General features: G+C 35.8%; 50 protein-coding genes (2 of these 50 running past the window's edge). 40 read left to right on the forward strand and 10 right to left on the reverse strand.

The window, feature by feature from the left end; all coding sequences use genetic code 11:
* The 13 genes from prfB to whiA form a co-directional block, all read left to right on the forward strand.
* Nucleotides 1-835 (forward strand): peptide chain release factor 2 gene (gene prfB / locus F5ESL0233_RS02500; RefSeq protein ID WP_118896846.1) (it extends 282 nt beyond the left edge of the window). Within the gene, nucleotides 1-835 belong to an annotated coding region that runs on past the window's edge; the region does not span the whole gene.
* 20 nt (nucleotides 836-855) lie between these two features.
* Nucleotides 856-1,125 carry a hypothetical protein gene (locus tag F5ESL0233_RS02505; protein ID WP_090093080.1) on the forward strand — a complete coding sequence of 90 codons (270 nt, stop codon included), beginning with the start codon at nucleotides 856-858 and terminating at the stop codon, nucleotides 1,123-1,125.
* Nucleotides 1,126-1,142: 17 nt separating this feature from the next.
* The gene (gene hprK / locus F5ESL0233_RS02510; protein WP_122058577.1) at nucleotides 1,143-2,084 is read left to right on the forward strand and encodes an HPr(Ser) kinase/phosphatase; all 942 of its coding nucleotides are present in this window, start codon (nucleotides 1,143-1,145) and stop codon (nucleotides 2,082-2,084) included.
* Nucleotides 2,085-2,107: 23 nt separating this feature from the next.
* Entirely contained in the window at nucleotides 2,108-2,944 is an 837-nt protein-coding gene (lgt, locus tag F5ESL0233_RS02515) for a prolipoprotein diacylglyceryl transferase (RefSeq protein ID WP_090093083.1), read from the forward strand.
* A 37-nt stretch (nucleotides 2,945-2,981) separates the two neighbouring features.
* The gene (locus F5ESL0233_RS02520) at nucleotides 2,982-4,001 is read left to right on the forward strand and encodes an NAD(P)H-dependent glycerol-3-phosphate dehydrogenase (protein WP_122058579.1); all 1,020 of its coding nucleotides are present in this window, start codon (nucleotides 2,982-2,984) and stop codon (nucleotides 3,999-4,001) included.
* 53 nt (nucleotides 4,002-4,054) lie between these two features.
* Nucleotides 4,055-4,981 (forward strand): thioredoxin-disulfide reductase, encoded by a 927-nt coding sequence (gene trxB / locus F5ESL0233_RS02525; protein WP_090093086.1) that lies wholly within the window; start codon nucleotides 4,055-4,057, stop codon nucleotides 4,979-4,981.
* Between the two features lie 113 nt (nucleotides 4,982-5,094).
* On the forward strand, nucleotides 5,095-6,819 hold the full coding sequence (locus F5ESL0233_RS02530; protein WP_122058581.1) for a phospho-sugar mutase: 1,725 nt from the start codon (nucleotides 5,095-5,097) through the stop codon (nucleotides 6,817-6,819).
* 98 nt (nucleotides 6,820-6,917) lie between these two features.
* Entirely contained in the window at nucleotides 6,918-8,957 is a 2,040-nt protein-coding gene (gene uvrB, locus F5ESL0233_RS02535) for an excinuclease ABC subunit UvrB (protein WP_090093089.1), read from the forward strand.
* A complete protein-coding gene (uvrA, locus tag F5ESL0233_RS02540) occupies nucleotides 8,947-11,799 on the forward strand; it encodes an excinuclease ABC subunit UvrA (protein ID WP_122058582.1) in 2,853 nt (950 codons plus the stop codon). The genes uvrB and uvrA overlap by 11 nt, the downstream gene beginning before the upstream one ends.
* Nucleotides 11,800-11,846: 47 nt before the next feature.
* The gene (locus F5ESL0233_RS02545; RefSeq protein WP_090093092.1) at nucleotides 11,847-12,389 is read left to right on the forward strand and encodes an HdeD family acid-resistance protein; all 543 of its coding nucleotides are present in this window, start codon (nucleotides 11,847-11,849) and stop codon (nucleotides 12,387-12,389) included.
* A gap of 94 nt (nucleotides 12,390-12,483) precedes the next feature.
* A complete protein-coding gene (rapZ, locus tag F5ESL0233_RS02550) occupies nucleotides 12,484-13,362 on the forward strand; it encodes an RNase adapter RapZ (RefSeq protein WP_122058584.1) in 879 nt (292 codons plus the stop codon).
* Nucleotides 13,363-13,365: 3 nt separating this feature from the next.
* Entirely contained in the window at nucleotides 13,366-14,394 is a 1,029-nt protein-coding gene (gene yvcK, locus F5ESL0233_RS02555; RefSeq protein ID WP_122058586.1) for a gluconeogenesis factor YvcK family protein, read from the forward strand.
* Between the two features lie 7 nt (nucleotides 14,395-14,401).
* Nucleotides 14,402-15,337, forward strand: a complete 936-nt coding sequence (whiA, locus tag F5ESL0233_RS02560) for a DNA-binding protein WhiA (RefSeq protein ID WP_090093098.1) — start codon at nucleotides 14,402-14,404, stop codon at nucleotides 15,335-15,337.
* A 41-nt stretch (nucleotides 15,338-15,378) separates the two neighbouring features.
* On the opposite strand, the gene clpP is transcribed toward whiA, so the two are convergent.
* Nucleotides 15,379-15,966 carry an ATP-dependent Clp endopeptidase proteolytic subunit ClpP gene (gene clpP / locus F5ESL0233_RS02565; protein WP_118896770.1) on the reverse strand — a complete coding sequence of 196 codons (588 nt, stop codon included), beginning with the start codon at nucleotides 15,964-15,966 and terminating at the stop codon, nucleotides 15,379-15,381.
* A 170-nt stretch (nucleotides 15,967-16,136) separates the two neighbouring features.
* Here clpP and F5ESL0233_RS02570 point away from each other — a divergent pair, with 170 nt between their 5' ends.
* From F5ESL0233_RS02570 to F5ESL0233_RS02590, 5 genes are all read left to right on the forward strand, one after another.
* A complete protein-coding gene (locus tag F5ESL0233_RS02570) occupies nucleotides 16,137-17,873 on the forward strand; it encodes an SH3-like domain-containing protein (RefSeq protein WP_233554955.1) in 1,737 nt (578 codons plus the stop codon).
* Between the two features lie 707 nt (nucleotides 17,874-18,580).
* A complete protein-coding gene (locus tag F5ESL0233_RS02575; protein WP_122058588.1) occupies nucleotides 18,581-22,033 on the forward strand; it encodes an SLAP domain-containing protein in 3,453 nt (1,150 codons plus the stop codon).
* A gap of 232 nt (nucleotides 22,034-22,265) precedes the next feature.
* Nucleotides 22,266-23,588 (forward strand): BspA family leucine-rich repeat surface protein, encoded by a 1,323-nt coding sequence (locus F5ESL0233_RS02580; protein WP_122058590.1) that lies wholly within the window; start codon nucleotides 22,266-22,268, stop codon nucleotides 23,586-23,588.
* 10 nt (nucleotides 23,589-23,598) lie between these two features.
* Entirely contained in the window at nucleotides 23,599-24,099 is a 501-nt protein-coding gene (locus F5ESL0233_RS02585; protein ID WP_122058680.1) for a MucBP domain-containing protein, read from the forward strand.
* 47 nt (nucleotides 24,100-24,146) lie between these two features.
* Nucleotides 24,147-24,635: a MucBP domain-containing protein gene (locus F5ESL0233_RS02590; RefSeq protein WP_255409629.1), complete on the forward strand. Its 489-nt coding sequence runs from the start codon at nucleotides 24,147-24,149 to the stop codon at nucleotides 24,633-24,635.
* A gap of 346 nt (nucleotides 24,636-24,981) precedes the next feature.
* On the opposite strand, the gene F5ESL0233_RS02595 is transcribed toward F5ESL0233_RS02590, so the two are convergent.
* Nucleotides 24,982-26,418: an APC family permease gene (locus F5ESL0233_RS02595; RefSeq protein ID WP_118897981.1), complete on the reverse strand. Its 1,437-nt coding sequence runs from the start codon at nucleotides 26,416-26,418 to the stop codon at nucleotides 24,982-24,984.
* Nucleotides 26,419-26,592: 174 nt separating this feature from the next.
* On the opposite strand from F5ESL0233_RS02595, the gene F5ESL0233_RS02600 reads away from it, so the two are divergent.
* The 7 genes from F5ESL0233_RS02600 to F5ESL0233_RS02630 all read left to right on the forward strand — a co-directional run bounded on the left by F5ESL0233_RS02600 (nucleotide 26,593) and on the right by F5ESL0233_RS02630 (nucleotide 34,339).
* Complete coding sequence (locus F5ESL0233_RS02600; protein ID WP_122058594.1) at nucleotides 26,593-28,119, forward strand: GW dipeptide domain-containing protein; 1,527 nt, start codon at nucleotides 26,593-26,595, stop codon at nucleotides 28,117-28,119.
* A 480-nt stretch (nucleotides 28,120-28,599) separates the two neighbouring features.
* Complete coding sequence (locus F5ESL0233_RS02605; RefSeq protein WP_090093106.1) at nucleotides 28,600-29,631, forward strand: sugar-binding transcriptional regulator; 1,032 nt, start codon at nucleotides 28,600-28,602, stop codon at nucleotides 29,629-29,631.
* A 62-nt stretch (nucleotides 29,632-29,693) separates the two neighbouring features.
* Complete coding sequence (gene gap, locus F5ESL0233_RS02610; RefSeq protein ID WP_090093108.1) at nucleotides 29,694-30,710, forward strand: type I glyceraldehyde-3-phosphate dehydrogenase; 1,017 nt, start codon at nucleotides 29,694-29,696, stop codon at nucleotides 30,708-30,710.
* Between the two features lie 99 nt (nucleotides 30,711-30,809).
* Nucleotides 30,810-32,021: a phosphoglycerate kinase gene (pgk, locus tag F5ESL0233_RS02615; RefSeq protein ID WP_090093110.1), complete on the forward strand. Its 1,212-nt coding sequence runs from the start codon at nucleotides 30,810-30,812 to the stop codon at nucleotides 32,019-32,021.
* Nucleotides 32,022-32,043: 22 nt separating this feature from the next.
* Nucleotides 32,044-32,799 (forward strand): triose-phosphate isomerase, encoded by a 756-nt coding sequence (gene tpiA / locus F5ESL0233_RS02620; protein WP_122058595.1) that lies wholly within the window; start codon nucleotides 32,044-32,046, stop codon nucleotides 32,797-32,799.
* 327 nt (nucleotides 32,800-33,126) lie between these two features.
* Entirely contained in the window at nucleotides 33,127-33,438 is a 312-nt protein-coding gene (locus F5ESL0233_RS02625) for a YxeA family protein (protein WP_090093113.1), read from the forward strand.
* Nucleotides 33,439-33,682: 244 nt separating this feature from the next.
* Complete coding sequence (locus F5ESL0233_RS02630) at nucleotides 33,683-34,339, forward strand: hypothetical protein (RefSeq protein ID WP_122058597.1); 657 nt, start codon at nucleotides 33,683-33,685, stop codon at nucleotides 34,337-34,339.
* Nucleotides 34,340-34,522: 183 nt separating this feature from the next.
* Here the strand turns inward: F5ESL0233_RS02630 and F5ESL0233_RS02635 are convergent, their stop codons facing one another.
* Nucleotides 34,523-35,044, reverse strand: a complete 522-nt coding sequence (locus F5ESL0233_RS02635) for a hypothetical protein (RefSeq protein WP_090093116.1) — start codon at nucleotides 35,042-35,044, stop codon at nucleotides 34,523-34,525.
* An 8-nt stretch (nucleotides 35,045-35,052) separates the two neighbouring features.
* On the reverse strand, nucleotides 35,053-35,928 hold the full coding sequence (locus tag F5ESL0233_RS02640) for a Cof-type HAD-IIB family hydrolase (RefSeq protein WP_118897984.1): 876 nt from the start codon (nucleotides 35,926-35,928) through the stop codon (nucleotides 35,053-35,055).
* 160 nt (nucleotides 35,929-36,088) lie between these two features.
* On the opposite strand from F5ESL0233_RS02640, the gene F5ESL0233_RS02645 reads away from it, so the two are divergent.
* From F5ESL0233_RS02645 to tsaE, 3 genes are read left to right on the forward strand one after another with little or no spacing between them, the layout of a single operon-like run.
* Nucleotides 36,089-36,784 (forward strand): uracil-DNA glycosylase, encoded by a 696-nt coding sequence (locus tag F5ESL0233_RS02645; protein WP_090093120.1) that lies wholly within the window; start codon nucleotides 36,089-36,091, stop codon nucleotides 36,782-36,784.
* Between the two features lie 10 nt (nucleotides 36,785-36,794).
* On the forward strand, nucleotides 36,795-37,781 hold the full coding sequence (gene pta / locus F5ESL0233_RS02650; RefSeq protein ID WP_122058599.1) for a phosphate acetyltransferase: 987 nt from the start codon (nucleotides 36,795-36,797) through the stop codon (nucleotides 37,779-37,781).
* Between the two features lies 1 nt (nucleotide 37,782).
* Complete coding sequence (gene tsaE / locus F5ESL0233_RS02655; protein WP_090093123.1) at nucleotides 37,783-38,265, forward strand: tRNA (adenosine(37)-N6)-threonylcarbamoyltransferase complex ATPase subunit type 1 TsaE; 483 nt, start codon at nucleotides 37,783-37,785, stop codon at nucleotides 38,263-38,265.
* A gap of 92 nt (nucleotides 38,266-38,357) precedes the next feature.
* On the opposite strand, the gene F5ESL0233_RS02660 is transcribed toward tsaE, so the two are convergent.
* Nucleotides 38,358-38,891, reverse strand: coding sequence for a 3'-5' exonuclease (locus tag F5ESL0233_RS02660; RefSeq protein WP_090093124.1), 534 nt, complete (start codon nucleotides 38,889-38,891; stop codon nucleotides 38,358-38,360).
* A 97-nt stretch (nucleotides 38,892-38,988) separates the two neighbouring features.
* Between F5ESL0233_RS02660 and murB the strand changes: the two genes are divergently transcribed.
* From murB to F5ESL0233_RS02700, 8 genes are all read left to right on the forward strand, one after another.
* On the forward strand, nucleotides 38,989-39,888 hold the full coding sequence (gene murB, locus F5ESL0233_RS02665; RefSeq protein WP_122058601.1) for a UDP-N-acetylmuramate dehydrogenase: 900 nt from the start codon (nucleotides 38,989-38,991) through the stop codon (nucleotides 39,886-39,888).
* A 34-nt stretch (nucleotides 39,889-39,922) separates the two neighbouring features.
* Nucleotides 39,923-40,768 carry a diadenylate cyclase CdaA gene (gene cdaA / locus F5ESL0233_RS02670; protein ID WP_090093127.1) on the forward strand — a complete coding sequence of 282 codons (846 nt, stop codon included), beginning with the start codon at nucleotides 39,923-39,925 and terminating at the stop codon, nucleotides 40,766-40,768.
* Nucleotides 40,765-41,742 carry a YbbR-like domain-containing protein gene (locus F5ESL0233_RS02675; protein WP_122058602.1) on the forward strand — a complete coding sequence of 326 codons (978 nt, stop codon included), beginning with the start codon at nucleotides 40,765-40,767 and terminating at the stop codon, nucleotides 41,740-41,742. Before cdaA ends, F5ESL0233_RS02675 begins: the two co-directional genes overlap by 4 nt.
* A 24-nt stretch (nucleotides 41,743-41,766) precedes the next feature.
* Nucleotides 41,767-43,116 carry a phosphoglucosamine mutase gene (gene glmM / locus F5ESL0233_RS02680; RefSeq protein ID WP_090093131.1) on the forward strand — a complete coding sequence of 450 codons (1,350 nt, stop codon included), beginning with the start codon at nucleotides 41,767-41,769 and terminating at the stop codon, nucleotides 43,114-43,116.
* Nucleotides 43,117-43,333: 217 nt separating this feature from the next.
* Nucleotides 43,334-45,145, forward strand: a complete 1,812-nt coding sequence (gene glmS / locus F5ESL0233_RS02685) for a glutamine--fructose-6-phosphate transaminase (isomerizing) (RefSeq protein ID WP_122058604.1) — start codon at nucleotides 43,334-43,336, stop codon at nucleotides 45,143-45,145.
* 90 nt (nucleotides 45,146-45,235) lie between these two features.
* Entirely contained in the window at nucleotides 45,236-46,051 is an 816-nt protein-coding gene (locus F5ESL0233_RS02690; RefSeq protein ID WP_090093250.1) for a Cof-type HAD-IIB family hydrolase, read from the forward strand.
* Nucleotides 46,052-46,075: 24 nt separating this feature from the next.
* Nucleotides 46,076-46,513 (forward strand): CopY/TcrY family copper transport repressor, encoded by a 438-nt coding sequence (locus tag F5ESL0233_RS02695; RefSeq protein WP_090093134.1) that lies wholly within the window; start codon nucleotides 46,076-46,078, stop codon nucleotides 46,511-46,513.
* Between the two features lie 26 nt (nucleotides 46,514-46,539).
* Entirely contained in the window at nucleotides 46,540-47,259 is a 720-nt protein-coding gene (locus F5ESL0233_RS02700) for a hypothetical protein (protein ID WP_122058605.1), read from the forward strand.
* 122 nt (nucleotides 47,260-47,381) lie between these two features.
* Here the strand turns inward: F5ESL0233_RS02700 and F5ESL0233_RS02705 are convergent, their stop codons facing one another.
* Entirely contained in the window at nucleotides 47,382-48,527 is a 1,146-nt protein-coding gene (locus F5ESL0233_RS02705) for an IMP dehydrogenase (RefSeq protein ID WP_122058607.1), read from the reverse strand.
* A 293-nt stretch (nucleotides 48,528-48,820) separates the two neighbouring features.
* Between F5ESL0233_RS02705 and add the strand changes: the two genes are divergently transcribed.
* From add to F5ESL0233_RS02720, 3 genes are all read left to right on the forward strand, one after another.
* Entirely contained in the window at nucleotides 48,821-49,846 is a 1,026-nt protein-coding gene (add, locus tag F5ESL0233_RS02710) for an adenosine deaminase (protein WP_122058609.1), read from the forward strand.
* A 130-nt stretch (nucleotides 49,847-49,976) separates the two neighbouring features.
* Nucleotides 49,977-50,348: a cupredoxin domain-containing protein gene (locus F5ESL0233_RS02715; protein WP_122058611.1), complete on the forward strand. Its 372-nt coding sequence runs from the start codon at nucleotides 49,977-49,979 to the stop codon at nucleotides 50,346-50,348.
* Between the two features lie 18 nt (nucleotides 50,349-50,366).
* The gene (locus tag F5ESL0233_RS02720; RefSeq protein ID WP_122058613.1) at nucleotides 50,367-52,274 is read left to right on the forward strand and encodes a copper-translocating P-type ATPase; all 1,908 of its coding nucleotides are present in this window, start codon (nucleotides 50,367-50,369) and stop codon (nucleotides 52,272-52,274) included.
* A 94-nt stretch (nucleotides 52,275-52,368) separates the two neighbouring features.
* On the opposite strand, the gene F5ESL0233_RS02725 is transcribed toward F5ESL0233_RS02720, so the two are convergent.
* From F5ESL0233_RS02725 to F5ESL0233_RS02735, 3 genes are read right to left on the reverse strand one after another with little or no spacing between them, the layout of a single operon-like run.
* Nucleotides 52,369-53,091 carry an antibiotic transporter permease gene (locus F5ESL0233_RS02725; protein ID WP_090093143.1) on the reverse strand — a complete coding sequence of 241 codons (723 nt, stop codon included), beginning with the start codon at nucleotides 53,089-53,091 and terminating at the stop codon, nucleotides 52,369-52,371.
* Nucleotides 53,091-53,825 (reverse strand): ABC transporter permease, encoded by a 735-nt coding sequence (locus F5ESL0233_RS02730; protein WP_122058615.1) that lies wholly within the window; start codon nucleotides 53,823-53,825, stop codon nucleotides 53,091-53,093. Before F5ESL0233_RS02730 ends, F5ESL0233_RS02725 begins: the two co-directional genes overlap by 1 nt.
* 1 nt (nucleotide 53,826) lies before the next feature.
* Nucleotides 53,827-54,591, reverse strand: a complete 765-nt coding sequence (locus tag F5ESL0233_RS02735) for an ABC transporter ATP-binding protein (RefSeq protein ID WP_090093146.1) — start codon at nucleotides 54,589-54,591, stop codon at nucleotides 53,827-53,829.
* Nucleotides 54,592-54,837: 246 nt separating this feature from the next.
* On the opposite strand from F5ESL0233_RS02735, the gene F5ESL0233_RS02740 reads away from it, so the two are divergent.
* Entirely contained in the window at nucleotides 54,838-55,335 is a 498-nt protein-coding gene (locus F5ESL0233_RS02740; RefSeq protein WP_199692568.1) for a GrpB family protein, read from the forward strand.
* A gap of 91 nt (nucleotides 55,336-55,426) precedes the next feature.
* On the opposite strand, the gene F5ESL0233_RS02745 is transcribed toward F5ESL0233_RS02740, so the two are convergent.
* Nucleotides 55,427-57,671 carry the 3' portion of an ABC transporter permease gene (locus F5ESL0233_RS02745; RefSeq protein ID WP_122058616.1) on the reverse strand. It continues 527 nt past the right edge of the window, so 2,245 of the gene's 2,772 nt are visible here — the last part of the coding sequence; its start codon lies off the right edge, out of view — the gene reads right to left on this strand; its stop codon occupies nucleotides 55,427-55,429.

Raw genomic sequence — 57,671 nt, forward strand, 5'->3', positions numbered from 1 at the left:
ACAAATAGAAGTTGAGGCTGATTTAGAAAAGCTGCAAAGTGCATTCCATAACTATGAGATGAATTTGCTTTTAGCAGGTAAATATGACAGCCATAATGCCCTGTTAGAAATTCATCCTGGTGCAGGTGGTACAGAGGCAATGGATTGGGGACAGATGCTATTGCGAATGTATCAGCGTTATTGTGAAATGAATGGTTTTAACTTTGAAATTAATAATTATGAAGCAGGTGAAGAAGCTGGGCTTAAGAGTGTTAACGTAAGAATTAGCGGTAAAAATGCTTATGGTTTATTGAAATCAGAAAATGGAGTTCATCGCTTAGTAAGAATTTCACCGTTTGACTCGGCTAAAAGAAGACATACTTCTTTTGCTGCGGTTGAAATTATTCCCGAAATTGATGATAGTATTAAAATTGATATTAATCCCAAAGATTTACGAATTGATGTTTATCGTTCAAGTGGCGCAGGCGGCCAGCATATTAATAAAACATCGAGTGCAGTGCGAATTACTCATTTGCCAACAGGTTTTGTTACCACTTCGCAAGCACAGCGTTCACAATTACAAAATCGCGAAACTGCAATGAATGAGTTACGCGCAAAGCTTTTTCATTTAGAAGAAGAAAAAAAACGCCAGCATAAACAAGAGCTTAAAGGTGAGCAAATGGAGAATGGCTGGGGTTCGCAAATTAGGTCTTATGTCTTTCACCCTTATAATTTAGTTAAAGATTTGCGTACAGGTTATGAAACTGCTGATACTAGCGGTGTAATGGATGGAAAATTGCAGCCATTTGTTTATGCATATTTACAATGGCAGCTTAGTCAAGAGAATCCTGAATAGGTTAAATAATAGGTGTAAAAATGAGTTTTTTGGGAATTGTCAGTATTTTATTGTTAGTGTTAATTGCCTTATGCATTATTTTTGCTATGTTTCATATTATCTTTATGCTTTTACCGGCAATTATAGTTATTGCTTTAATCATTTGGCTAATCAATTATTTCACTAAAGGCAAAGATAATAGCTCTGCTAATCAGAAAAAAACTTGGAATACAGGTTGGGCTAACGAAAATTCCCCCAAGCATAAGCGTAAAAAAGTGCGTGATGCCGAAACTAAGGATGTTGATAAGTAAAGTCTAGAGGTATAAGAATGGGAAATGCCATTAAATTAAAAAATCTAATTCGTGATAATCGGATAGTTCACGTTGTTCAGGGAGCGCAATATATTAGTGAGAAAGAAATTGTTGTTTCTGATATATATCGACCAGGCTTAGAATTAACTGGTTATTTTGATTTTTATCCGCAGCAAAGAATTCAACTTTTGGGTCGTACAGAAATTTCTTATGCTGCTCGACTAGATCATGAAAGTCTAGTGCGGGTTTTCACCAAACTATGTACACCAGAAACACCATGTTTTTTTGTTTCACGTTCGTTGCCAGTACCACATGAATTAAAAGAAGCTGCTGATAAGGCGCAAATCCCGATTCTTTCTTCACCAGAATCAACTACTTATGTAGCTAGTATTTTGACGGAGTATCTACGTGAGCGCCTTGCTGTTCGCGATACAATTCACGGGGTGTTTATTGAGGTCAAGGGATTAGGTATTTTGTTAACTGGTGATTCTGGTGTAGGGAAATCAGAAACGGCTTTAGGACTTATTAGGCGCGGGCACCGGTTAATTGCTGACGATCGTGTTGATGTCTATCAAAAAGATGTTGAAACTGTGATGGGTGAACCACCGCAAATTTTAAAGCATTTGATGGAAATTCGCGGCATCGGTATTATTAATGCAATGGATTTATTTGGCGTAGGAGCTGTCAAAAATCGAGCTAATATTCAATTAGTAATTAAATTAGTTAATTGGGATAATAAGGCTAACTATGACCGTCTTGGCTTTGAAGAGAGTAAACGTGATATTTGTAATGTAGAAGTACCGCAAATTACAATTCCAGTTAAAGTCGGTCGCAATATGGAAGATATTATTGAAGTAGCAGCAATGAATTTTAGAGCTAAAAAAATGGGTTACAATGCAACTTCTGCTTTTGATGATAATTTAACTACTTTAATTGCCCAGAATTCACGAGAAAATTAAATAATTAAATAAAGGAAAATAAAATGACTTTAACAATCAATCCAGTTGCGTTTAACTTGGGTGATATTAGTGTTAAATGGTATGGCGTCATTATGGCAACTGCAATTATTTTAGCAGTAGTAATGGCAATTATTGAAGGCCAAAAAAGACATATTATAAGCGATGATTTTGTAGATTTACTTTTATGGGCAGTACCGATTGGCTATCTAGGTGCGAGGATATATTATGTTGCATTTGAATGGGACTATTATGCGCAACATCCGGATCAAATTATTGCAATTTGGAATGGTGGCATTGCTATATATGGTGGATTGATAGCTGGATTAATTGTTTTATTGGTATTTTGTTATAAAAAATTATTACCACCGTTTTTAATGTTAGATATAATCACTCCTGGAGTAATGGCAGCCCAAATTTTAGGTCGTTGGGGTAACTTTTTTAATCAAGAAGCCCATGGCGCAGCGACTTCACTCCAATTTTTGCAGAGTTTACATTTACCACTATTTATCATTAATCAAATGAAAATAGCTGGCACTTATTATCAGCCGACGTTTTTATATGAATCTGTACTAAATCTTATTGGCTTAATTTTAATTTTACTTTTGCGCCATCGCAGACATATTTTCAAGCAGGGGGAAGTTTTTATGCTGTATTTAGCTTGGTATGCTGCGGTAAGATTTTTTGTTGAAGGTTTGCGCACAGATAGTTTATATATTGCAAAGACAATCAGGGTATCGCAACTGCTAAGTCTAGTTTTGTTTATCGTGGTTTTCTTGTTATTTATTTACCGTCGAGTAGTGGTTAAGCCTAAGTGGTACTTAGATGGCAGTGGGTTAAAATACCCGTATACAAGGGATTAAATATTGAGATAGTTATTAAAGAAAGTTTGGAAGTTAAATGACAAAAATTGCAGTTTTAGGAGCAGGTTCATGGGGAACAGTTTTAGGATCCTTACTTGCTGATAAAGGTAATGAGGTTATACTTTATGGTAATAATGCTCAAGTTAATCAAGAAATTAACACTGAGCATACTAATACACATTACATGAAGGATTGGCAAGTGAATGAAACGGTTTGGGCAACAGCTAACTTAAAGCAGGCTTTAAATAATGTTGCAATTATCTTATTTGTTTTACCTACACAAGCAATTCGCAGTGTTGCAAAAGAAGTTAAGCTTGTTTTAAACCAAAGTAATCTCCAGCCATTGGTAGTTACTGCTACTAAAGGAATTGAACCCGGTTCTAAAAAATTAATTTCAGAAATTTTAACAGAAGAAATATATCCGGAAAATCCAGAGAAAATAGTTGCTATTTCTGGGCCGAGCCATGCTGAAAGTGTAGCGCAAAAAGACCTTACTGCCATTACATGTGCTTCAATCAGTAAGGAAAATGCACAAAGAGTGCAAACTATTTTTACTAATGACTATTTACGCTTGTATACCAATAGTGATTTAATTGGTGTTGAAGTGGCTGGTGCGGTTAAAAATGTGATTGCAATTGCTGCAGGCATTTTAGCTGGTAAAGGTTATGGTGATAATGCAAAAGCAGCACTAATGACGCGAGGATTAGCTGAGATTACGCGTTTAGGTGTAAACTGCTACCAAGCACAGCCGATGACTTTTAGTGGGTTAGCGGGAATTGGCGATTTAATCGTAACTTGTACATCAATCAATTCTCGTAATTGGCGTTGTGGCAAGCAATTGGGTGAAGGTAAGAGTTTTGCTTATATTGTTGAAAATATGGGGCAGGTAATTGAAGGTGCAACAACTGTTAAGGCAATTCATGAAATATGTCAGGAAAAAGCAATTGACATGCCAATTAGCGAAGCTGTTTATCGTGTTTTATATGAAAAAAGTAGTGTTGCTACTGAAATCACTAAAATGATGGATAGAAAGCCAAAACAGGAAATTAGACTTTAGAGTTATTTAGGAGTAGTATTTACTTACTAAAAGAAAGTGGTTAAGGTGAAAAAATGACTCAAAATTATGATGTAATTATTATAGGGGCTGGGCCAGGTGGCTTAACCGCAGCTTTATATGCCTCGCGAGCTAATTTGTCAGTTTTGCTTCTTGATCGCGGACTTTATGGCGGTCAAATGAATAACACTGATGCAATTGATAATTATCCTGGATTTAGCGAAATTAAAGGTCCGGAATTAGGCGAAAAAATGTACAATTCCATTATGAAATTTGGTGCAAAATTTGAATATGGTGATGTACAACAGGTTAGTCTTGAAGGTAACTACAAAGTTGTAACAACTGATACCGGTGAATATCGTGCACCTGCTTTAATTATTGCAACTGGAGCAGATCATCGGCATTTGAATATTCCTGGTGAAGATGAATACGCTGGTAAAGGTGTTTCTTACTGTGCTGTTTGTGATGCTGCTTTCTTTAAAAATGAGGATATTGCTGTAATTGGTGGTGGCGATTCGGCTATTGAAGAGGGCATTTACTTAGCTCAAAATGCTAAGTCGGTTACAGTTGTCCATCGCCGCGATCAATTACGCGCACAACCAACTTTACAAAAAAGGGCTTTTGCCAATGAAAAGATGAATTTCATTTGGAACGCAGAAACTGAATCAATAGATGGGGATGGCAATCGCGTTACTAGTGTTACCTATAAAGATAAGGAAACGGGTATTACTAAGAAATTAACTACTCGTGGGGTCTTTATTTATGTTGGTGTGATTCCGCAAACTGCTCCTTTAAAAGACATCGGCATTGTTAACGAACAGGGCTGGATTCCTACTGACGAACATATGAAAACTAAAGTGGCCGGTATCTTTGCTGTGGGAGATGTCCGTGCGAAAGATTTACGGCAAATTGCTAATGCTGTTGGTGACGGTAGTATTGCTGGACAAGAAGCTTATAATTATTTGCAAGCTTTAAATGATTAAAAAACTTAAAAAAGAATTCAGCTTGTGGGTTGAATTCTTTTTTTAAGTTAATAAATGCTAGAATAGGGGTTATGAAAACGAATTTATTATAGAAAAAGAGGTTTAGTGCAGTAATGAGTGCAAAAGAAACTTTTAAAATATGGCAAAAAGCGCAAAATATGCCTGATTATTTGCAAGCACAATTAAATTTACTTGGTCAAAATCAACAGTGGATTGATGATGCCTTTAGTCAAGATATAAATTTTGGTACAGCTGGGATGCGTGGCAAACTTGAACCTGGAATTAATCGGATTAATTTATTTACAATTGGTCGAATCACTGAAGGATTAGCTCGTTTAATTGTTGAAAAAGGCTGCAAAGAAAAAAAAGCGGGAGTAGTGATTTCTTTTGATTCACGCTATCATTCGCGTGAGTTTGCTGAACATGCGGCTAGAATTTTAGGATTTCATGGTATTCAAGTTTATTTATTTGATGATATTCGGCCCACACCAGAATTATCTTACGCTGTTCGTCACTTAAAGTCCTTTGCAGGAATCAATATCACAGCTTCGCATAATGCCAAAGAGTATAATGGCTATAAAGTTTATGGGGCTGATGGCGCGCAGATGGGACCTGCTGACGCAAATCGAGTATTTACTTATGCCCAAAATGTAGAAGATATTTTTCAAGTTAAGGCAGCTAGTGTTGATGAATTACGCTCTGCTGGCTTACTTAAATTAATTGGTGAAGATATTGATGAAAAATATTTAGCTAGATTACAAACGGTTTGTGTTAATTCAAATATGATTGCCAAAAATGCTAGCAAACTAACAATTATTTATACGCCGTTACACGGAACTGGTAAAATATTATATGATCGTGCGTTTAGGCAAGGGGGGTTTACTAATGTAATACCAGTTCCGAGCCAATCGATTATTGACCCCGAATTTCCAACTACTAAGAAACCCAATCCCGAGTACCGGGATGTATTTGACGTAGGAATTAAATTAGCTAATGAAAAAAATGCGGATTTGATTATTGCAACTGATCCAGATGCTGATCGGATGGGGGCTTGTGTCAGAACAAAAACTGGTAGTTTTGAGGTTTTAACCGGTAATCAGATAGCAACATTAATGATTTATTATTTGTTGAATAATTTAAAAGAAAGTCAGCGCCTTTCTAATGATTATGAATTAATCACTTCAATAGTTTCAAGTAGCATGCCACTTAAAATTGCTCAAGATTTCGGGATAAGAACTAAGTCTGTTTTAACTGGCTTTAAGTTTATTGGCGAAGAAATTGATCGAATGGCAAGAGAAAAGGATGGCAAATTTTTAATGGGCTTTGAAGAAAGCTATGGTTATTTATTTAAGCCATTTGCTCGTGATAAGGATGCGATGCAAGGGGCATTGATGTTTGCTGAAGTTGCTGCATATTATGCTAGTCGAGGAATGACCGTATTTGACGGCTTAAACGAAATATGGGAAAAATATGGCACTTCTTATGAAATTACTACTGCAATTGAGATGCCTGGAATTGATGGGCAAAGCCAAATGAACAAGTTAATGAGTCAATTGCGTAGTGAGCAACTAACACAAATTAATGGAAGTAAAGTTGTCAAAACGCAAGATTTCTTACAGCAAAAAGAAATAGTTAATAATGAAATAAAACCATTAACCGAATTACCACCAGCTAACGTATTAAAATATTACTTAGCTGATGAAACTTGGCTTGCTCTGCGTCCCTCTGGAACTGAGCCAGTAATTAAAGCCTATGTTGGAGTTAACCAGTCAAGTATTGCAAAAGCTAAGTCTAAAGCTGAACAGTACCAACTAACTTTAAAACAATTATTACAATAAGCAAATATTGTGCGAAAATATGTTCGAGAGCGTAAAATAATATCTGCCAATTGAAGTTGGACTTATAAATGTCCAACTTTTTTAGAAGGAGCCTTTCTATGATTAAACGACAAGAAAAACGTAAATTTGAGCTTGTATCTAAGTTTAAGCCTGCAGGCGATCAAGAGCAGGCAATTACTAAACTAACAGCTGGCTTTAACAAAGGATATAAAGAGCAGATTCTTGAAGGAGCCACCGGGACAGGTAAAACTTTTACGATGGCTAATATTATTGCTCAACTTAATAAACCAACTTTGGTTATTTCACATAATAAAACGTTAGTTGGCCAACTTTATGGTGAATTCAAGGAATTTTTTCCTAATAATGCAGTTGATTATTTTGTTTCATATTATGATTATTATCAGCCAGAGGCATATGTGCCTCAATCCGACACATACATTGAAAAGGACTCCGCTATTAACGATGAAATCGATCAGTTACGTCATCAAGCAACTAGTGATTTAATGGAGCGAAATGACGTAATTGTGGTTGCCTCTGTTTCATGTATTTATGGTTTAGGCGATCCTAAGGAATATTCTGCTAGTGTAATTACGGTTCATGAGGGTGATGACTATGGGCGCAATACGCTTTTGCGAAATTTAGTCAATATTCAATATGACCGTAATGATATCGATTTTCAACGGGGACGTTTTCGTGTCCGTGGGGATGTAGTGGAAATTTTTCCGGCTGGAAATTCTAATCATGCTTATCGAATTGAATTTTTTGGTGATGAAATTGATCGGATTGTGGAGATAGATTCCCTAACTGGTGAAGTAATAGGTGAAAGAGAAAGTATTTCACTTTTTCCTGCTACTCATTTCATGACTAATGAAGAACAATTGCGGCGTGCTATTAAGGCAATTTCGCAAGAAATGAAAGTTCAGGTAAAAGAATTTGAAGGGCAAGGTAAACTATTAGAAGCGGAACGGATTAAACAGCGGACAACTTTTGATCTCGAAATGATGGGCGAAGTAGGCTACACTAACGGGATCGAAAATTATTCGCGGCATATGGAGGGACGAAAAGAAGGTGAACCGCCCTATACACTGTTAGATTTTTTTCCAGATGATTTTTTAATTTTGATTGATGAGTCGCATGCTACAATGCCTGAAATTCGGGCCATGTATAATGGTGACCGTAACCGAAAAAAAACCTTGATTGATTATGGTTTTCGTTTGCCCTCAGCCCTTGATAATCGGCCGCTAAAAATAGCAGAATTTGAGCAGCATGTTAATCAAATTTTATATGTTTCAGCTACTCCAGGTGATTATGAGTTAGCGCGAACAGATCACAAGGTGGAGCAGATAATTCGGCCGACAGGGCTACTTGATCCTAAAATTGATGTTCGACCAGTTGCAGGTCAAATTGATGATTTAGTTGGAGAAATCAATCAACGCATTGACCATAACGAACGTGTTTTTGTAACAACCTTAACCAAAAAAATGGCTGAAGATTTAACGGATTATTTAAAAGATATTGGAATTAAAGTGCAATATTTACATTCAGATGTTAAAACCCTAGAACGGATGCAAATTTTGCATGATTTACGAGAAGGTAAGTATGATGTTTTAATTGGGATTAATTTACTTCGTGAGGGAATTGATGTACCAGAAGTTTCCCTAGTGGCTATTCTAGATGCTGACAAAGAAGGCTTTTTGCGGGCTTATCGTCCCTTAGTTCAAACAATGGGGCGAGCTTCACGTAATGCAAATGGTGAAGTTATTTTGTATGCGGATACGATTACTGACTCAATGCGCCAAGCAATTGAGTCAACTAAGCGCAGACGTGACTTACAAATTAAATTTAACGAAGAACATCAACTTAAACCGCAGACAATTATTAAACCAATTAGAGCAGTTATTTCGGCAACTAAAGCAGTTGATGAAGAACAAAATGAAAGTTTTGCTGATTTAAATTTTGACGAATTGAATGCTAAACAGAAGAAAACAATGATTAAAGACTTGCGTCAGCAAATGCAGCAAGCTGCTAAAAAATTGGATTTTGAAGGAGCAGCCACTTTGCGCGATGCGATAATGGAATTGGAGAGTTCTACTAGAAAACCAAGTATCAAAAAAGGAAATAAAATAAATGGCAAATAATCAAATTGTTATTCGTGGCGCACGAGAACATAATTTAAAAAATATTAGCTTAACAATTCCTAAGGATAAATTAGTCGTAATAACTGGTTTATCTGGTTCAGGTAAAAGTTCATTAGCTTTTGATACCCTATATGCTGAGGGACGAAGACGTTATGTCCAATCACTTTCAAGTTATGCAAGACAGTTTTTAGGACAAATGGATAAACCCGATGTTGATGCAATTGATGGCTTAAATCCCGCAATTTCGATTGATCAAAAAACCACATCGCATAATCCACGTTCAACTGTTGGTACAGTGACTGAGATTAATGATTATCTGCGATTATTATGGGCACGAGTTGGTCATCCAATTTGTCCTAATGATCAAACCCCAATTGAACGGCAATCAGTCGAACAAATGGTTGACCGTATTTTAGAATTACCTGATCGCAGTCGAATTCAATTGCTAGGCCCAGTTATTCGAGCTAAGCGCGGTGCTCACCAAGAGGTATTTAAGCGTGTTCAACGTGCAGGTTATGTCCGTGTAATTGTTGACGGTGAGATGCATGAAATCGGTGATGATTTTACGCTTGATAAAAATAAAAGGCATACTATTGATATTGTAGTTGACCGCTTAGTTATTAAAGATGGTATTCGCTCGCGTTTATTTGACTCAGTAGAGGCAGCGTTGCGCTTGTCTGATGGGTATATGAATGTGGACGTGATTAATAGTGAGATACTCAACTTTTCAGAATACTACGCTTGTCCGAAATGTGGCTTTACAGTTGGCGAAATGGAACCACGGCTTTTTTCATTTAATGCTCCTTTTGGTGCTTGTCCAGATTGTGATGGTTTAGGTATAAAATTAGCGGTAGATGAAGAATTAGTTATTCCGGATCAAAGTAAAACCTTGGCAGCAGGGGCAATTGCACCATGGAAAAATTCTAAATACTACAGTGAAATGTTAACTCAAGCTTGTGCGGCCTTAAAGATACCGCTAGATAAGCCCTTTGCCAAATTAACCAAAAGACAAAAAGAAATAATTTTGCATGGTTCAACTAAAAAAATAAAATTTCATGTGACTGGTGATTTTGGTGTCAATGATACAACTGCTCCTTTTGAGGGCGTAATGGAGAATGTGGAAAAGCGTTATTTGCATCCTATGTCTAAATTTATGCGTGATGTGATGGCCAAGTATATGGCAGAATTAACTTGCTCAACCTGTCATGGCAAGCGATTAAATCGCAAAGCTTTAGCTGTTAAAATAATGGGTAAAGATATTGCGGAAACATCAAGTTTAGCGATTAGTAAAGCAATAGAATTTTTTAATCATATTCAGCTTAGTGAGCAAGAAGAAGTTATTGCTAAGCCAATTTTAAAAGAAGTGCGTGATCGCTTAACTTTCTTAGATAGCGTGGGTCTTGATTATCTGACTTTATCACGAACTGCTAATACTTTATCTGGTGGTGAAGCGCAGCGTATAAGATTAGCCACCCAAATTGGGTCTAATTTATCAGGTGTAATGTATGTCTTAGATGAACCATCAATTGGTCTGCATCAACGTGATAATGATCGCTTGATTGCTGCCCTAAAAAGAATGCGTGATTTGGGGAACTCCCTAATTGTGGTTGAACATGATGATGAAACTATGCGCCAGGCAGACTACTTAATTGATATGGGACCAGGTGCTGGTAGTTTTGGCGGTAAAGTTATGGCTGCTGGCACACCAAAAGAAGTTGAAAAAAATACCAAATCACTAACTGGACAATATCTAGCTGGTAAAAAATTTGTACCGGTTCCTTTAACAAGACGTAAGGGTAATGGTAAAAAGATAACTATAACTGGAGCAGCGGAAAACAATCTTAAAGATATAAAGGTAGACTTCCCACTAGGCAAATTAATAGTGGTAACTGGCGTTTCCGGTTCAGGCAAGTCAACTTTGATTAATATGATTTTGAAAAGGGTATTAGCGCAAAAGTTAAATCGCAATCAAACTAAACCTGGTAAATATCAGAGCATTAGCGGGTATAAGAATATTGAGAAAGTTATCGATATTGATCAAAGTCCAATTGGGCGAACTCCAAGAAGTAACCCGGCAACTTATACTAGCGTTTTTGATGATATTCGCTCGCTTTTTGCGCAGACTAATGAAGCCAAGTTACGGGGCTACACTAAAGCAAGATTTTCATTTAATGTCAAAGGTGGACGTTGTGAAGCGTGTCATGGGGATGGAATTATTAAGATTGAAATGAACTTTTTACCAGACGTTTATGTACCGTGTGAAATTTGTCATGGTAATCGTTATAATTCAGAAACCCTTGAGGTAACTTACCGTAATAAAAACATTGCACAAGTGTTAGACATGACAATTGTTGATGCGTGTGACTTTTTTAAAAACATTCCGAAAATTGCACGTAAGCTACAAACAATTGTTGATGTGGGCTTGGGTTATGTTAAATTAGGTCAGTCTGCTACTACATTATCTGGTGGTGAAGCTCAACGGATGAAGTTAGCGGCTGAACTACAAAAACTTTCAACTGGTAAAAACTTTTATATCTTAGATGAACCAACTACTGGGTTACATACTGACGATATTAAACGTTTGCTTGAGGTGCTCCAAAGGTTAGTAGATCAAGGAAATACTGTTTTGATTATTGAACATAATTTAGATGTTATTAAAAGTGCAGATTGGTTGATTGATTTAGGACCTGAAGGAGGAGAAAGAGGTGGCACAATTATTGCAACTGGAACTCCAGAAGAACTTGTTCAAGTTAAAGAAAGCTATACTGGACAATACCTTAAACCAGTGCTGAAACGTGACAAAATTTTAACAGAAAACGCTCACAAAAAAGCAAACAAATAGTAATTATTTTTAATACAGTGTAGAATACTCTGCAAGGGGGAAAAGAGATGGATAATTTTTCTACTTATAGGGAAAAGCATGGCTTTAACTGGGCTGCTTTAATAGCTGGTGTACTAATGATTGTTGCTGGCCTATTCTTGATACTTCATCCTGGCCGAGCTTTGCATGCTTTTGTATTGCTTTTTGCTATCTTGTCGATCGTTCAAGGTTTTGTTTGGTTAGCAGTTTATAGTCATTTACGTTATTTTATTTCCTTTAGTTGGTTAGCAATTATTTCTGGAGTTATTGATATTATAATTGGTATTTTATTTCTCTATTCGTATGATGCCGCAGGACTAACTATTGCTTATTTATTTGCTTTTTGGTTTTTATTTGATTCAGTATCAGGTATTAGCTTTACTTGGCATTTAAAAAGTACATTAGGTCCTTACTTTTGGATTAATATGATTTTAAGTGTTTTAAGCTTATTTATCGCCATTGGGATGATGTTTAACCCAGCATTATCAGCATTAACTCTAATTTGGCTAGTTTCATTCTGGTTATTAATTTTTGGAGTAAGTGAGATTGTAGCAGCATTTGGAAATCGTTAATTTTATAGATAAAAAGTTCGCTTTAGAGCTTTTTTTTTATAAAAAAATATGAAAACTGCATGTGCTATAATTTAGATGATAGGAGACTTATGAAATGGCTGATGAAAAAAAACAGTTGCTGATTGTAACGGGAATGAGTGGTGCCGGTAAAACTGTAACATCACATGCCTTAGAAGATATGGGGTATTTTGTGGTTGATAACTTACCGCCGACGCTTTTGCCTAGCTTTTGGGAACTGATTGTTAATTCAGATGATTTTACTAAAGTGGCTGTCGTTGTAGATTTACGCGTTAAAAATTTTTATAAAGATTTGCTCAATGAAGTAAATTCATTAGAAGATAATGGTAGTGTTCGTTCAATCATTGTTTTTTTGGAAGCGGCTGATGACACTTTAGTTGCCCGCTACAAGGAGACTAGGAGAATTCCACCACTAGGTAAAAGCGGACGTTTGCTTGATGGTATTTTAGAAGAACGTCAGATACTAACAGGCATTAAAAACCGCGCTAATTATATAATTGATACTTCAGATTTGTCTCCGCAACAACTAAAGCAAAAATTGCTTAATGAGTTTAGTGATCAAGCAAAACAGCCATTTTCAGTTGAAGTAATGTCATTTGGCTTTAAATATGGTCTCCCCATCGATGCAGATATTGTAATGGATGTTCGTTTTTTGCCGAATCCTTTTTATTTGCCTGAACTCAGACCATTTACGGGTCTTGATAGGCGAGTTTTTGATTATGTAATGAATAAAGAAGAAACACAAGTTTTTTACCATAAACTGCTTAATCTAATCGAGTGTACCTTACCAAGTTATATTAAGGAAGGTAAGGCTAAGTTGACAATTGCTATTGGCTGTACTGGTGGTCAACATCGTAGTGTTGCAATTGCTAAGCAACTGGCTCATGATTTAGCCAATAATTATACAGTTGATCTTACCCATCGTGAAATTAGTCGTTATATTAGAAAAAGGTAAAGTATGAAATATGAAGATGCAAAAGTAGTTCGGATAACTAAAAGTAGACGACCACAAGTTGTGGTGATTGGTGGTGGTACCGGTCTGCCTGTAGTTTTAAATGCTTTAAAAGACCAAAATGCCGAAATTACTGCTATTGTTACCGTATCTGATGATGGTGGTTCATCAGGCTCGATTCGTAATTTTATTAATGTTGTTCCACCAGGTGATATTCGGAATGTTTTGGTTTCTTTGAGTGAAATTTCGCAAGAAGAAAAGGGTATTTTTCAATATCGCTTTGATTCATCTGATGCTTTCTTTTCTGGTCATGCAATTGGTAATTTAATTATTGCCGCTCTAAACGAAATGCACGGTAATATTTTTGATGCCGTTCAATCCCTTTCCAGAATGATGCGGGTTGATGGTCATGTTTTTCCGGCTTCTAATGAACCGTTGACTTTAAATGCTGAATTTATTGATGGTACAATCCAAGCTGGTGAAAAAGAAATTACTAATCAAGATAAGAGAATAAAAAGAGTTTGGGTAACTAATACTAATCTGACCGCTGAACCTGAGGCAATGCCACCTGTACTTGATGCTATTATGCAGGCTGATGCAGTAGTATTAGGACCTGGTAGTTTATTTACTTCGATTTTACCTAATTTAATGATACCTAACTTAGGTGAAGCAGTGCGTCAAACTAAAGCTGAAGTTATTTATATATGCAATATTATGACTCAGCTAGGTGAAACAGATCATTTTTCTGATTGCGAGCATGTTTCAGTAATTAATAAGCACTTAGGGGGACATTATATTAATACTACCTTGGTTAATGGGGCCAAAATTGATATGTCTAAATTTAATCCTAAGGATTATGATGCATATATTGAACCAGTTAAAAACGATTTTGCTGGGTTACGTGCTCAAGGTAGCCGCGTAATCACTGATGATTTTATTGATCAACGTAGTGGGTTAGTTTTTCATGATGGACAAAAAGTAGCTAAGGAGATTATTAATTTGGCTTTTGCTGCAATGTCTCGTAGAAAGGAATAGTTAAATAATGGCAAGCTATGCAAGTAAGGTGAAAAAAGAATTAACTTCATTAACAATTCATCCAGAACATGCTAAGGCGGAGCTGGCTGCTTTTTTACGTATGAATGGTGTTTTGAATTTTCATGATCACCGGTATAGTCTTGATATTACTACTGAAAATCCTGCAATTGCCCGCCGAATTTTTTCCTTGATAAAAACAGCTTATCAAGTAGAACCACTTTTGATTGTTTCACGTAAAATGAAATTAAAAAAAAATAATCAATACTTAGTTCGTTTGCAAAATCATGTTCATGAAATTCTAACTAATCTAGAAATCTTAGCTACTGATTTAGGGATAATTACGCGAGTTCCTCCCCGAATTACCTCTTCGCGTGAAGGTGCTATGTCTTATTTACGGGGGGCTTTTTTGGCTAGTGGTAGTGTGAATAATCCTGAAACTAGTAGATATCATTTAGAAATTTACTCAGCTTATGAAGATCATAATAATGACTTGCTGGAATTAATGAATCACTATTTTCATCTTAATGCTAAGACGACTAAACGGCGGCGTGGTTTTATTGTTTATTTAAAAGAAGCAGAAAAAATTGGTGATTTTTTGCATATCGTTGGAGCTTTTAACGCAATGTTATCGTTTGAAGATTTACGTATTATGCGGGATATGCGTAATTCAGTTAATCGGTTGGTTAATTGTGATACGGCTAACTTAAAAAAGACAGCTACAGCGGCTGCTAAGCAAGTCGAAGACATTGAATTAATTGAACGTAAAATTGGCTTAGAAAATATTCCAGAAAAATTACAGACGATTGCCCGGCTTAGGTTAGCTAATCCGGAATTGTCTTTAAAGGAGCTAGCCCAGCAAATACCAGATGGTCCAATTTCTAAATCAGGTGCCAATCACCGCTTAAAAAAGTTGCATGATTTGGCGCAGAGTTTGCAAGATTAGTAATAAAAAATACCTCCTGTAAAGGGAGGCATTTTTTATTACTAATCTTGTTTTTGATTGACCATAATTTCGTCAATTAGGCCATAATCCTTAGCCTCTTGGGCTGTTAGATAATTATCACGTTCAGTATCTTTTTGAATTTTCTCAAGTGGTTGACCGGTAGTTTCATGCAAAATCTTGTTAATCTTCTCGCGACTCTTCAGAATTTCATTAGCTGCAATTTGAATATCAGTTTGTTGTCCTTGAGCTCCACCTAAAGGTTGATGAATCAAGACCGTTGAATTTGGTAAAGCAAACCGCTTGCCTTTAGCTCCACTGGTTAAAAGGATGGAAGCCATTGAAGCAGCCATACCAATAGCAATAGTGGAAACGTCAGATTTAATGAAATTCATGGTGTCCATAATTGCTAAGCCGGAGGTGATCACCCCACCAGGAGAATTAATATAAAGAGAAATGTCTTTAGTATTGTCTTGGGCGTCAAGGAACAATAATTGTGCGATTATTGTATTAGCCATGTCGTCATTAATTTCACCGCTAAGCATAATAATGCGGTCCTTTAATAAGCGTGAATAGATGTCATAAGCACGTTCACCACGTGCAGTTTGTTCGATAACTGTAGGTACTAGCATCTTTTCTACCTCCTAGTTTAAATTAGAAATATTAGCACTCAAAATAGTACAGTGCTAATTAAATCACTTACATTAAGTGCTGTCAATGAAAGTGTATCAAATTTGTATTCTCTGTAATGTTATTTTTATATTATAATGTAAAAGGAATTTAAAATTTTGGAGGAACTATTTTGAAGCTTTTTAAAAAATTAGCTGCGATTACACTATTAATGTCAAATTTTGCTGTTTCAAGCCAATTAGCAACTGTTTCAGTTTTAGCGGCAGATGCAAGTGATTCGCAAGCACAAAGGCAAGATCAAGAGCAAGATGATGCTAGTAAATCAGTTGATGATACTAAATCTGATAGTGATGATTCAAACAGTCAAGTCAAGGATAAGACTGATAGCTCTGCCAAGGATAAGACTGATGATAACCAGTCAGCAGTCCAAAAAAAATCTAAGCCTAAGCAAACTATTACAGGTTTTTCAATGATGACTAAAGTTGCCGGTACTAAGAATTATGCGGTATGGCAAGATGTAGTTGATGGTAAAGTTAGCAAAAAAATCGCTGATGGAATTAACTATCGTTATAGCCATATTCAATCAGATCAATTAATTGAAACTAAGAAAAATCGCTACTGGCGTATATATGTAAATGGTCGTGAAGTAGGCTATGTTAATGAAAAATTCTTTGCCCGTAATCAAATTGCCGTACCCAAGACTGTAAGTTTAGTACGTAATGAGTATTATAGCTTTTTCCCTAAAGATGCAATCTCATATGTAACTAACGGCATGGGTACAGTAATTGATAATGAACAAGTTGAAGTTTCAAGAGATAGTATAGATTGCGCTACTCCTAAAACTTATAAAGTTAAGTATACTTACGGTGATACTTCTGCAACCGTAAAAGTGACTGTTAGAAAGAGTACTACAGAAGGTATTGCTGACGCCGAAGTAGTTAATTCCTTTCCGACGCAGGAAGGAACCAATGACTATAAAACTTGGAAAACACATTATGGTTCTTCCGTTAACTACATCAGTCCTAATGAATATAGCCCCGAAAATGATTCGCGCGAATTGATTAGTGGCGACTTAACGCTTAGAACGCGTTTTTATCAACCTGTTTTATTAAGTGTTAAAGATCCAAGTGATGATAATATTAACCGTGTAGGGCATATTCCAGAAGGATTAACTGTTTCACAAGGCTGGGCTTATACTAGTCTTTTAAGTCATACAAACTTAAATAATGGTCATATTGTTGGTTATGACTTGAATAATTTAAAGAGCCCTTATAACGCGCAACACTTACTTGATATGTCACAAAAAGCTTTTAACAATTATGTCAAACATATTAAGGTTAGTCCATATATTCCAATTGGGCATGGTCAAGCCATGGGGGCTAGTGATAAATATATTTACGTTTTAAATAATATTAATACGATTCGTGATGGTCGACCTGATTCAGAAGAATTAATTCAAATACGTAAAAGTGACTTACAAATCAATAAAATTTGGACAATTAAAACCTGGGTTGGTGATCAAACTAATCCGCGTTATTTCCAAAATGGAGTAATGATGTCTGATTATGAGATGTACACCGTTTACCGTGATACTAAAAATGATTGCTATGAATTTTGGCAATTAACACGCAGCGGTGATAATTGGTATCCTAAATTAGTGGGTAAGACTAGTGGTAGTTTTGTTAATAACAATGCTCCCTGTCAAGGCCTTACTTATGATCCTAAACACAAAAATTTCTATTTAGCTTTTAATGATTTGATTTTTAAACTCGGGCGTGATGGTACTTTAAAGCAAACTTACTCATTTGATACTGGACGCGAAATTGAAGGAATGTCAGTTAGTGGCAATAAATTATATGTTAATCTGGCTCAACGAGCAGAATTATTAGAAAGTATGGCTATTAAGTAAGTGGTTGAAACAAAAAAAGAGCTTTTCAGCTCTTTTTTTTGTTGCTAAAATTTCAGTTTGCTAAAAATAAAAAATTATTAAAAGACTAATCTATTTAATAATAAATGTTATTAAAACTTAAAAAATTCCAATAATTGACATAAATAATTAATTATTATATAAATTTATATTCTGAAAGCGTATACCAAAAACTTTGGTATATAAGTAAATTTAAGCGCTTGCTTATTATTTAAAAATAACATTTGATATGTATATTTGTATCCCTTTATATTGTCAATTAAATTTTATTTTATATAAACTTCAACTACTTGGCTGATAGAGCTAACATAAACATAGTAATTTTATATTCAGTTTTTGATGCGCAGATATAGTTGCACAGTTGTCTGTATATTCATTAACTATTTATAATAAATTATCACCAATGAAAAATGTTTGCTGTGAGCAACTGCTTTAACAGTAAAGTAAGCGCTAAGCATTAATTTGGTTACTTCTTTGTATGATAAGTGGCTCTAATAATAGTGACAGTTGAAAGGGATAGATTTTTTAATTATACATGTGTATAAGTTGACTAATCTAACATAAATAGTCACATTGGTTAATGGTAAATTAGGCACGCAATGAAGATAACAAAAATTTTTACAATTTAGTTAATGCTTGCTACTTAAGTTACTGTTAATAACTTGCTTAGGTTTGTGAGGTTTAGAATAATGAGTAAAAATAGTTTTTATAAAAAAATGATAATTTCTGTAGCTGGTGCTGCGCTATTATCCGTTGGCGTTACTGAAGGCACTACTGCTGCTAATAATGTTAGCGCTGCTACAGTAAAATCAGCTAAGAAAGTTGTTGCAAAAACCAAGGTTGTTGGTGCGACTTCTGCTGTTTACAAAAAAGCCGGTAAAAAAGTAGTTAAGACTAAGCAGACTATTAGTGCTGGTAAGAAAGTTAAGACTTATGGTAAAAAGACCATTGCTGGTGTAGCATATTACAGTATTGGTAAAGACCAATATGTTAAGGCTGCTAACCTTGATGGTAAAACCCGTCAGCTTGCTAAGAGTGTAGCTTTGTATACTAGAAGCGGTAAAGTAATTAAACATAGCAAGTTACGTAAAGGGCAAAGCGTTAAAGTTTATGGTACTGCTGTAACTATTAAAGGTAAGAAGTATTATTCAACTGGTAAGGGTTATGTTGCAGTAAAGGCTTTGGCTAAGAAAGTTGCCGAAGAAGTTCCAATCAACAAGGTAAACACGCCAGCAACAGACACTAATAAACCAGCTGATACCAACAAGCCAGCTGAAAATACAAATAATTCAAGCTCTAACAACACAAATACAAATAATTCTAGTTCAAATAATTCTGGTTCAAGTTCTAATACTGGTGCAGGTAATACTACTACCCCAGTAGATACATTAAAAGATACTAAAGCAGCAGCAACTAAGGCCATTGATGATGCAGCAAAAGCAACTAAGGACAGAATCAGTAAAAATATTAGTTTAACGGATGCGCAAAAAACAGAAGCTAATAGAGCAGTTGATGATGTAGTTAGTCAAGCTAAGGTTGCAATTAACAATGCCAAGACAATTGAAGAAATTGCTAAAGCTCAAAAAGATGGTGTTGCTAATGTTAATGCTAAAGATACAACTAAGCCGGGTGATTCCTTAGAAGATCAAAAATTAATGGCTGTTGGTGTCTTAGATGATGCAGCAAACGAAGCTCGAGTACAGATTATTTCTTCTAGTTTATCTGATACTGATAAGGCAAAAGCAATTGATGCAGTAAACAAGGCCTTAAGTGAAGGTAAAGTTGCAGTTGAACAAGGTAATACAGTTGAAGAAGTATTACAAATTAAGACTAAGGCTGTAAAACAGATCAAGCAACAAGTTCCAGCGGATACCTTGAAAGAAACTAAAACTGCAGCGGTTAACGTTTTAGAAGACGCCGCAAATGAGGCTAGATTAAAAATTGTTTCTTCCATTTTATCTGATGCTGATAAGTCCAAGGCAATCAATGCGGTAAACAAGGCCTTAAGTGAAGGTAAAGTTGCAGTTGAACAAGGTAATACAGTTGAAGAAGTCTTACAGTTAAAGGCTACGGCTGTAAATGAAATTAGAAAACAAGTTCCAAGTAGTACAGAAATTTCTTTGGAAGAAGCTAAGGCTACAGCAATTGAAACAATAGAGGATATTGCAAAAACTGCTAAAGGTAAGATTGGTAAAGATTTGCCAGAAGACGTTTTAGCTGCTGAAAATAAAGTAATTGATGATGCTGAAAATAATGCTGTTGAAAAGATTAATAGTAGTAAATCATTAGCTGATATAACTGCAGCTATAGCTAGTGGGAAAGATGCTATTAACTTAGCCCTTCCAAAATATCTGGCAGAGTCAGAAATTATTGGCGCCGCATCTAGAGCAAAAACTTCAATTGGTAAAGATAATGTAGAAGGCGCAAATGCAATCGATAAAGTAGTTGAAACTATAAAAAGTAAAATTGCTGCAGCTAAATCAACTGATGAAATTTCTAAAGAAGTTGAATCTGGCAAGCAAGCTATTACTAATGTAGAAGAACTTGCTGAAATTAAACAAACAGCTAAGGTTGCAATTGATGATGCAGTAACTGCTGCTAAAGAAAGAATTAGTAAGGATATTGCTTTAAATGATGCCCAAAAGACGGAAGCCAAGAAGGCAGTTGACACAGTAGCTACTCAGACTAAAGATGCAATTAATAATGCTGAGACTGCAGAAGAAGTTGCTAAGGCTCAAAAAGAAGGTATTGACAGTATTAATGCTAAAAGCAACAGTATTTCAGAAGATTCACTGAAGGTTTTAAAGAACGTTGCTAATGCCGCAATTGATAATGCCGCCGCAGCAGCTAATGCAGCTATAGACAAGTTAACTGATGAGAATGATAAAGCAATTCGTAAAGAATTAGTTGCAGATGCAGTAAAAGGTGCTAAGCAGGATATCGATAGTGCTTCTAACGCTGCATTAATTGAAAGTTTAAGAAGTAAATGGACTGATACTATTCAAAACTTAGTTACAGCTCCAGATGCATTTAAAGAGCAAAGAACTTTAGCACATGATTTAATTAGTGATATCAAAGAATCAGTATTAAAAGCGGCTGACAAATTAGCTGATGATAAGAAGCAAGCAGCTAAAGATGCAATAAATAATGCTTTTACAGCTGCAATAGCTGCGATTGATAAAGCTACAAAGCCTGCAGAAATTAAAAGTGCAAGAGAAGGTTTCTTTAGTGCAATTGATAAAGCTATCCCTGTAGCAGATTTGCAAGCCGCAGCTATTGATGAAATTACTACTGAAGCTAGCGTAGCAAAGATAGCAATTGAGACTAATAATACTGCTGATAAGAACGATCGTAAGCAATTAGTTAATGATGCATTTGCTACCGCTAAGAAAGCAATTAACGGAGCAACTAATGCAGCAATGGTTGAAAAAGTTAAGAATAGTTGGATTGGAACAATTCGTAACTTAACTGTTGTTGAAAATCCATTGCAGATTAATAGAACAAATGCTATAAGTGATATTACTAAGTTTCTCGATGTACTTAACCAAGCAATTAATAAAGTTAGTAGTGTTAATCAAACAGCCATAAGAACTGTGTTAGATGGTGCAAAAGCTACTGCTATAGCTGCAATTAACTCAGCAAAGAAACTATCTGATGTTGAAGTTGCAAAGAATAACTTCTATATTGCAGTTGATGGTTTGAGTACTGGCTTAGGTTTTAAGGACAAAGTAGTTGATCAAGTTACAGCTGATATTACAGCTTCTGTAGATAGTTCGAATACTAAAGCTTTATCAAAACTTACAAGTGATGAAGATAAAACTTATAAAGAACAAATAGCTAACAAGATTAAAGATATTCAAACTAATGTGAATACAGATTTAAAATCAGCTAAAGGATTAAGTGATATAGCTGCTATTAACAATAAAGCTACTTTGCTTATCTCTATAGAGCAAAGAAAAGCAAATGTGATTACTAGAATTAATAGATATGCTAAAGCTAACACAACTGGTGATGCAAATAAAATCAAGCAAACAGTAGCTGAATTTAAATCAAAAGTTATGAAAGCTCAATCTCATTCTGAACTTAAAGCATTACAAGCGAGTGCCGAGGCAGATATAAAAGCTATAACTCCTTCAAAATAAAATGTAAACATTTTAAATGATTTTGCTAATATATCTTTAGCTTACATATGAAAAGCGACAAGCTATTATGGTTTGTCGCTTTTTTGTATTTTTAAATCATATAATTCAATAATATATTTTCATATATTTTATGTACATACTTACATATTTGGTGGATATTATGTATACTTTGTTAAATAATTATCCCAACTATAGTGCCTCAAGTTATATTATCTAAGAAGAGATATTTCATATGTACGTAAACAAAAAATTATTGAAAGCAAAGTTATTATTGATTAGTATATACGTATTTGTCTTATTCATGATTAGTTTTAATGTCATTAAAGCAGATACTCAGACTATTAGTGCAATTGACCAAGAAACAGTTACTTCTTATCAAATTCAATACTGTGCAGATAATAGTAATAATGAAGAAATTAATTATTTTGAGTCAAACCAAGATCAAGGTACAAGTGCTGTATCTGAACAAGAGTCTAGTCAAATTGCTACAGAATTTCAAACTGATCCGCCTACTCCTCGGCCAGCCCTAGCACCGATTCAATGGGGAAATTCACAGTTAGCTTTTGATCAAACTACGGGTGTATTGACAATTAACGGGGGTCTAGTTAATAATCCACTACCAATTTTTCGAGCACTCCCACAAGAGCGAAATAATATCAAAAGTATAAAAATCACAGCTCCATTAACAATCACTGGATCAGCAAGTTCTCTGTTTGCCTCATTGCCGAATTTGACTACAATTGAAGGTCTAAATCAGGTAGATACTACAACAATTACTGATATGTCAAGAATGTTTTATCTCTGTCAGAAGTTAACTAGTGTTGATTTAAGTGCGTTCAATACTACTAAAGTAACCAATATGGAGAGAATGTTTGGTAATTGTCAAACTTTGTCAGAGATAGATTTACAGTCATTTGAAACTAGCAAGGTTACTAGTATGGCCTATATGTTTAATAATTGCTATAATTTGACTAAATTGTTGCATAGAGAACTAATTACTTCTAATGTATCAAATATGGCTGTAATGTTTGCAAATTGTAAAAACTTAGCAGATTTAAGTATAATCAGTAGTTTTGATACCAGTAAAGTGATGAGAATGGAGGCAATGTTTAAAGGCTGTAATTCAGTAAAGGAGCTTGATGTCCGCCATTTTAATACTAGTAAGGTTACTAATATGTTTTCTTTATTTGAATGGTGTGATCAACTGAAGTCGCTTGATTTAACTAATTTTGACACAGCTAAAGTAACTGATATGTCAGACATGTTTAATGGCTGTCGTAATTTAACCACCTTAAATATCCAATCTTTTGATACTACCCAGGTTACTAATATGTGTGGTATGTTTAATGGGTGTGAAAGTCTTGCTAAATTAGATTTGTCATCATTTAATACTGCCCAAGTTAAGAATATGAGGTGGATGTTCCATAATTGTTATAGTTTGACACAGCTCGACTTAAGTAATTTTGACACTTCAAATACTGAAACGATGGAAATTATGTTTAATTCTTGTAAAAGTTTAACTAAATTGGATTTGAGCAACTTCAATACTGCTTAAAGTAACTAGTATGATGGCAATGTTTGATAATTGTGCCAGTTTAGTAGAATTAAATATTCAAAATTTTAATACTAAGCAAGTTACGGACAAATTTTGGATGTTGGGGCTACCTAAGTTAAAGATTATTCATCTGGGTACGGAAATTACTGATTTGCAGAGCACCTATTTTTCAACTATTGGTGGTAAATGGGCTAATGTTGGTCGCGGTACGATTAATTCTCCAGAGGGTAGTAAAGTTTTTGCGGCAGCAGATTTAGAGCAAAACTATCATGGTGAAAAAGATGCAGATACTTATGTTCGTTTTGATTTAGATGCAGTTGTCAGAGTGAAGTATGTTGATGAAAATAATCAAGCGTTAGCGCCGGATGATGTTTTAACTGGAAAACTTGGTGAAAATTATGTAACTACACCTAAGAACATTGCAAAGTATTACCTTAAATACCATCCTAGCATGCTCAGGGGAAATTTGGCATATTTGAACAAGAAGTCACCTATGTTTATTCCCTGCTAAAGGATAGTGGCTCTAGTCGTCCCCCACTTAAGGGCGCTGATGTAACAATTCATTATCAGGATGCTCAGGGTAATACAATAGCTTCAGATGAAATTCTTCACGGTAATGTTGGTGATGGCTATATTTCAATGAGCAAAGAAATAGCTGGTTATCAATTAAAAGCTCGGCCAGATAATGCGACTGGATTTTTTACTGATCGGCCTCAAGTAGTTATTTATGTGTATATCAAATCTACTACTAGTGACAGTCCTCAATCTGGTGCTTCTGTTATAGAGAAACCTAAGAATACTGATCCTGACTTGGGTCATTATGAGCTAGCTTGCCCAGTTAATAAAGCAAAAAAGCAATTGGCAATTAAGGCTAATCATTTAGCCCGACCTACTAGCTCAAGACTCCCTCATAGTACTGCACCTGGCAATTCCTTACCACAGACTGGCACCGATCAGAAACTGGCAAATCTATGTTTTTTATTAGGGGGCATTTTATTATTAGTAAGTTTTGGCGGAGTAATTTGGCCCCTTGCTAAACATTTTTAAATAATGAATCAATTTTCTAAACCCGCAAACAGCTCCTCAGCTATTTGCGGGTTTATTGTTGGTATTTGGAAAAAATATTGGCACCACTTTGTATGAAGGAGTACTAACATCAGTTTTAAGTTGAGGTGGTAAATAATAGTAATTAGGCATACTTTTAATTTTAAAGAAGTTGTTTATATGAGGAATTACCAGTAAATTGTGAGTCTAATTATTTAGGTAATTATATTAAAGTTTTGCTTTCAAATAGAACTAAAAATTTAGTACAAACTAAAAGAACTCGTTCCGACTATAGGTCGAATGAGTTCTTAAAGTAAATTAAATAGTTAATTTTAAATGTCCTTTTGGTTTAAGCTTTATTTTCTTGGTGATTGCGAATAGCCGGTAGAATCAGCCCGAGTAAGAACAAGACAATCGGTGTTGCAATGTTTAGAGTTAAAGTTACTGGATCGGTTGAGTAAACTCCCAACAGACAGCAAGCAAAATTAATAAAGAAAGCCCAAAAACCAGCAGAATATGCTAACCATTGGTGTTTAGTCATCTGGTAATTACCAGGAGTGTGGAATTTTTTGATTTGCTTACGCAAAGCAATGTAAGCCACAAATACCCACAAATAACGCATTGGCATCACAATTGAGTTAAGCTTAATTAATTGTGCCATGACTGCTTGAGCATCAGGTAGCAGAGCCTGGAAGACAATTAAACCACCAGATAGAATAACAATCATCCAGATACCATTGATATATGCGCCATGCTTATTAACTTTGAGTAATTTTTTAGGTATGTAGTCCTTTGCTTCTTTACTACCTAAAAGCATTCTCAATGGGGCATCAATACTTAATACTAATGTAGAGAATTGACCAATCACATTACACCATGAATAGATGTACATGAATAAGCCACCAACCCCATAATATTCACCTAACTTGTTGAAGGCCATGTAAGGTCCATTAGAAATGTATTCGTTAAGGTTATTATTAACAACTTTTGGATCAAACATCATTGCTAAAGCAATTGTTCCCAGAATGGCACAGACCATAACCATTATGGCTAAACCAATCATTGCTTTAGGGAAATTCTTTGAAGGATCTTTCAATTTATTAACGTAAGGTGATATTTTTTCACACCCACCTACGGCAAAAACCAAAATAGATAAGGAAGTAAAGTATTTAACGTTAAAGTCAGGGATAAGATTCTTCACATTCCAACTTATGTTCATAAAACCTGCGTGAGGATTAATTGCTGGTGCGGCAAACATCATCAAAATAAATAAAATAGACATTATAAACATTGACGATCCAGCGATTGTTGACAAAGTCTTAATAACTGGCACACCGCGGCTGGCTACCCAGCAGAAGAATAAGAAGACAACTAAAGTAGCTAATTGTGTCCAGGCAGTAGGTAAACTATCATACCAATTAGTATTACCGAAAATGCCCCAAGCCATACTTCTTAAACCACCGGTACCTTTACTTGAGATGTAAACAACATGGACTGCCCAAAAAGTCCACCCGGCATAATAGGCCCATTTTGGTCCCATGGTAGCGTTGATCCAAGAAGAAACACCACCTTCGGAATCTTTAAAAACAGATCCTAATTCGCCGACCATTAATGAATATGGAACGAAGAATAGTAGGAAAATTAAAATCCAACTAAAAATAACTTTTGTTCCATCAAAGTAGATGAAACCATTAACTACGTTACCAAATCCCCACACGGTCGAAAAGGCCATGATTGCTAGGGTGGTCCACATCATTTTTTTTGAATTTTTTTCTGATTCAATCATAAAATTAATGCTCCTAATGAAAACTATAATAACTAGTTTATTTTAAACTAGACAAAGAAAAAAATCTATCATTTTATAGCTTAAATAAATAATTAGATAACATAATACACCTATTGCTTATAATTAATAATTATGCAAAAATACATATATATAGTTTTAGAAGGTAGGTATATAATGAAGAAAAGAATTAAAAGCTTAGCGCTTATTACAAACTTAATTTTAGTTATTGCTTTATTTATTGGAAGTAATAATTCAGTTGTAAGTGCTAAGACTTATCATAAAGCTGTTACTAAAATTGCTGGTAATGTAGATTATCCGATTTACCATCATGTTTCAAAGAAGGGACCTACCGGTAAATTTTCTTCTACTAAATATTTTAAATTTGCTCAAATTCAGTCCAAACAGTCAATTTCTACTAAAAAGGGAGAATATTGGAAAATTATTGTGGATGGACGACCAGTAGGATGGGTAAAACAAGATTTTTTTGTCCGCAATCAAATATCGGTTGCCAAAAATGTTAGCTTAGTCCAAAATAGTGCCTTTAATTTTGATCCTAAAGATGCAGTTAATTATGTTACAGATGCTCAAGGAACGGCCATTGATCTTGCTAAAGTAAAAACATCTCATTCTAGTATAAATTCTGCTTCACCAGGAAAGACGACAGTTGAATACACTTATGGTTCGGCTAAGGCTAGTGTTGATGTTGTAGTTCGCTCTGATAAGAATGAAGGGATTGCTCGGGCTGGTTTACGTCCAATGAACGGACCTAAAGAAGTTTCGACTTGGAAAGGTAGCTCTCCATCTTCTTCTCGTAATTGGAATGCTGCCCATAATTTTAGATCAGAGACTAGAGCAAACGCCTTTAGAAGTAATGGTTTAACTTTGAAAACAATACTATTTCAACCACGATTTGTCAGCCTTGACTATAATAAGGCCGCAGATAAGATGGGACAAGTTGGGGTAATTCCAGAAGGAATAACGGTTAAGGACTCTAATTTTACAGTTGCAGTTTTTAATTCTAGCAGTGCTGCTTATGGGCACCTTGTTTCATATAATTTAAATCAGATAAATAAGTTTAAGGCACAAAATTTACCGCAACTTAAGTGGTCAACTTTTAAGCACTATGCCTCTCATATTAAAGTCAGTCCATATATTAAGTTGGGTCATGGTCAAGCGATTGGTTCGTCAGAGAATTACATTTATGTAATTGCCAATAATAACAAGTCGAAAAATTCAAATAATTCGGAAGAAATATTGCAAATTCGCAAGTCTGACATGAAGATTAATCAAATTTGGAGTTTTCGTATTTGGAGTGGTACATCACCTCGTTATATCCATAATGCGACATTTGCGGATGACAACACGATGTATTGTCTCTTCCATAATGGTGCTAATAATTACTATGAATATTGGAAAGTAACGCGTTCAGGTGATACTTGGACTCCTATTCAAGTTGGTGCTACTAAAGGTAATTTTATTAGCAATGGCTCGCCCGTCCAAGGCTTTACCTATGATAAAAAGCACCGTCAATTCTTTATTGGTTTTAATGATTACATTTTTAAAGTTGCAGAAAATGGTACTTATCAAGCAACCCATCATTTACATGTTAAACGTGAAATTGAAGGGTTATCGGCCGATAAGGGCAAGTTATATGTTGAGTTTGCCCAACGAGGTGAATTAACAGCAGGAAAAATTAATTAAGTTTAAAAGCAGGCTCATTGGTGTGAGCCCGTTTTTTTCAAAATATAAGTCTACGGCATCTTTGATAAAAATAAATAATAAAAAAGCTAAGTAGGTATTACTACTTAGCTTTTTATCTTGATGGGTCCCCTGAGAGTCGAACTCAGATTTTAAGAACCGGAATCTTACGTGCGATCCATTACACTAAGGACCCAAACAATACTTTAGCTATTATAGCAGAAAAAGAAGTAAAAATGAAATCTTTTTTTAGCGCTAAAAAAGAAAGTTGTAGTATGATTAAGTTAAAGAAGAACTTGGCTATCTTGCATAACTTTGTTTTTCTTGAATTATTTAAAATTGGTTGTTATACTATAGGTGTCGATTGAGAAATGGGAGATTTAATATCTATTAGTCTACGTTTCTCTTATATTTTTAGGCAAAGCGGGACAAAAAATGACAACTAATGGGTCAGCTTGCGTCCCAAGATAAGGAGAGAAGTTGATGTACGCGGAATTTCCAGTGCTTGAAGCTCTCGTTCCTGACATACTAAAAGTTTTTCGGCAAAGATATCTTGTTCTTGAACAGATATCGCTGAATGCGCCCGTTGGTCGCAGAAGTGTGGCTCAGGCATTGGGTCTTTCTGAAAGAAACGTGCGAACGGAAACAGAGAATCTTCGCAATCTCGGTTTAATCGAAATTAAGAATTTTGGCATGTTTATGACAGAGAAGGGCGAGAAGATGTTGCAAGATGCAGCACCATTGATTGACCGTTTGTTTAATGCTCGCAAAACCGAAATTGATTTGGCACGTAAACTGGGCATTGAACGAACAATCATTGTACCAGGTGATAGTGATTTACAAGAACTAGTTTTTGAAAGAATGGGTGAAGAGCTCAGTGCAGCGCTTGACTTGCTTTTACCACTAGGTCATTCGATTATCACCGTACTTGGTGGAGCAGCACTTGCTAAATCTGCTAAAAATTTGTCTAAAAGTTTAGGGAAAAATCGGCAATTAGAGTTTGTTCCTGGTCGTGGTGCCTTGGGCGAAAATGTTGCTATTCAAAGCAATACAATTGTTCAAGAAATGGCTGTAGCAACTGGCGGCAAATACAAGACATTGTATTTGCCCGAGCAAGTTTCAACTGCAGCTTATAAATCACTAATTCGTGAATCTACCGTGGCTGATGTTTTAGAAGACATTTCTAAAACAGATGTTTTAATTCACGGCATTGGACTTGCTCATGATATGGCTCGACGCAGAGGTTATGACGCAATGCGGCTATCTGAATTGCGTGAAAAAAGAGTCGTTACCGAATGTTTTGGGTGTTTCTTCGATAACAAAGGTAAGATTGTCGACCGCGTGCAACAGGTTGGCTTGCAGTTCGAGAATCTAAATAAAATACCCCACATATTTGCTTTTGCTTGCGGTAGCCATAAGGCTAAAGCAATCAATGCTTATATGCCTAATGCACCTCATCAAACCTGGCTAATAACTGATGAAGGTGCCTCAAATAAGATTTTAAAGGAGAAATAATTCTCGTTTAAAATAAAAGATGTATGTAGTTCTTACATAGTTCCTAAGGAGGACTTTAGAATATGACAGTTAAAATTGGTATTAACGGCTTTGGCCGTATCGGTCGTTTAGCATTTCGTCGCATTATGGATTTAGGCGAAAAGTCAAAGGATATTGAAGTTGTTGCTATTAACGACTTGACTACTCCAGCACTTTTGGCTCACTTATTGAAGTATGACTCAACTCATGGTACTTTCAACCACGAAGTTTCAGCTACTGAAGATTCAATCGTTGTTGATGGTAAAAACTACCGTGTATACGCTGAGCCACAAGCTCAAAACATTCCATGGGTTAAGAACGATGGTGTTGACTTCGTTCTTGAATGTACTGGTTTCTACACCAGCAAGGCTAAGTCACAAGCTCACCTTGATGCTGGTGCCAAGAGAGTCTTGATTTCAGCTCCTGCTGGCAACGACTTGAAGACTATTGTTTACGCAGTAAACGATGACACTTTAGATGCTAGCGACACTATTGTTTCAGCTGGTTCATGTACTACTAACTCATTAGCACCAATGGTTGATGCATTACAAAAAGAATTTGGTGTTAAAGTAGCTACTATGACTACTATCCACGCTTACACTTCAACTCAAATGCTTTTGGATGGACCTGTTCGTGGTGGTAACAAGCGTGCTGCCCGTGCTGCTGCTGTTAACATTATTCCTCATTCAACTGGTGCTGCTAAGGCTATTGGTCTTGTTGTTCCAGAATTGAACGGTAAAGTTAACGGTCACGCACAACGTGTTCCAGTTACTGACGGTTCATTAACTGAATTAGTTTCAATTCTTGACAAGAATGTAACTGCTGATGAAGTTAACTCAGCAATGAAGAAATACGAAAGTGACTCATTTGCTTACAACGATGATGAAGTTGTTTCAAGTGATATCGTTGGTATGACTGCTGGTTCAATCTTTGACCCAACTCAAACTATGGTAACCACTGCTGGTGACAACCAATTAGTTAAGACTGTTGCTTGGTACGACAATGAATACTCATTCACTTGCCAAATGGTTCGTACTTTGTTGAAATTTGCTACTCTTTAATTTTTAAATTAATTAAGTAGTAAAAGAGAAGGCGGAGGGAAATTCTTCCTTCCGTCTTTTTTCTTATCATTAAAATAATTAAGTTATCGGAGGATATAGATGGCTAAATTAATTGTTTCAGACCTTGATGTAAAAGATAAAAAGGTTTTAGTTCGTGTTGATTTCAATGTGCCAATTAAAGACGGTGTGATTGGTGATGACAACCGTATTGTTGCTGCCCTTCCTACCATCAATTATATTATTGATAATGGTGGTAAGGCTATCTTACTTAGTCACTTAGGCCGAGTAAAGACTGCTGATGATAAAAAAGAATTGTCACTTAAGCCAATTGCTGAACGTTTAAGTGAATTATTGAAGAAGCCAGTAACCTTTGTACCTGAAAATGAAGGTCAAGAAGTTGAAAATGCAATTAACAACATGCAAGATGGCGATGTTGTAGTTCTTGAAAATACACGTTTCCAAGACATTGATAACGACTTTGGCAAGCGTGAAAGTAAGAATGATCCCGCTCTTGGTGAATATTGGGCATCTCTTGGCGACATGTACGTAAACGATGCTTTTGGTACTGCGCACAGAAGCCATGCTTCAAACGTTGGTATTGCCGAAGCTATGAAGAAGGCTGGCAAGCCTGCAGCAGCTGGTTACTTAATGGAAAAAGAAATTAAATTCTTAGGTGATGCCGTAGCTAATCCGGTTCACCCATTTGTAACTATCTTAGGTGGAGCTAAAGTTTCTGACAAGATTGATGTTATTACCAATTTAATTCCAAAGTCAGACCACATTTTAATTGGTGGTGGGATGGCTTATACCTTCTTAGCAGCTCAAGGTCATAACATTGGTAAGTCATTATTTGAGCCAGATAAGGTTGACTTGGCTAAGCAATTGCTAAACGATGCTGATGGTAAGATTGTATTACCAGTTGATAACTTAGCTGCAACTGAATTTTCAAATGATGCTGCTCGTGAAGTTGTTGGTGATGATATTCCTGACAACATGATGGGACTTGATATTGGTCCTAAGAGTGTTGAAAAGTTCAAAGACATCTTAAAAGATGCTAAGACAGTTGTTTGGAATGGACCAATGGGTGCCTTTGAAATGCCAAACTTTGCCGAAGGTACTTTAGAAGTTGGTAAGTCATTAGCAGAATTAACTGATGCCACTACGATTATTGGTGGTGGTGACTCAACTGCAGCTGCTAAACAATTAGGTATTGCTCCTAAGATTACCCACATTTCAACCGGTGGTGGAGCCTCACTTGAATACCTTGAAGGTAAGGAATTACCTGGAATTGTCTGCATTTCAGATAAATAGTTCTCAGAAAGGAATTTAAGATATGCGTACACCAATTATTGCTGGTAACTGGAAGTTGAATATGAATCCTGAACAAGCTGTTGCATTTGCGACTGCTGTTAAGGATAAGTTACCCCAAGCAAGTAAAGTTGAATCCTTAATCTGTGCTCCAGCTGTAGACCTTGATGCTTTACAAAAAGCAGCCCAAGGTTCTGATTTACAGATTGGTGCAGAAAATACCTACTTTGAAAATGAAGGTGCTTTTACGGGTGAAACTTCACCTAAAGTACTCAAAGAAATGGGTATTAACTACTGCATTATTGGGCATTCAGAACGTCGGGATTATTTCCACGAAACTGATGAAGATATTAACAAGAAGGCCAAAGCATTATTTGCCAATAACATTACCCCAATTCTTTGTTGTGGTGAATCACTTGAAAAGCGTGAAGCTAATCAGCAAGAAGAATGGGTTGTTGGTCAAATTAAGGCTGCCTTAAATGGTTTGACTGCAGACCAAGTTTCAAGCTTGGTAATTGCTTATGAGCCAATTTGGGCTATTGGTACTGGTAAAACTGCAACATCAGATCAAGCTGAAGAAATGTGTAAAACCATTCGCGATACAGTTAGAGATCTATATGATAATGAAACTGCTGAAAATGTTCGCATTCAATATGGTGGTTCAGTTAATCCTGCTAATGTTAAGGAATTAATGGCTAAACCAAATATTGATGGTGGTTTAGTTGGCGGAGCCAGCTTAAAATCAGATTCATACTTAGACTTAGTTAATTACCAAGACTAAGTTATAAAATCTAAAAAACAGCTATTGCATAGTGTAATAGCTGTTTTTTTATTGAAATACTGGGTAATAATAAAGTAATTAGTATAGATAGTAAAGTATATTTTTACTTCCTTTTTTTAATTTTTTTTATAAAGTTGCTGCTTGCAAGGTGCAACCAAGGCCTCAATAATGATAAATTTCTTTTTAAGAAAATACTATATTAACAGGCTTTAATTAAGTAGCCATAATTATGGTGGCACCACATGGTCCAAATGTTTGGTGATAATGTGATTATATGATTAAATTAAATAATAAAAAAATAAAAATTAATAAAAGTGAGGTTTGAAAATGAAAAAAATATTTTTTTCAATGATTGCTACTTTAGCTGTTTTATTGACTTTTCCATTTTTAATTCATAATAAATATACTGATTATTTTAACCCTTTACTAAAAACGGAAATTTCTTATGCTCAGGTGCCTAAAAACACACAAAAATATTATAATGTTCAAGCTGTTAATAAATTAGGCAAGAAGTTACCTTACAAATTAAACTTTGTTGGTGGCTATGATGCCTCAAAAGAGTACATTGCGATTCAACATAAAGGGCAGTATGTCAAACTAGTTGACTATATTGCAGGAAAACAAATGCCTATGGAATGAATAACTAAAGATACTATAGTGAATATTGTCTTTAATAGGTCCAAGAAGTAAAAGGGCGTATTATGACTGTTATTAAGCAAATTAGGTTATGAATGCCAGTAATTTTATTGTATCTTTTTGATTACTAATATGACTGTTTGTTTACTATAACCTTACATCTAAATTTTGTGGTCCAATTGGCTTGTATCGCAAATTACCTGTGGTATAATCCTAAGAATAATAAAAGTTTATTAGGAGATAAAAAATGAAAAGTAATAAAATTTTAACTGTATTGGCAGCTGCTGCAATTGGTGTTTCTACTGCTACTAGCCTAGGTGCTACGCAAGTCCAAACATCTCATGCGGCTGCTGAGCAAGCTAAGACGGTTAATCCAAGTAAACAAGCTAAAGCAGTTAAAGTTGCCTTTGGTAAGTCATATACTTTCCCTAAAGAGTGGGCTGGTAAATGGTATAGTAATGATCTTTTACGGATGGAGCCATTAGATTTTCATAAAACTGGATTAGGGTCACCAAGAAGTGGTGAATATGCTAAAGCAGTTACAAGTGCAAAATTAAAGGGGACTAATAAGTATCCATGGCAAATGTCTGCTGATTGGCAAGCTAAGAATGCTAAAGAATTAAATAAGTACGTTCGTGTAAGTAAAAAGAAGGTAAACGGCATTGACTGGATTATTGTTACTCCAGTTGGTAAAAAGTCAATTGATAATGGTTTTGCTTTTGCGGCTAGAACTGAAAAACTTAATGGCAAAAAGGAAACTGTTATTTTTGAAGCTAATCCACATGTTGGTGCAGCTACCCAACAATATTTCCGTACTAAGGAATTAGCTGATAAGTATGGTAAGCACCAATTTAAGAATATGGAATATAGTAAATGGGTTTTGCTTAGATCAAAAAACAAATAAGTTAGTTAAATAGTTATTTAGGGTCTTACTACTTAAGTAAGACCCTTTTTGTTTGTGCGAATTATAAGAAACTAAAGATAAAATATTTATTAAGTAATTGAAAGTAAAACAAATCCGCTCCTAGTTTTAGTAACTCTGTGGAGCGGAAATTGTAATGGAGCTAATTTTATTTGTAGCGGTAAATTAGTTAAAATTCACATTATACCGCGGACCAATTGGTGGAAAGGTAGGCAAGCGTAAGGGAGTTGTGTGCCATTGAGTAAAAAGGGTTGCGCATAAGAGGATAAAGGGGACGTCTTCTGGACGTGAAATTTTACAAGTTAGCACCACGCCGATTTTAACCATAGTGGTTTGAACAGTAGCAATTTTTTTAACGCCAGTTAAAAATTTATAACGCCCATTTTTGATATTACCAGTGACAAGGTAATTTAACCTTGTAATATAAAAAAGATTGGCCAGGCTATTATTCAGGTGCTTGACCTTAACCAGCGAATGATTGACCACATCAATTGTAAAAGAGGAGATTAACCCATTACCATCAGCATATAAGCGGCCAATTTCTGTTCCATTTACCGTTTTTAAATATAGGGTATGATTAGGATTATTCAAGTTACCTTCAATAATGTAGCGAATTTTGCCATTTTCATTGGCGACAGGAATTTGCCCATATTCTTGTCGTTGATTGAGTTCCAATAAATAGCGCATAACGACTCCTATTCCTTAGCATTTGCGCTAATAAACTTCCTTAATATATAACCGACACCATGATCATCATTTGATTTAGTAGTTACTTGGGCTATTTCTTTAATTTTAGGAACCGCATTGCCCATTGCTACACCGACGCCTGCATCACGAATCATACTTAAATCGTTTAGATTATCTCCAATAGCTGCAACTTCTTCCCGCTTGATTTTTTTCTTGTGGGCATAATCAAGTAAAGCTGGTCCTTTTTGTGCGTGAACATCATTGATTTCAATATTGACGGGACCGCTAGAAGTAATTGCTAGGTCGCCTAAGGCAGCAATTTCTTGTTTGGCTTGCGTAAATGCCTGTTGCCCATTAGCATTAAAAGAAATAATTTTCATGACTTCGATTTGCGGATCATTTAAAAGTTTGGCAAAATTAGCTACAAATTTCATGCTTAACATCGCATTACTCCCAGCAGCAATTGCTACGGCCTTTTTAAAAGTTAGTTCAGCGTTTAATTGCATCAATGATCGTGCTAAATTAGCAATCCGCTGGCTCGTGTCCGTAGAATAAATTTGATCGGCAGTTACAAGTTCATAATAAAGTTGATGTCGTTCTAAAATAGCGGCAATTTGCTTAGCCTTTGATTGAGGAAGGGCATGTTTGACTTGTAATTGGTCATTAGCATCATAGACTAAGGCGCCATTAATATTGATAAAACCGGTCTGTAACCCATATTTTCTAATTGCTTGACGTGATTGTTTAGGTGAGCGGCCAGTTGCTATTAAAAATTCAATATTATTTTGTTGGGCTGCTTTAATTGCAGCGATATTTTCGGCGGAAATGTCTAAACTACTGTTGAATAGTGTTCCGTCAAGGTCACAAGCTACTAATTTAATCAAGGTTAAATGTTCCCCTTCCTAATAATTCTATAAGGTAATAAATATTCTGTCTATTAAGATTATATTTGCTAAAGAAGCGCTAAAATTATTCAGCTTCTTTTCAATAACAATTAATTTCATGATACCATAAAAGCTAATGAAAGCGAGGACGTTTTACAGAATGAAAAAATATATCGGCAATGACTGGGATCAAGTTTTAGCTCCAGTATTTGCTAGTAATGAATATCATAAGCTGCATGAATTTTTAAAAGTAGAGTATGCAACTAGGCAAATTTTTCCAGATATGTACCATATTTTTACCGCTTTTAAATTAACCCCTTTTACTAAAACTAAAGTAGTAATTCTTGGTCAAGATCCATATCATAACCCTGGTCAAGCAACTGGGCTGAGTTTTGCCGTAATGCCTGGCATCTCGTTACCGCCATCATTGGTTAATATTTACCGTGAATTGTATGATGACGTTGGCTGTGCTCCAGTTAATCATGGTTATTTAAAAAAATGGGCTGATCAAGGTGTTTTACTGCTTAATGCCGTTCTAACCGTGCCTTTGGGTCAGGCAAATGGTCATCAAGGTAAAGGTTGGGAGCAGGTGACGGATGCAGCAATTAAAGCACTTAGTGATCGCGGAAAAGTGGTCTTCATTTTATGGGGAAGATACGCTCAAAATAAGATTAATTTAATTGACCAAAATCGTAATTTTGTGATTAAATCAGCTCACCCTAGCCCATTGTCAGCCAGCCGTGGTTTTTTTGGGTCCAGGCCATTTTCACGTTGTAATGCTGCTTTGAAAAAATTTGGGACAGGTCCCATTGATTGGCAGCTACCCGCAGAAATTAAACAGATAGACTTAGCATAAGGAATGAAAAATGAGTATTTTTACATTATTAGAAGACAAATTAAAAAAAACGGGCGTAAAATATCGCTTAGTGTTTCCTGAAGGAAATGAGCAAAAGGTTCTGGAAGCAGCCAGTAAATTAGCTGAGGGATCAATTGTTGAGCCAATCTTATTAGGTAATCCCCAAAAGATTATGACTACTATTAGGAGTAGCAAGTTAACTTATCCGCAACCAAAAATTATTGATTATCAGCATGATTCAGCAATTAGTGAATTAGTACCAGCCTTCATTGCTGCTCGCGGTAAAGAGGTGGCTGAGGCCGATGTGTTACGAGCACTGAATGATGCTAATTATTATGCAACAATGCTAGTCAAATTAGGTAAAGCTGATGGAATGGTTTCTGGAGTTGCTCATTCTACAGCCGATACTGTCCGACCAGCTCTACAATTAATTCATACAGCTGCAGGGATGAAGCGAGTTTCTGGTAGCTTTATTATGGAACGTGGAGCAGAAAGATATATTTTTGCAGATTGTGCGATTAATCCTGAACCTGATAGTAAAACCCTAGCTGAAATTGCCTATCAGTCAGTTGCCACTGCTCGTATGATTGACCTTGAACCCCGGGTAGCTTTTTTAAGTTTTTCAACTAAAGGTTCAGCTAAGGGGACTATGGTTGACCGCGTAGCGGAGGCTTATCAAATATTTGCTCACAATCACCCCAATATTCTTGCTGATGGGGAATTGCAATTTGATGCAGCCTTTGTACCTGAAGTGGCTAGAAAAAAAGCGTCGACATCTCCGCTTAAAGGGCGAGCTAATATCTTTATTTTCCCAGAATTACAGTCAGGTAATATTGCTTATAAAATGACGCAGCGGTTAGGAAATTTCACAGCAATAGGACCAATTTTGCAAGGAATTGCGCAACCCATTAATGACCTTTCAAGAGGTGCTAGTAGTCAAGATATATATAATATGGCAATATTAACTGCTGCTCAAGTAAGTGCAGAGGGTGAGTAAGATGAAATTAACTGTAAATTCGGCAGCTGAAATGAATAAAATCGGTGCAGCTATCGCTCTAACAACTAAGCCACATGATCTCTTGCTTTTAAAAGGTGATTTGGGTGCAGGCAAAACGACGTTAACGCAAGGAATCGGTCGTACTCTTGGAATTAAGCGACCAGTAAAGAGCCCAACTTTTACAATTGTTCGGGAATATCGCGAGGCATGTCTGCCCCTTTTTCATATGGATTTTTACCGTTTAGAAAACGACGATTTGTCCTCAATTGATCTAAATAGTTATCTAGCTGAACCTGGCTTAGTTGTGATTGAATGGCCCCAAGTGATTAAAGCGCAATTACCAGAGTATGCTTTGCAATTGACTATCCGCCGTGTTGATGATCAGTGGGATTCGACTAAAAGAACGGTTGAATTTGAAGTGCAGGGTGAGCGTGCTAAACAATGGTTAGCGGATATTTTAGTGCAGCTTAAATCCATTAGCTGAAGCTTAAATTTTTAGCTTTAAAATATTTTATTAGTAAAAAGAGTTAGCATTGGTCAGTGCTAACTCTTTTAAATATGGCCGATTTCTAGCCTTTATACTTGTTCAACTAAATTCTTAAGTGCCTCGTCGCCAAATTGCTTATTTTGGGCAATCAAAATTCCCGCACAAGCTTCACTGTCGCTTAAGGCATTGTGATGATGCCATAGTTCAACTTGAAGTGCTTTAGCTACAGTATCCAATTTATGGTTTGGCAAATCAGGCTCAAATAACTTACTAGTTTTAAGTGTATCAAGAACGAAATAATGCGGTTCGGTAATATCATAACGTGCTAAGCTTTTACGCATGACATTAGTATCGAAACGAGCGTTATGTGCACACACTAACATGCCAGGTTGGTATAAGTCTTTAATTTGAGGCCAAACTTCAGCCATTGTTGGTGCTGTTTTTACTTCATCTGCGGTAATATCATGTACTTGAATATTACGACTGTCAAATGGCATTTGTGGATTAATCAAGGTATAAAAGCGGTCGATAATTTTATTATCTCGCACCATTACAAGTGCTAGGGAACAAGCACTTTCAGGCTGCCGATTGGCAGTTTCAAAATCCATAGCAATAAAATTCATTTTTTCTCCTTAAATAATTAATTTTAGTATAACATAGAGTGAAGCAAATGCCTTAATGCGGTAAAATAGAAAAAGTATTATAAAGGGGATTTTAACGGTGGAGTTATTTAATATAGAACAAGCAGGAACAAAAATTAAGAAACAAGTTCCGCTAAGCAAATATACTTTTACTAAAACAGGTGGTCCAGCAGAATATTTAGCTTTTCCGCAAACTATAACTGAATTAAAGGAACTAGTACGCTATACATTTAAGAATGATATACCCTTAACAGTAATTGGTAATGCATCTAATTTAATTATCCGTGATGGTGGAATAGATGGTTTAGTGGTTATTTTAACTAAAATGAACCAAATTAAGGTTGCAGATAAGCAAGTATCAGCTCAAGCTGGTGCACGTATAATTGATACTGCTTTTACCGCAGCTGAACATGGTTTAAGTGGGCTAGAGTTTGCCGCTGGGATTCCTGGTAGTGTAGGTGGAGCTGTCTTTATGAATGCAGGAGCCTATGGTGGAGAAACTTGTGCAGTAGTGAAAAATGTAAAAGTTTTGACACGCAAAGGTGAGTTTAAAGTATATTCTAATGAAGAAATGAAATTTGCTTACCGACACTCACTTATTCAGGAAAATGGTGATATCGTAATAGCTGCAGATTTTACTTTAAAAAGGGAAACTAAAAGTAAAATTTTAGCTGATATGAATTATTTAAATGCCTTGCGTAAGTATAAACAGCCACTAGAGTATCCGTCATGTGGTAGTGTTTTCAAACGACCAAAAGGTCATTTTGTGGGCCCAATGATTATTGAAGCTGGCTTACAAGGTAAGCAAATTGGGGGGGCACAAGATTCCATGAAACATGCTGGTTTTATTGTAAATAAAGGCAATGCCACTGCTACTGATTATTTGAATTTAATTCACTTGATTCAACGTGTAATTAAAGAAAAGTTTAAGCTGGATTTACAAACTGAAGTTAGAATAATTGGGAAACCCACTGAATAAAAAAGTAAATCTCTAATAGTGGAAAGGAGCAGAGATGAATTTTAATGTTAGCAACATCTTTACTTGGAATAACTTGTCAATTATTCTTGACGTATTAATCATTTGGTTCTTAGTTTATCATTTGGTTATCTTAATTAGGGGTACTAAGGCAGTTCAACTAGCCAAGGGTATCGTCTTAATTTTTATTGTCCGCATTATCGCAGGTGTTTTACAGCTGCACACGACAACGTGGTTGATAGATCAAATTGTTTCTTGGTCAGTCATTGGTATTATTATTATTTTTCAACCTGAAATACGTCGTGGACTTGAGCATTTAGGACGATTACCAATTTTTGGTGAGCGCGAAGATAGCGAGCGTAATGAATCGCTTAGGTTTATTAATGAACTTGATAAGGCTATCCAGTACATGTCCAAAAGGCGGATTGGTGCCTTAATTACCTTGCAACAAGAGACTGGGCTTGATGATTATATCGAAACAGGAATTAATTTAGATGCTCGTGTTACAGGTGAATTATTAATTAATATTTTTATTCCTAATACTCCACTACATGATGGGGCAGTGATTATTAATCAAGACCATGAAATTGCGGTCGCAGCGGCTTATTTACCTTTATCAGATAGTACGATGATTCCTAAAAGACTTGGTACTAGACACAGAGCTGCTGTAGGTATTTCGGAAGTAACTGATGCAATTACGATTGTAGTATCTGAAGAAACCGGTGGCGTAACTATTACTCGTAATGGGCGGCTACTTTTGGATATTAGTCGGGATGAGTATATGAAGTATTTAACTGCCGCGCTTGTTCCCAAGAAAAATAATAATGAAAAATGGTATCAAAAGGCTTTACGTAAAATTTGGAAATGGGGTGCCGACCGATGAAAGAATTTTGGCGCAAAGCATGGTTCATTCGTTTAGTCTCACTTTTAATTGCTATTTTACTGGTGATTTATGTAAATTATACTCAAAGTGGATTTTGGACACAGGGGCAGCCTGAACGGACTAAACAAACTGCTAATAAAACGCAAACTATTAAAGTTCCTTTGCAAGTTTCGGTTGACACTGATAAGTATTATGTGATTGGTTATCCTGAAAAAGTTAGTGTTACTTTAGAAGGTTCGACGGCTTTAGTTACATCAATGGTCAATACCCAAAACTTTCGGGCATATATTGATTTGACTAATAAAGATATTGGTCGGCATACGGTTAAAATAAAGATTACTGGAATGAGTAAACAGGTATCATATTCTGTTAATCCTAAAACAGTAAATGTGAATATTCAACGACGAAAATCTACCACAATGCCTATACAAACAGAGTATAATAAAGGGGCAGTCGCTCGTGGATATAGGTTAGGGGATGTTAACATTTACCCACAAGAAGCTGAAGTAACCGGTGCTCGTAGTGAAGTTGACCAGATTGATCAAATAATAGCTAAAGTAGTTTTACCTAATGGTATTGATCATACCTTTGAACGGCAAGTCAGTTTGATTGCTGAAGATCATAAAGGACGCCAACTCAACGTAGTCATCGAACCGGCAACGGCTAAGGTAATAATTCCAATCACAATTGCTCAAAAAATGGTAAAAGTTGAATTACAACCAATGCATGAAAAGCAAAATAAATTATACTCGATTAGTACTAGAAGTAATTATGTTACTTTGTTTGGGACCGAAGAGGCTTTGACTAAAGTGAAACACTTGAAAGTACCGCTTGATTTAAGCAAGATTAACAGTTCAACGACTAAGTTAGTGAAGTTAAAATTGCCTCAAGGTATAGTGAAGGCTGATCCGAGTCAAATTAGTGTGGATCTAAAAGTCGAGAATACGAATAATGAAAAAATTAAAGGTAAATAATGGATAAGGAAGGTTGTTTATAAAATGTTGAAATATTTTGGTACAGATGGTGTTCGTGGCGTAGCTAATCGAGATTTATCTCCTGAGCTGGCATTTAAACTAGGACGTGATGGGGGTTACATCTTAACTAAGAATACTAAAAATGAACAGGCGAAAGTCTTAGTTTCAAGAGACACTCGGGCTTCCGGACAAATGCTTGAATATGCTTTGATTTCAGGATTACTTTCAGTGGGAATTGAAGTATTAAAAGTTGGTGTAATTACTACTCCAGGTCTATCATATTTAGTTAGAGCGCAAGGAGCTGATGCTGGCATTCAAATTTCAGCCTCGCATAATCCAGCTGAAGATAATGGTATTAAATTTTTTGGTAGTGATGGTCTAAAATTATCCGATGAGATGGAGGAAGAAATTGAAAAATTAATTGATAATGAAAAAGATGCCTTACCACGTCCATCAGCTACAGGACTAGGTTCGGTAACTGATTTTCATGAAGGTAGTGCCAAATATCTGCAGTTTATTGAAAATACTATTCCTGAAGATCTCAACGGTATTAAAGTAGTTATTGATGGCGCTAATGGAGCGGCAAGTAGTTTAATCTCACGCTTATTTGCTGATTGCGGTGTTGACTTTACCACCATTGCTACTCATCCTAATGGCTTAAATATTAATGACCATGTTGGTGCCACACATACTGAAAAATTACAAGAAGAAGTGGTTAAGCAAAAGGCTCAATTAGGCTTGGCCTTTGATGGCGATGCTGATCGCTGTATTGCTGTAGATGAAAATGGTCACGAAGTTGATGGTGATCACATTATGTATATTTTAGGTACTTACATGGAAGATAGTGGGCGCTTAAAAGATGATACAATTGTGACTACTGTAATGAGCAACTTGGGATTTACAAAAGCTTTAGAAAAACATGGTATTAAGAATGTACGTACGCAAGTTGGAGATCGCTATGTTTCCGAGGAAATGAGAAAGCATGGCTATAACTTAGGTGGTGAACAATCTGGTCATGTAATTATGAGTGATTATCATAATACTGGGGATGGGATGCTAACTGGGTTACAGTTAATGCTAGTAATGAAAAAAACGGGTAAGTTACTGACTGAGTTATTAAAAGACTTTAAAGACTATCCTCAATGTCTAGTAAATGTTCCAGTTACTGATAAACATAGTTGGGAAAATCATCAAGCGATTGTTGATGTAATTAAGAAAGTTGAAGCAGATATGCAGGGAGATGGCCGGGTAGTGGTTCGTCCTTCTGGCACACAATCATTATTACGGGTAATGGCTGAAGGTCCAACACAGGAAATAACCGATGCTTATGTAAAGCAAATTACTGATGTAGTTGAAAAAGAGATGGGTATTTAAATTTTATAAAGTGATAAAAAAGCAGACCAAACACTGAGAAAATGTGTTTGATCTGCTTTTTATTTTTAGATTAATATAAAAATATTGCATTTAGTATATACCAATTTAGATAATTTAACTTGACCATCTTTAATAAAAAGGCTATTATTCCTTTTGTTACAACTAATATTTAAACAAAACCAATTTAACAAAATTAAATATACCAAAGGAGAATAATATGTGTGGAATTGTTGGTCTCGTAGGTAAAGAAGCAAAAGAAATCGTGCTAAATGGTCTAACTAAGTTAGAGTACCGCGGCTATGATTCTGCCGGAATCTATTTGAATGATTTGGCGGGTAATGAATATTTGACTAAGACTACCGGTAGAATTCAAAATTTAAAAGAGCAAATGCAAACAAAAGAGCAAGGATTAGTAGGAATTGGGCACACTCGCTGGGCTACACATGGCGAACCTACTGATAACAATGCTCATCCTCAATTTGATCAAATGAAACGCTTTTATATGGTTCACAATGGGGTAATTGAAAATTATCAGGAAATAAAAGATAAATACTTAAAAAATGTAATTTTTAAATCAAATACGGATACTGAAGTTATGGTTCAATTAATCAGTAAAATTGTTCAAGAACAGGAGTTAGATACCTTTAGTGCACTAAAACAAGCTTTGAATTTAATTAGGGGTTCATATGCAATTTTATTAGTTGATAATAAATATCCTGATCATATCTATATCGCTAAAAACAAGTCGCCGTTAATGTTAGGTTTAGGCCATAATTTTAATATTATAGCTTCAGATGCTCTTTCAGTTTTGGATCAAACAAAAACTTTTATTGATATCCAAGATGGTGAAGTTGGTGATATTACTAAAAATAACTATAAATTAGAAACACTTGATGGAAAAGCGGTGGCACATCAGTCATATCAAGTTAATATTGACCCTAATGCTGCAAGTAAGGGAACTTACGAATTTTATATGTTAAAAGAAATTTGTGAACAACCAACTGTTTTACATCATTTGGCACAAACTTATCTCGATCAGGCTGGTACACCTCAAGTTGATCCGAAAATTACCACTGGTCTATCTCGTGCTGATCGTATTTATATTTTTGCTGCAGGTACAAGTTATCATGCAGGTCTAGTTGGCAAAGAAATTATTGAAGAATTGACAGAGATACCGACCGAAGTTGCTTTTGCCTCAGAAGCAGGATATCATTTTCCAATCTTATCGCAGCATCCTTTCTTTATTTTTCTTTCGCAATCTGGAGAAACGGCTGATTCTCGGGTGGTTTTGCAGGAAGCAATAAAGCGTAAAATTCCTTGTTTAACTTTGACTAATGTTCCCAATTCAACTCTAGCCCGTGAAGCTAATTATGCAATGTCGCTTGAGGCGGGGCCAGAAATTGCAGTAGCTTCAACTAAAGCTTACATTGCTCAAATTACAGTTGAAGCCATTTTGGCTAAGGCTGTAGGTGAGAAGTTAGCTAAAAAAAGAGCGAAAGATTTCTTGTTAAAAGAAAACCTTGCCTTGGCTGCTGAAGGAATTGAGCAGGTTCTTTCGACCCAAGATAAAATTGCTCAACTAGCCCAAAAATATTTAGTATCATCGCGTAATGCATTTTATATTGGACGGGGAATTGATTACCCTGTTGCTTTAGAAGCAGCATTAAAATTAAAAGAAGTTTCGTATATTCAAACAGAAGGTTTTGCAGCTGCAGAATTAAAGCACGGTACGATTTCATTAATTGAACCCGGTACGCCGGTAATTGCATTAATCAATGATCCATTAACTGCAGATTTAATGCGCGGAAACATTCAAGAAGTTATTGCCAGAGGGGCAAAAGTAATTACTATTGCTAGTCAAAGTTTGGCTAAAGCTAATGATGATATCGTTTTGACTAATCTTAATTATTATTTAAGTCCACTTATTTCTGTTGTAGCGGTACAGTTATTTGCCTACTATACTTCTAAAATAAAAGGACTAGATGTTGATAAACCAAGAAACTTAGCTAAAAGTGTTACCGTAGAATAAAGTATATCTAAATAAAAAGAAAAGGTCGTAAGTAATTACGACTTTTTGTATAATGAAGCTAATAATGCTAAAAAGTGGGAGGAAAAAATTTTGGCAATTAAAATAATTGCAGTTGATTTGGATGGAACTCTGCTCACAAGTAATAATCAAATCTTGCCTGAAACTGAGAGAGTATTAAAGCAGGTAAGTCGTCAGGGAATTAAAGTTGTTTTAGCAACAGGTCGTCCTTTATCTGGTGCAATGCCCTATAATCGACAATTAGAATTAATGGGAAAAGACCAATATGACATTGTTTTTAATGGTGCAGTAATTCAAGACTTAGCTGGTAACATTTTAATGAATCAAAAGATGGGCTATCAAGATTTTACTAATATGTTACGTTTACAACGTTTAGCTCATGTGAATTTACATTTTGAAACGCCTGATTGTTTTTGGACCTGTGATCGTGATATAGGAACTAACTTGGCAAATAACGGTGCAGTTACTAACAATATGATTAAAATTAGACGACCAGAAGAAATTCCGCAAGCTTTTTCTTTTAACAAAATTGGTTTCAGTTTAATTGATGATCTTCAAGAAATGGACAAGCTATGGAATAATATTCCTGAATGGGTATTTAAGAAGTACGATGTAGTAAGAAGTTTTGCAGAAATCATTGAAATCAATGATAAGATTGCTTCTAAGGGTAATGCTTTAATCCAATTAGCTGATCGCCTTAAAATTCAGCAAAAAGACGTGATGATTTTTGGCGACCAGGGTAATGATATTTCAATGTTTTCTAACCCCAACTTTAAAAAAATAGCGATGGGTAATGCTATCGAATTAATTAAGGATAAAGCTGATTATGTAACTGATGATAATAATCATAATGGAATTGCTAAAGCAATAAAAAAATTTGTTTTGTAGTAAAATAAAGTAGAGTTGATTATTATGGTAGAAAAAAAGATAGAACATAATGTTTCAGAAGCTGAGTGGGAAGTAATGCGGATTATTTGGACCCTTGGTGAGACTCATACTGGTGACGTGATTGAACAACTGCAAACAAAAAAGCATTGGTCAGAATCAACAATCAAGACTTTAATGGGACGTTTGGTCAAGAAGGGCTTACTACAAACGCGCAAAGATGGGCGACGGTTTGCTTATTCGGCGACAGTTAGTCAAATTGAAATGATGATTAAGGTGACTAACCAATTAATGGATCATATGTGTGATATGCATAAGGGTCAGGTATTGATTGAAATACTAAAAGGGCTGCCCCTATCTCAAAGTGATATTGCAACTATTGAAAATGAGCTTATTTTAAAAAAAGCCCATGCACCTAAAATGGTTCCTTGTAATTGTTTAGCTTCAGGTCAACACAATTGTTAATCAAATTAATAATTAGGAGGTTATAAATGAGAAGGTTTGGCAGTATTTTAATGCGTTTGGTATTTACTGTTTTGTTATGTGTATCAGGATTTTTGTTACTGGAAAGTCCAGTAATTATGGCTGTACCTAATGTCCCGCAAATGGCTAAAACACTTATTCAAAAGAGTATTGACCAATCAGATAATGATAGTTTTAAAGGTACATATCGGTTGGCTAAGGAATTGGGCGTAGAAGATAAAATTCTAGAACAATTGCCGCGCAAATACCACCAAAATATATCTTATGTTAGTATGTATAACCTTAGTGTTACCTATCGCGAAAATGGAGAGTTAACCGCAAAAAATTTAGCTCTACCAGCTAATAACAAAGTACAAGAAGCAGCAAATTATGTAATTATAAATAACATTAATGATAACCTTAAAAAAAATAAAAAAGATGTTAACCAAACTATTGCTATCTTTCATTATTGCTTTTTTGGTTTGATTATTCTCTTTGCAATTGCTATTATCCTTGTTTTATTTGGTAAATGGTGGGCATCAATTGCTATTTTGTTAGCTACTGTTGGCTCTTTTGGAGCCTTACAGTTCTACAGTAATAATGTTTTGCATAATTTACAAATGCAATATCATGGTATCACGTTAATCACTTCGTCTGCACTTTGGTTAGGCTTAGCCATCGGGTTGGTTGCTCTGATTCTCTGGCCACCAATTTTGAAAATTACGAAAAAAAATGAACATGATAATTAAAAATGTTAAATGATTAATTAGCTAAATAACCGCTAGTCTTAAAGACTAGCGGTTATTTTGTTGCGTTTTTAAAAAATTCAAATTCAGGCTATTTGTGCGGGACTAACTTAAATTAGCAATAATTACTTAGTATAATTTGGTGCTTTTTTAGTAATTTGGACATCATGGGGGTGAGATTCACGTAGTCCTGCATTAGTAATACGTATAAATTGTGAATTTTCCCGTAAATCAGTGATTGAAGCAGCACCAACGTAGCCCATACCTGAACGTAAGCCCCCAAGAATTTGAAAAATAATGTCCGAAACATCGCCTTTATAGGCAACCCGAGCTTCCACTCCTTCTGGCACGAGTTTATTAGCTTCGTTAACACCACCTTGGAAATAACGGTCAGATGAGCCGTGAGATTGGGCCATTGCACTAACTGAACCCATCCCGCGGTATGCTTTATATTTTTGCCCATTACTTTCAAAAATTTCCCCCGGTGCTTCAGTTGTACCTGAAAGCATACTGCCAAGCATTACCGCATTTCCACCTGCGGCTAGGGCCTTAACAATATCGCCAGAATATTGCATACCACCATCTGCAATGATTGGTTTATGATATTCTTGCGCTGCAGTAGCCGCATCGTAAATAGCAGTGATTTGGGGTACGCCAACCCCAGCGACTACCCGAGTAGTACAGATTGAGCCAGGGCCAATTCCTACTTTAACAACATCAACACCTGCATCAAAGAGGGATCTGGTTGCATCACCAGTTGCAATATTGCCAGCGATTAAAGTAGCTTGAGGGAAATGCTCTCTAATTTCTTTGATTTTACGAAGAACACCTGCTGAATGCCCATGGGCGGTATCAATAACAATTGCATCGGCGCCATTTTCAAGTAAAGCAGTAGCGCGTTCAAAGGTATCACTAGTAACTCCAACGGCAGCAGCTACTAGCAGATGATTGTTTTGATCAATGGCTGCTTTAGTAAAATTATTTGGGACAACGACATTTTTAACATTGGCAACTTCACTGGCTTGAGCTGTAATTGACATGTTCTTATGAATTACTCCCAACCCACCTTGTAAAGCAATTGCGATTGCCATGGCACCTTCTGTTACAGTATCCATTCCGGCGCTAATAATAGGAATGTTTAGCTTAATATTTGGTGCTAGTTGCGTGTGAAGATCAACCTCATTAGGTAGAACGTTACTTTCAGCAGGAATTAATAAGACGTCATCAAAGGTTAAACCTTCTTTATTAAATTTCGTTGACCAATTTGACATTTAGTGCACTCTCCTTACTTAGAATTATTAAAGTTAAATTGATTACACTTTACTAGGGAATTGCATGGCGGTCAAGTGTTAATTTTTAATAAAATTAAATTTTTATGTAATCCGAACAAAAAAATAGTTTTTATTTTTATTGTAAACATTTAAGCGAAGTGATATTATTTTTTTAAGTTAAAAATAAGTAGTTATATTTCTTGTGTTAAGTTGATTATATTTGCTGAAAAGCAATTATTTATAGTGCTTATTTAGGTATAAATAATAAATTTAAGAAAAAGAAAGAGGAGCAAATGAATAAAGAATTGACCCGTGAATTTATTGCTGGTTTACCTAAAGCCGAACTACATGTTCATATTGAAGGAACGCTTGAACCAGAATTAGAATTTACCTGTGCGCAACGTAATCAAATTGATATTCAAGCTAAGTCACCGGCTGATATAGATCATAGCTATGGTTATGGTCTAACGGAATTCTTGAAGGCCTATTACCGGGGTATGAAAGTTTTGCGTACTGAACAAGACTTTTATGAAGTAACTTGGTCCTTTTTACAAAAGATGGCTCAAAGTAATGTTAAACATGTTGAGTTGTTTTTTGATCCTCAAGCCCATACTACTAGGGGGATTGCTTTTGAAACTGTGATCGAGGGAATTCACGCCGCAATTGGGGATGCGCAAGCTTTAGGAGTTGATACGCAATTAGTCATGTGTTTTTTACGTGAGCTTTCCAAACAATCGGCATGGGAAACCTTAGCATCAGCTAAACCATATCATGAAAAAGGTTGGATTATTGGGGTGGGGCTTGATTCAGCTGAACACCATAATCCGCCTTTAAAATTTATGACTGTCTTTGATGAGGCACAGCGACAAGGATATTTTTTGACCATGCATTGTGACCCTAAGCAAGTTGACTCGGTTGAGCATGTTAAGCAAGCTCTTGAAATTATTGAAGTTGATCGGCTCGACCATGGTATGAGTATAGTGCAAAATGCCGATTTAATGGAATATTTAATTAGTCAACAAATTGGGATTACCGCTTGTCCAATTGCTTATTATTATACTCGTAAGGATATGGAGCAAAAGGCTATTATGGAATTGTTTGCTAAAGGTGCTGTAATCAGTCTTAATTCTGATGATCCTTCATATAAGGGCGGCAATTATATTAATGACGTTTATTACAAGTTTGGTCAAAAATGTGGTTGGGGTGAAGATGAGATTGTACAAATAGCTCGGAATTCTTTCCAGAGTGCGTGGATTAGTCCTGAAGCTAAAGCTAGCTATTTGCAACAGATTGATGCTTATTTACAAAATTTAGGTTAAAGCTAAAAAAGGTTATTCTAACTAAGAATAGCCTTTTTTATAAGCAATTTTGTTTACATTTGTCATCATATCCGGTATATTTAACTTAATTTACAAATGTAAATACGACTTTTACTAAGGAGAGTATATCATGGCTAAAATTATTATTTTAATAACTGGTCTAGCAGGAATCGCTTTTATTGCATGGTGGTTTTTCGGAAAGCATACAGTGCAAACAAAAATGGCTAAAGTATCTAAGAATAAGCAAAGTGTTGATATTGCTGTCAAGGGCGGATACTCTCCCGAAAAAGTGATTTTGAAGCGTGGGATTCCTGCAACATTAAACTTTAAGCGACTTGATTCTGCTAGTTGTCTTGATCATGTAATCTTCTCCGATTTGGGAATTAATCAAAAATTGCCTGAAGGAAAAGTTGAATCAGTTAAGATAGATACAACCAAAGCTGGTGAGTACAATTGGCAATGCAGTATGAATATGTTTCATGGCAAAGTTATTGTAAAGTAAATTTGCGGGAGATTTAATATGAAAATTACAACACGATTTTGGACGTCGTTAATCCTATCAATACCAATGTTGTTAGAAATGATCATTCATCCCTTCACGAGTTGGATGCTCCCAGGTGGTAATTGGACAATGTTTGTGTTTACAAGCATTATTATGTTTCTTGCTGCTGGTCAATTTATTACAAGTGCTTGGGCTGCTTTTTTAAAGCATCATGCCAACATGGATACATTGGTTGCGTTTGGGACATTAACGACTTACATTTATAGTGTTTATGCAATGTTGACGAAGCGACCGGTTTTCTTTGAAACGGCCGCTTTTGTTATTACATTCGTTTTACTAGGTCAAGTGTTAGAAGAAAAAATGCGTAGCAATGCTTCTAGCGCTATAAGTAAACTAATTAACTTAAATGCAAAAAATGCTCTTGTTAAGCGTGGGCAAGATTTTATTCAAATTCCCGTTAGTCAAGTCGTTAAAAATGATTTAATCCAGGTAAAGCCTGGTGAAAAAATTCCGGTTGATGGAAAGATAATTTCAGGTTCATCAAATATTGATGAGTCAATGATAACAGGTGAAAGCATGCCTGTGACAAAGACAGTTGGTGACCAGGTAATCGGAGCAACAATCAACCAAACAGGCTCGTTTGTTTTTACAGCTGAAAAAGTTGGTAATGATACAATGCTTGCTCAAATTATTGCAATCGTCAAAAAGGCACAAAGTAGTCATGCTCCAATACAAAAATTGACAGATAAAGTTGCCAATATATTTGTACCAACTGTATTAATTATTGCTATTGCTACTTTTGTTGTTTGGAATGTCTTCTTAGAACAAGCCATTCCAACTGCACTTAATTATGCCGTTGCTGTAATGGTAATTGCCTGTCCCTGTGCCCTAGGCCTAGCTACGCCAACTGCTTTAATGGTTGGAACTGGCCGAGGAGCCAAGATGGGAATTTTGATCAAAAATGGTGAAATTCTTGAAGCTGTTAATCATATTGGAACAATGGTTTTTGATAAAACTGGCACGTTAACCGAAGGCAAACCTGAAGTAACTGATCTAATTGGTAACAAGCAACAGGTAGTGCCAATTGCTGCTGGATTAGAAAAGTTATCGGAACACCCACTGGCGGCTGCAATTATTACCTATGCCAACAAAGAAAAGATAGTACCTGCAGTTGTTAGTGACTTTCAAGTTCTAGAGGGACGCGGCGTTTGTGGGAAAATTGGGACTGAATCTGTCTACATTGGCAAATTAGTATCTGCTGCTAATTTGAAAATTTCTGTAAGTTTGGCCAATGAGGCAGAGAGATTAGAGACAACAGCTAAAACGGTTGTTGCTGTTTCAGTTCAAAATGAAGTCATTGGCTTAATTGCAATTCAAGATGCGCCAAAAAAGAACGCAAAAGAAGCGATTAGTGAGCTTAAACAAATGGGTTTGCAAACCGTAATGTTAACTGGTGATAATCAAAAAGTAGCACAGTCAATTGCCGAGCAAGTCGGCATAAAGCGGGTAATCGCTGGTGTCTTACCCACCGATAAGTCAGATGTTATTAAAAAATTACAAGAAAAACATTATGTGGCTTTTGTGGGTGATGGAATTAATGATGCGCCCGCATTAACACAAGCAAATGTTGGAATTGCAATGGGATCCGGTACAGATGTGGCAATAGATGCTGGTGGTATTGTTTTAATGAATAATGATTTGATAGCAGTCGTACGTGCATTAAAACTAAGCCGGAAGACTTTTCAGCGAATTAAGCTTAACCTGTTTTGGGCCTTTATTTATAATATTATAGGTATTCCAATTGCCGCTGGCGTTTTTGCTGGAGTTGGTTTGATTTTAAGTCCAGAAATTGCTGGTTTGGCAATGGCCTTTAGTTCATTATCAGTTGTTATTAGCTCGGTTTTATTAGGTAAAAGTAAAATATAAATACTTAAGTGATAACAAAAAGCAGATACTGTTAAAGTAGCCGCTTTTTATTTGAGCCATTTTTTAGCTTAAGTTAGAAAAAGTAATAATTTGCTTAATTATATTTATGATGTCTGGTCTTCAAAACATGTTTGCTTTGTATGATATAAGTTATAATTCCAATTGTTAACCAAATTAGCGTAACTAAAAGACTACTGCTTAAATCGGCATATTTAAACTTAATTAAATTAATAGGACCATAAAAAGGGAAGAGTAGCGCAATTTTTTCTAGCCATTTGGGATAGGCTGAAATAACTACTAAAATTCCGGCAACTAAACTCATTACCGAACTGATCAGATTTGACAGAAAATATGGGTCATTCATTTCCCAACTAATGGCCCAGGCAGTAAAGCCTAAAATTATGCCAAATAAACATAGTAAGGGTAAGACTAGGATAGTGCGATTAATAATTACCAGTGGGGCACCAAAAATTAGGGCCAGGGTTAAGTTAGATGTTGCTAGAATAAAGCCAGCTATCAAGGCTACGAAAACTTTATTTGTCCAGTAACGTAAGCTAAAAGGCCGTTGGGCAATCATTTCGTAGTCAATTCCTAAGTTGGCATCGGTAATTAGTGATTGGGTCATGGTCGTCATTGAAAGATTAGTGGCATCAATGGCAATTGATGCTAAAGCGATGGACCAGTTAAAGTGACCGGTATATTGCATATCAATTAAAACTAAAAGGATCATGTCAACAAAAGGTGTGATAAAAAAGTAAACTAGGATAGTGCGCCAATTTGCCAAAAATGATAATGATGAAAATTGTGTTTTAAGCATTAGATTAAATTTAATTCTCCTTTCTTACGTGCTAACTGGTTAATTTTTTTAACCATTAAAATTATTAAAAAAAACCAAATTATTAAACTAGAAAAATAAGCCGACCAATTAAAGGTTAAACTAGTGCCAGTTAAAGTGGCTATTGGAGTTGTCATGGGAATAAACCACTGGGCGATTTTTATAAATGGCCGCAAAAAATTAGGATTGCCAAAGAGACCCGAAAGTAGAACAAGTGGTATACCAATCAAACTTTCATAAGTAATGGCATTGGGAGTGAGGGTAAAGAAAGAGGCAATAAAAATTCCCATAGTTGCCATGGCTAGCCATAATAAAATAACAGTTAAACTAAACTTGAAAGTAATTGCGTCAGTTGTAACCCCTAAAAGTTGGGCAAGCAACCATGCTAGCGGAAAAGCTGCTAAGCCATAGGTTGAAGCTGGTAATAATAAAGCAATTAAAGACAAGCGTTCATCGTAAGCGTTATTAATTAAATAAGGTAAAGTTCCCTTGTATCTTTCAAAGCCGATACTGCCAGCAGCAGTGGTACAAGAAGACCACATGCCAAAGATTGCACTTTGTAACCATACACTAGTGTTGGTTAATTGGTGATTGGCATAGGCGAGCGTATATTGCACCAAAAAGATGGACAGGGTACTCGTCAAAGTCAAAGTGACAAAATATTGATCTGACAAATATTCTTTAAAATGGAACCAAAACAGGCGGACAAATCTCATTTTATTTCCTCCGCAATTCTGGTGCTAAGGCTAAGTATGATTCTTCTAAGGTCGCAGGGCGGTCGATATGGCTCACCTGTGACTCTTTAACAATGTCTTCAACTGTTCCAGTAGAAAAAATGCGCCCAGCACCAATTAAGATAATTTGGTCAGCTAAAGCTTCTACTTCAGACATGGTATGGCTGGTTAGTAAAATACTGATTCCCAGATCTGCCAAATTTTTAATGGTATCGCGAATGCTTTTAGCAATTTCGACATCGAGTCCGCTAGTTGGTTCATCGAGCAGAAGCAGTTGTGGATTACCTAAGAGTGCGCGCGCAATATGCAGCCGCTGCGTCATACCTTTAGAAAATTGCCCGACTTTTTTCTTTGCCACATTGCTTAAATTAACAATTTCTAGTACGCGAGTGATTTCAATTTTTTGCTGGCGGTATGGCACTCGCGCCAAATCGGCAAAAAAAGCCAGATTTTGGGCGGCAGTTGCTCGATGGTAAAAACCGAGCTCACCGCCAAAAGAGACACCTATATGCGGGTGATGGGTTGTGCCAATAATATTTTGCCCATTAAGCAATACTTGTCCCTGGGTTGGCAGTAAATAGCCGCCAATAATTGAAACAATCGTTGTTTTACCAGCACCATTAGGACCAAGTAATGAAATGATTTGTCCTTTTTTAATGTTAAAAGAGATATCTTCTAGAGCATGAAATTCTTCCTGCTTGTTATGATAAATCTTTTTTAAATGTTTTACTTCTAAGATATTTTTCAAAATAAATTCTCCAAAATTAGTGTAAATTTAAGTGTCACTATTAAGGAAGGGTGACATCATGATTTTACAGGTTAAGTTGGAGATCTTTTGTTGATTTACATTAAAGCTTTGTTAACATTATAACATAAAAATATTATTTGACTATTTAAATTAATTAGTTTTTTATTTTAAGGGTAGAAAATGACATCTCTAAAATATTTATAACAAGTAACAGTTGGTCAAGTTAAACAAAATCAGTCGGTTAAGTTGGTTAAATATAACAATAACTGGCCCAGTATTTTTCAAACTGAAAAGGAAAAAATTCAACAAGCTTTAGGTTCGACGGCTTTAAAAATTGAGCATATTGGTTCTACTGCCGTTACGGGACTTATGTCTAAGCCCATTATTGATATTTTATTGGTTGTTCCTCATCCTAGTGCTGAAGCAAGTTACGCTCTGCAATTGCAACAAGCTGGTTATATTTTACGAATTCGGGAGCCGGAATTTCAAGAGCATCGAATGTTTCTTGGCATTGATCCTGCTGTACATCTTCATGTATATGGTCCGGATAGTCAAGAAGCTAAAGACTTAATCCTCTTTCGTGATTGGTTAAGAAAAAATGATACCGATCGGTTAAAATATCAAGAATTAAAACAAAAACTAGCAACCCGGTGCTGGCCAACGGTGCAGGATTATGCTGATGCAAAGGGACCATTGATATATAAAATTAAGCAACGAGCAATTAATAATTGTAAGAAAGATTGAATGATATAAATGATGATTAAAATACAGAAATATTAAAAGCCAGATCCGAAATTATATTGGATCTGGCTTTTAAAATTAACTTCTTTTAAGCCTAATCAACCGATTTTAAGGCTTCGAGCATATCTAAATTTTTCAACTTATTGTTAACAATAAACCCAAGAATGAGCGTAACGATGCCAATTACTCCTAGTGGCCACAAAAAACTTGAAGCAGAAAGTGCTGGATTAAACATGACATTAGCTGGTGGTACGACATAAAGAATATAACGATAGAGTAAATCGCCGATAAAGTATCCGATTAGAATACCGATAATTGTTAATAAAATAGTTTCACGATAGATATAGAGGGTAACTTCATTATTATAAAAACCTAGTACTTTAATCGTTGATAATTCGCGAATACGTTCTGCAATATTAATATTGGTCAAGTTGTATAAAATAACAATTGCCAAAAATCCAGCGACTACAATCAAGACAATCATAATCATGTTCAAAGATTGGACGACTACATCTAGTTCTTGACTGATAGCAGTATTTTGAACAACATTACCAATGCCAGCTAAATTCATAAATTTAGCAGCAATTTTTCTGGTATTAGCTGGCTGACTATCTTTTAAGTTAACCAAGTAAGCATTGGAAGTATATTTTTTAGTAAAAATATGTTCGTACTGTCTTTGATTCATAAAGATAAAGTGTCCCATGTACATCTCACTTATTCCTGCAACTTTCATCGTACGTTGCTGATTATTCTTGTCAGTCAAAGTAATCTGGTCACCTTCTTTAATTTGCAATAAGTTGGCTAAGCGTTCAGAAATGGTGACACCGTTATTGTCTAAAGTAAGGGATTGGTGACTGCGGCGATTATTTAACTGAACATATTTTTTTAGCTGCTGGCTAAACTTGGGTGCAATTAAGGTTATTTCTTGGGTATCACCATTTTTTCCAGCAACTTTGGTCATTGATTCATAATAAATAGGCATTTCAGCAGCGATGTTAGTAGCATGCAATTTGGTTTTAATTACTTTTTTTTGTTTAGCGGTGACGGGTGCTTTTTCAGCCACAATCAGGTTATAGTGGATTAATTCAGAAAATTGGCGCTCATTCATGTTACTAATTGAATTTTTTACGGCAAAGCCCGCAAATAAAAGAGTAGCTGCTCCACAAACACCAAAAATTGTCATCAACATTCGTTTTTTGTAACGAAAAATATTACGAGCAGTAACTTTATGAGTGAAACTCAACTTGTTCCAAATTAAAGGGCAACGTTCAAGTAAAATTTTAGAGCCAGCGGCTGGTGGCTTAGGTAAAAGTAAAGCTGCTGGCTTTTCTTTAAATTCATTTTTGGCCGTTAAATATGCAGGTAAAACGGAACTAATCCACGATAATAAGAGAGCAATCAGGCTAATTTGCCAATAAAAATGTTCTTCAATTGCTGGAAGGGTAATTGACTGATAATAAGCGTGGTAAACAATTTGCGGTAATAATGTATGGCCTAGATAGACACCAATGATTGTGCCGATTGTCCCTGATAAGAAGCCATAAAAAATAAACTTACTAATGACTACCGTATTGCTGTATCCAAGAGCTTTTAGTGTGCCAGAATTTATTCTTTCTTCATCAATAAAGCGATTCATGGTGGTAAAAGTAACTAAGGCAGCAACAAAATACAAGAAAATGGGAAAAACTTTAGCTAAGTCTTCCACTACTTGAGCCACTGTAGTATAAACGACAGTTCCTTCACTACCTGGTAATTCGCGGCGGTTGTAAACACTATAATTTAAAACTAGCGTCTTAATTTGCATTTTTGCTTTGGTGATTTTTTGAATACCAGCATTAATTTTTTTCTGAGCAGTTGCTGTTTTTTGTTCTAAAGCATAGCTTTGCTTTTGTAACTCTTGCGTTTGAGTATTTAATTTAATTTGTGCTTGTTGCAAATTTGCCTGCATTTGTGGTGAAGTTGCTTGGCTAGCTTGCTGTTTGAGTTTGCTTTCCTGTGAGCTTAACTTATTTTGGGCAACTATCAGTTGTTGCTTAGCAGTGGTTAACTTATTGTGGGCCAATGCCAAAGTTTGTGTTTTTGCCTTTAGCAGCTGTAAGCCCATTTTTTTAATACGTTTTTCGCGTTGAGGTGTTTCTTCTTTTAGAACTTGTTGTGCAACTTTCTTATGTTGACCTAGGCGTTTAGCATATATTTTGCCATATGAGTCAAGCCCCCTTAAATCCTGATAAGTCAGGTTGGCTACTGTGTAGACAGTCTGATTAAAAGCTTGAGGCATGGCTACCGCATAGCCTTTAAGCTCTCCAGTGCCGCTACTACTTTGACCAAGATTAACGTTC

The organism is Lactobacillus sp. ESL0233 (genome assembly GCF_003692995.1).
Taxonomy (GTDB): domain Bacteria; phylum Bacillota; class Bacilli; order Lactobacillales; family Lactobacillaceae; genus Lactobacillus; species Lactobacillus bombicola.

What these genes read in the sequence shown, in the direction of transcription:
- F5ESL0233_RS02505 (WP_090093080.1), top strand. Translation starts at nt 856, where the DNA reads ATGAGTTTTTTGGGAATTGTCAGTATTTTATTGTTAGTGTTAATTGCC.
- hprK (WP_122058577.1), top strand. Translation starts at nt 1,143, where the DNA reads ATGGGAAATGCCATTAAATTAAAAAATCTAATTCGTGATAATCGGATA.
- lgt (WP_090093083.1), top strand. Translation starts at nt 2,108, where the DNA reads ATGACTTTAACAATCAATCCAGTTGCGTTTAACTTGGGTGATATTAGT.
- F5ESL0233_RS02520 (WP_122058579.1), top strand. Translation starts at nt 2,982, where the DNA reads ATGACAAAAATTGCAGTTTTAGGAGCAGGTTCATGGGGAACAGTTTTA.
- trxB (WP_090093086.1), top strand. Translation starts at nt 4,055, where the DNA reads ATGACTCAAAATTATGATGTAATTATTATAGGGGCTGGGCCAGGTGGC.
- F5ESL0233_RS02530 (WP_122058581.1), top strand. Translation starts at nt 5,095, where the DNA reads ATGAGTGCAAAAGAAACTTTTAAAATATGGCAAAAAGCGCAAAATATG.
- uvrB (WP_090093089.1), top strand. Translation starts at nt 6,918, where the DNA reads ATGATTAAACGACAAGAAAAACGTAAATTTGAGCTTGTATCTAAGTTT.
- uvrA (WP_122058582.1), top strand. Translation starts at nt 8,947, where the DNA reads ATGGCAAATAATCAAATTGTTATTCGTGGCGCACGAGAACATAATTTA.
- F5ESL0233_RS02545 (WP_090093092.1), top strand. Translation starts at nt 11,847, where the DNA reads ATGGATAATTTTTCTACTTATAGGGAAAAGCATGGCTTTAACTGGGCT.
- rapZ (WP_122058584.1), top strand. Translation starts at nt 12,484, where the DNA reads ATGGCTGATGAAAAAAAACAGTTGCTGATTGTAACGGGAATGAGTGGT.
- yvcK (WP_122058586.1), top strand. Translation starts at nt 13,366, where the DNA reads ATGAAATATGAAGATGCAAAAGTAGTTCGGATAACTAAAAGTAGACGA.
- whiA (WP_090093098.1), top strand. Translation starts at nt 14,402, where the DNA reads ATGGCAAGCTATGCAAGTAAGGTGAAAAAAGAATTAACTTCATTAACA.
- clpP (WP_118896770.1), bottom strand. Translation starts at nt 15,966, where the DNA reads ATGCTAGTACCTACAGTTATCGAACAAACTGCACGTGGTGAACGTGCT.
- F5ESL0233_RS02575 (WP_122058588.1), top strand. Translation starts at nt 18,581, where the DNA reads ATGAGTAAAAATAGTTTTTATAAAAAAATGATAATTTCTGTAGCTGGT.
- F5ESL0233_RS02580 (WP_122058590.1), top strand. Translation starts at nt 22,266, where the DNA reads ATGTACGTAAACAAAAAATTATTGAAAGCAAAGTTATTATTGATTAGT.
- F5ESL0233_RS02585 (WP_122058680.1), top strand. Translation starts at nt 23,599, where the DNA reads ATGATGGCAATGTTTGATAATTGTGCCAGTTTAGTAGAATTAAATATT.
- F5ESL0233_RS02595 (WP_118897981.1), bottom strand. Translation starts at nt 26,418, where the DNA reads ATGATTGAATCAGAAAAAAATTCAAAAAAAATGATGTGGACCACCCTA.
- F5ESL0233_RS02600 (WP_122058594.1), top strand. Translation starts at nt 26,593, where the DNA reads ATGAAGAAAAGAATTAAAAGCTTAGCGCTTATTACAAACTTAATTTTA.
- F5ESL0233_RS02605 (WP_090093106.1), top strand. Translation starts at nt 28,600, where the DNA reads ATGTACGCGGAATTTCCAGTGCTTGAAGCTCTCGTTCCTGACATACTA.
- gap (WP_090093108.1), top strand. Translation starts at nt 29,694, where the DNA reads ATGACAGTTAAAATTGGTATTAACGGCTTTGGCCGTATCGGTCGTTTA.
- pgk (WP_090093110.1), top strand. Translation starts at nt 30,810, where the DNA reads ATGGCTAAATTAATTGTTTCAGACCTTGATGTAAAAGATAAAAAGGTT.
- tpiA (WP_122058595.1), top strand. Translation starts at nt 32,044, where the DNA reads ATGCGTACACCAATTATTGCTGGTAACTGGAAGTTGAATATGAATCCT.
- F5ESL0233_RS02625 (WP_090093113.1), top strand. Translation starts at nt 33,127, where the DNA reads ATGAAAAAAATATTTTTTTCAATGATTGCTACTTTAGCTGTTTTATTG.
- F5ESL0233_RS02630 (WP_122058597.1), top strand. Translation starts at nt 33,683, where the DNA reads ATGAAAAGTAATAAAATTTTAACTGTATTGGCAGCTGCTGCAATTGGT.
- F5ESL0233_RS02635 (WP_090093116.1), bottom strand. Translation starts at nt 35,044, where the DNA reads ATGCGCTATTTATTGGAACTCAATCAACGACAAGAATATGGGCAAATT.
- F5ESL0233_RS02645 (WP_090093120.1), top strand. Translation starts at nt 36,089, where the DNA reads ATGAAAAAATATATCGGCAATGACTGGGATCAAGTTTTAGCTCCAGTA.
- pta (WP_122058599.1), top strand. Translation starts at nt 36,795, where the DNA reads ATGAGTATTTTTACATTATTAGAAGACAAATTAAAAAAAACGGGCGTA.
- tsaE (WP_090093123.1), top strand. Translation starts at nt 37,783, where the DNA reads ATGAAATTAACTGTAAATTCGGCAGCTGAAATGAATAAAATCGGTGCA.
- F5ESL0233_RS02660 (WP_090093124.1), bottom strand. Translation starts at nt 38,891, where the DNA reads ATGAATTTTATTGCTATGGATTTTGAAACTGCCAATCGGCAGCCTGAA.
- cdaA (WP_090093127.1), top strand. Translation starts at nt 39,923, where the DNA reads ATGAATTTTAATGTTAGCAACATCTTTACTTGGAATAACTTGTCAATT.
- F5ESL0233_RS02675 (WP_122058602.1), top strand. Translation starts at nt 40,765, where the DNA reads ATGAAAGAATTTTGGCGCAAAGCATGGTTCATTCGTTTAGTCTCACTT.
- glmM (WP_090093131.1), top strand. Translation starts at nt 41,767, where the DNA reads ATGTTGAAATATTTTGGTACAGATGGTGTTCGTGGCGTAGCTAATCGA.
- glmS (WP_122058604.1), top strand. Translation starts at nt 43,334, where the DNA reads ATGTGTGGAATTGTTGGTCTCGTAGGTAAAGAAGCAAAAGAAATCGTG.
- F5ESL0233_RS02695 (WP_090093134.1), top strand. Translation starts at nt 46,076, where the DNA reads ATGGTAGAAAAAAAGATAGAACATAATGTTTCAGAAGCTGAGTGGGAA.
- F5ESL0233_RS02700 (WP_122058605.1), top strand. Translation starts at nt 46,540, where the DNA reads ATGAGAAGGTTTGGCAGTATTTTAATGCGTTTGGTATTTACTGTTTTG.
- F5ESL0233_RS02705 (WP_122058607.1), bottom strand. Translation starts at nt 48,527, where the DNA reads ATGTCAAATTGGTCAACGAAATTTAATAAAGAAGGTTTAACCTTTGAT.
- add (WP_122058609.1), top strand. Translation starts at nt 48,821, where the DNA reads ATGAATAAAGAATTGACCCGTGAATTTATTGCTGGTTTACCTAAAGCC.
- F5ESL0233_RS02715 (WP_122058611.1), top strand. Translation starts at nt 49,977, where the DNA reads ATGGCTAAAATTATTATTTTAATAACTGGTCTAGCAGGAATCGCTTTT.
- F5ESL0233_RS02720 (WP_122058613.1), top strand. Translation starts at nt 50,367, where the DNA reads ATGAAAATTACAACACGATTTTGGACGTCGTTAATCCTATCAATACCA.
- F5ESL0233_RS02725 (WP_090093143.1), bottom strand. Translation starts at nt 53,091, where the DNA reads ATGCTTAAAACACAATTTTCATCATTATCATTTTTGGCAAATTGGCGC.
- F5ESL0233_RS02730 (WP_122058615.1), bottom strand. Translation starts at nt 53,825, where the DNA reads ATGAGATTTGTCCGCCTGTTTTGGTTCCATTTTAAAGAATATTTGTCA.